Below are 57,671 nucleotides of genomic sequence, written 5' to 3'. Positions count from 1 at the left end.
CTTTGTCGATAAAACGTTTGCTTGAAGAAGGGGTCACCAAAGAAGCTGGACCTATTTTAGTCACCGGGGCAACGGGTGGAGTTGGCAGTATGGCAGTCATGATGCTTCATACATTAGGGTTTGAAGTGGTCGCTAGTACGGGTAAAGTTGCTGAAGCTGGTTATTTACAAAGTTTAGGGGCAAGCTCGGTTGTGGATAGAAGTGAATTTTCACAGCAAGGAATGAAACCACTTCAATCCGGTAAATGGCAAGCGGCCATTGATCCGGTCGGTGGGCAATCATTAGCGAATGTATTAGCTCAAATGCGCTACGGTGGAACGGTTGCTGTGAGTGGGCTAACTGGTGGTGTGAAGATCCCAACAACAGTGATGCCATTTATTATTCGTGGCGTTAACCTTGTCGGGATTGATTCAGCCAATTACCCAATGGAAAAACGGCTAGATGTATGGCAGTTTATAGCGGATAAATTACATGAAAACGACAGAATAGAAAAAATCGTCTCAGAAGTTCGTTTGGATGAAGTGATCGATGTCTTAACGGCCATTACAGCAAATAATCATAGAGGCAGAACGATTGTCAAAATTTAATAACGGATGATGTTAAAAAGCTCTTAAAAGTTCTCTTTCGAACTTTTAGGAGCTTTTTTGTTTTCTTGGGTTCGTACCGTAATTTGATAAATTTAAGGGACGAATTCATCTATAAACATATAAATTTTTTCTTAGTGGAACGATTAACCTTCTGTGGTAAGTAAATGCATAAAAATGGTCGTATTTGGGGGAAGTTAATAAAAATAAACACTTGGGGGAAGAAAATGATTAGTAAAAATGAAATTACGATTAGTCAAATTATCTTCATTTTCCTTCTTTCCATTGGTTTAGTGAATCATGTTCAGATGATTCCGTTATTATTAAATACTTCTAGAAAAGATTCATGGATGGCCGTTCTGATTGCCTTGCCTATTTGTATATTAATTGTTTGTGTTGTGGGGTTTCTTTTAAAAAAAGTAAATAAAGTACATTTTCTTGTTTGGATAGAACGAAAATCCAACCGTTTTGTAGCTAGCATTGTTGGGATCATCTTTTGGTGTATCTTTTTGATGAATAGTTATTTAACTTCAAGAGGGGTGATTGAATGGACTCAAGTGACATACCTCAAAAAAACGCCAATTTTTGTGACGACACTCGTGTTACTTTGTTTAGTTTTTTATTTAGTAAAAAAAGGGTTACGAACGATAGGAATTGTTGCGGGTGTTTTGCTCCCATTTGTTGTATTGGCTGGTTATTTTGTTATGACGGCAAACTTTCAATATAAAGATTATGAACTTTTAAGACCTTTTTTTACGACATCTATCAGGGAGATTAGTTGGACAACGGTTTATATTTTGAGTTCCACGATCGAGTTAATCTCCGTACTATTTATTCAACATAGAGCTAATCAGAGTATAAAGACGAAGCATTTAATCTTATTAAGTTTTTTTCTCATCTCCTTAACGATCGGTCCACTCATGGGATCTGTTGCCGCTTTTGGGCTTTTTTCGCAAACGATGCGATACCCAGCGTTTGAGCAATGGTTACTCGTTCAATTAGGTGACTATATATCAAATGTCGATTTTTTATCGATTTATCAGTGGTTATCAGGTGCATTTGTCAGGCTAGCCTTTGAGATTTATTTGATGGGGGAAATATTTGCTTATGTGTTTAAGGTAAAGAAATTAGTCTATTTTTATCTCGTTATGACACTCATCTTGATTGGTTTTACGGCATTTCCAGTCGTTATTGTGATGGATGTTATTTCTTTTTATGAAGTATATATGCCACTTCTTTTTATTATTTATATCGGTATGATTATGCTGTTTACTTTATTAACTTTTGTAACAGGCTCGAAAGGAAGGGAGTCGATGTGAAGAAATTAAACAAAATCAAATCTTCTCGTAGTCAGGATGAGTCAAGATTAGATGTGAATGAGGAGATGTTTAATGGACAATCGTTATCAGATTGGTCGATTAAGAAGTTTAAAGAAGAACTTAAAGACGCAGAAGATTTTATCGTTGAGTCATATCAATACGAAAACCTAGAAATTTGCTTTATTTACTCCGAAGCGATGATCGATAGAAAACAATTAAATGAATTTGTTTTTCCTAGCATTGCTGAAATAGTAAATGAGAAACGTTTTTCTCAAACATCACTCATGAATGAACTCGCGTTTAACAAAATTGACTCAGACCTTGTGTTGTTTGACCGTTTATTAAATGGAAATTTAATTATATTGATTGAACAAGAACAATGGTTACTCTATCGACGAATGTCAGATATAGCTAAGCGTGAAACGGAAGAATCAGCAACGGAAATTTCCATTAAGGGTCCACGTGATGGGTTTACAGAAGATTTAAATACAAATATATCTTTGTTAAGAAAACGATTAAAAACGCCATTGTTAAAAAATCGAGCGTTTGTTCTTGGGACGAAAAGTCAAACGGATGTATCTTTAGTTTATTTAGATAAAACAATAAGTCCAAAGTTATTAGATACGGTAGTCGAGCGTTTACAGTCATGTCAAGTTGAATATTTAGAAAGTAGTCAGCAGCTTGAAGAATATTTAGGGAATAATCGATTGTCTTTTTTTCCTTTAGTCAATTATGGTGGGAGAGCGGATTTTTTAGCTCAAAGTTTAAGGAGAGGAAGGTTTGGGATTATTATTGACGGTTCTCCGATGGCGTTAATTGCACCTACTAATTTAACAGAACAAATTAAATCTCCAGAAGATTTTTACCATCCTTTTTATTTTGTGGCACTTGAACGATTATTACGTATTTTTGGTTTTTTTGTTTCGATCTTTTTACCAGGATTTTATATCGCCTTATCAGCTTATAATGTGGAACAAATTCCTCTCTATTTGTTGGCGACAATTACGAACTCTCGTTTTGGTATTCCTTTTTCCGCACCAATGGAAGCTTTTTTAATGATTTGGATGTTCGAAATCTTTCGTGAAGCAGGTGTTCGGCTGCCAAAATCGGTCGGTCAAACGATTGCTGTTATTGGTGGGTTAATTGTTGGGGATGCGGCGATTCGAGCAGGGTTGACGTCTCCTACTTTGCTTGTGGTCATGGCTGTTTCAGCCGTCGCTCAATTCACTTTAATTAATCAATCTTTACTCGGAACCGTTACGATTTTTCGACTTGTCGTTTTGATCTGTTCATCTTTTTTAGGAATGTTTGGGTTTTTTATTAGTTTATATTTTATTTTGACCTATATAGCTAGTTTAACTTCATTTGGAGTAGGTTATTTAGAACCGCTTGCACCAATCACTATAAAAGAATGGGTAGCAGCGATATTGGACAGACCAAAAAGTTCCCATATAGAGCCTTCTAAGATGTTAACGGAACAAAAGGATTGATAACGATGATGCAAATTAAAAAAATCAAACTTATTTTTATTGTGCTTATCACGCTCTTCCTTACAGGATGTTGGGATTTAGTTGATATTCAAGATATAAATTATGTTGTTGCCGTGGGGCTTGATTATGATCCGGAAAGAGAGGTTTACATTTCTTATGCCCAAATGCTCGATTTTTCTTTTGTAGCGAAGCAGGAGCAACCACCTGGTCAAGATCCTGTCGTCTATATCGGTAGAGGGGAGGGGAAGTCGGTTAATATGTCATTAACTAATTTGTATAAAACAGCACAAATGAAGACATTATGGAGCCATGTAACGACGGTTGTTTTTACAGAACGATTATTAGAATCTGGAATAGAAGAAGTCATTGATGGTTATACACGCTTCTCAGAAACAAGGCTATCTCAGTGGGCTTTTGCTACAAATGAGCCGATCGATCAACTATTTGCAACGCCTGCCTTTTTTAATCTTTCAACCTTGTTAACCTTGTTACATAAACCACATGAAATTTTAGAGCAAAGAACCTTTGCATTATCAACACGACTAAAGGATGTTGTCATTGAATTGACAGAACCAGCGAAAACAGTCCAACTTCCATCCTTAACAATCAATTCAACACAGTGGAAAAAAAATGAAGAGTTAACGGAGAAAATGGAGTATGACGGAATCTACTTTGTCAAAGATAACGACTATAAAGGTTTTTTGCCCTTGAGGGATTATCAAGGGTTACATTGGGTAAGTGAGGAAACAGAACGATATCCTATTTTTTTAGAAGTTAATGGAGAAGAGATTGGTGTGTTAACTATTGAGGGAATAAAGGTTAAAAAAAAGATGGAATTGGTAGCAGGTCAGCCTGTCTATCATTTGGATATTAAACTTGAAGCACAATTGTTAGAGCTATTAAAGGAAATGGAAGACCATGAGGTGCAAAAAATAGCCGAAAAGATTGTGAAAAAACAAGTGAGAGATACTTTTCTGACCGGTGTAGAAAAAGAAATTGATTTGTATGGTCTAGAATTTGAAACGTATGTACATCACTATCGCGAATGGGAACCTTTAAAAGAAAATTTTCCACTACAAGCACAATTATTAGGAGACATTAGTGTGGAGATTGATGTCGTCCATTCAGGATTATTGAAGTTTAACCAAAGTGCTGAACATACAACACGGCATAAAAGGGAATAAAATCTTTCACTATCGGCTTTTTCTCGTTTCATGTATAATAAGCTAGTTATGGATAAAAAGGTTGAAGGAGTTATACATGAAAACACAATTACCATTTAATGTAGCAAAAAATGAGCAGTTTTTTGATAAATTGGGAGATTATATCGGTGATGTCTTTTATGATGTCTTACCGGAAAAAGGTTTTGAGCTTCGAGATGAGCAAATTTTTATGGCTTTCCAATTGGAACAAGCTTTTAAAAATAAGAAGACGATTTTTGCGGAAGCTGGTGTCGGTACGGGTAAAACAATAGTCTATCTTTTATATGCGCTCTGTTATGCCCGTTATACGAGGAAACCAGCCATTATTGCCTGTGCGGATGAAACATTAATTGAACAACTTGTTAAACCGAATGGCGATATTGCCAAGTTAGAAAAGGTCCTTGGTTTAAAAATGGATGCAAGACTTGCTAAAGCACGTGATCAATACGTTTGTGTGAGTAAGTTGGAGAGTGTTGTAACAAGAACAGATGACGAGGATATTAATCGTGTGCACGAACAAATTCCCTCTTTTGTTTACCAGCATACCCAATCGCTTGAGCGTTTTACACGCTACGGCGATCGTAAGGAGTACCCATGGTTATCGAATGAAAAATGGGCAGAAATTGCTTGGGATCCGTTGCAACAATGTTCGACCTGTGATCTGCGCCATCGTTGTGGACAAACGTTAAATCGAGACTTTTATAAAAAATCTGCTGACTTGATTATTTGTTCTCAAGATTTTTATATGGAACATGTTTGGACAAAGGAATCTAGAAAGCGTGAAGGTCAATTACCGTTGTTACCTGAAGCGAGTTGCTTAATTTTTGATGAAGGTCATCTCCTTGAATTTGCCGCCCAAAAAGGGCTAACGTATCGTTTTCATTCACAGACATTAACGAAAGTGCTAACAGGTTATATGCAACAAAATGTCCGTGAAGAATCCTTGCTTTTAATTGAAGAAATTTTACTGATTCATGATGAGTGGTTTGATGAATTGCAGCAATCAGCGATTCATCATGAGGGATCGATTCGGGCTTATGTACCACGTTCAAAAGAAATGTTGCAACTAGCCGCGAAAATGAATAGTTACGTGGAACAATTGTTAGATCAGCTTGTATTTGATTCTGAATTGTTCACAATCGATGACTATCATGTCAAAATGATTGAGGAATATTTAGAGTTTCTTTCATACGGTCTATCGATTTTACTTAAAGAAGACCATGGAATCTTTTGGTTAGAGCAATCGGAGCATGAGCGAACATTTGTTATTATGCCAAGATTAGTAGAATCGATTTTAAAAGAAGAAGTGTTTCAAGCAAACATTCCGATCGTGTTTTCATCCGCTACATTATCAAGGAATAAAGACTTTTCTTTTATTGCTCAAAGTTTAGGAATTGAAAGCTATGAATCTTTTGCTGTGGACTCGCCTTTTGATTATGATGAAAAAATGAATATTGAAGTGAAAAAGGCATGTACAGAGGAGACGAAGTGGCAAGAAATGAAACAAGCTTTATTAGATAATGGGGGCCAATCATTAATTCTATTTGCAAGTAAAGAAGAAATGAACCATTTTAAAGCTTGGGCAAACAAAGAGAATTGGCCATTCACTTTATTATATGAAGGCGAAAAAGAAATTAGTGTGATAGTTGAGCAATTCCAAACGGAAAAAGAAACCGTGCTTTGCTCCTATCATTTGTGGGAAGGGCTTGATATACCAGGTGATTCCCTTTCGCAAGTGCTCATGTCTTCCTTACCATTTCCACCTAAGGACCCTGTATTTGATGCGAAACGAAATCATACAAGTAACCCTTTTTCAGAGGTTGATTTACCATATATGCTTTTACGTCTTCGTCAAGGTGTCGGCCGCTTAATTCGTACGGCGACGGATTCAGGAACGATTCAGATCTGGTTAACGGACAAAGAGTACCAAGACTTATGGCCAATCATTGAAGAAGTGTTACCGACTAAAGTTACGTCTTAATAATTAACATAAATCCCTAGATGCTTGTAGAGGTCATCTAGGGATTTTTTTATAAACATAGTTATTTCCTCAACTTTCGCAGCGTATAATTAACCCTTAACCGTTGATAGAGATTGACTTTAGGGCGATATAATACTCAAATTGACTTTACATGAACGGTTCAATCGTTGACAGTCTGAACACATCTCTTCGTAGGCTGTTGAAGGAAACTGTTCACTAAAATGAAGCGCCTCGGCGTGTGCTACCAAACAGACACCAGACATGGGAGTGATTTATGCTCTACTTGTTTCATGCCCTCCGGCGGTCGCTCCCAAACAGACACTCCGCGTCCTGCCGGAACCTCATGAGCCTCCTCAGCGTTTCACGCTTGCGGGGTCTCATTGGACGGTTTATTCCGGCGGGAGTCTCCGTGTCTGTTTGTCCGCTAGATACTGGAATCGAATCTAGGTTCGGTTTTCTCATTGAATAAAAAAACAGTCATGACTTCAAAGGACATTAGCTTGAGAATGATTTTTTCTCCTTCCATGACTCATTCCGTTACAGTTGTAAACAAATCCGTGTGGATGCTCTGTACGTTTGCTAGATGATCGAGCTTGTTTCGATTGGAATCCTGTCTTTTCATGACGGCAGACTTAGGAAAAAAATAGGTGGCAACGACCTATTTAGTTCCATAACCAACAAAGGGAAGAAGAAGGTCCTTCTGCGTTAGAAATAGCTGATTGAGAATGGCCCTATCATCAAGCCTCTCCACGACACTTAGCGGACAAAACCATACGGAGACTCGCCAGGTTCCCGCAGGACGCGGAGTATGGTTTTGGGAGCGACCGCCGGAGGGCAGGCATATTGAACGGGTTTTCTCGATGCGAAAGTTGAGTTATTTCTATAAAACGTTTAAAATGTATATTTTTTCAGAATTTTGTTCAAAATTATGATACAATTTATTTACTAGTTATCCAAATGTATGGAGTGATTTAATAATAAAGATAGAAGAGATTACAGTTACATATGGGAGGATTTAGGATGAGGGTCATTGCTAGTTTGATTATGATCGTAGGTTTGGCTTTTCTTATTTATGGAGGATATGAAATCTTCCAATCGAGTCAAAAACAAAAACAATCCCTTGCTGAAGCAAACGAAGTATTAGCTATGGAGCGGGATGTTGAAAACCCTATCTCTAGTGCGGAATTAATGGAAATCAATGATGGTGATGTGATTGGATTATTAACGATTCCAAAACTAGAAAAGGACTTGCCGATTATTTCTGGAACAGAAGAGGAAGAGTTAGAACGAGGTGTTGGTCATTATAAAACGACGAAATTACCTGGGCAAAATGACCAAATTTTGTTATCAGGACATCGGGATTCTGTTTTTCGTGGCTTTGGTGAACTTGAGATCGGTGATCAATTTATCGTAGAAATGCCATATGGTAAGTTTGTGTATGAAATGTATGAATCTGAAATTGTTCCGGCAGACGATACGACTGTCATTCGTTCGATGGCCCCTGATGAAGTTCTGACATTGTCAACCTGCTACCCCTTTAATTTTGTGGGTAGTGCACCAGACCGTTATATTATTTATGCAAAACCTGTGGTAGAGTAAATTTCAAAAAAACAGATCAATCACCTTTAAGAAGTGAAAATTTGGCTTCTGAAGGTGATTTTATTTTTTGCACTAGTTGGTTGCTCTCTTGCAACAGGCTTTTATAGACTTCCTTGCTTTATACGTTAGGAGCACATTTCTTAAAAACAACTTTTGCAAAAACGACTTCTTTTTAAGACAGGCATCGATTAATTTGTTAGAATAATAAATGTCTTTTAGTTTGATTGAAACATATGTAATTGTGTTTGAATTTTTTGGGGGTAAATCATCATGCAAAAACGAGGTAACCTCATTGGAGGAATGATAGTTCTTGTTACGCTAACAGCTTGTGTTAATAGTGTAGAAGAGCATCCAATGTATCCAGCGGGAGAACAAGAGTCCATCGCATATTCTTCGGAACAACTTTATTTAAATCAATTGGATTCAGAGCTGATTTATGTTTATGATGAAATGGAATATCGAGTTGAGGCAAGACTTATTTCACAGGACACAACCGAAGGACCCGGTTCAGGTAATGATTTAACCAAAAATGTTGAATCTATTATTGTGCCACATGAAGCAGTCGTCTCTACAAATGATGATAATAATATGCTAATTATGAACGGTGAAGGATATAGTTATGCTTATGAATTAATCGAGTCCAACTATATGGAAATGGCTAGTATCATTCAAACATTTGAAGAATCTATTCAAAAGTCAGAATCAAATCACCGAGTTTCATTAACTAATTTGCACTTCGGTGACTATCCAGAAATAGCTGATTTTGATTATTTTACGATGGCCGATCGAGAGCATGAGAACATGTATATGCTCTTAAAAGAAGAAAAAATCGACAACCAGCTTTATTTACATTATGTCATTATAAGCATCGCTAATGACAATATAAGCGATGAACTACTTAGGACGATCACATCGAGTATTGCTTCGATTAAATTAAGATAGCAACGATAAGAACAGACTGAAAATAAGGCGGATGGTGCAAGTCGATATATGACTACTCCGTCTATTTTGTATGGTAGTCATTGAAAAAGACTCATGCTCAACTTTAACTAGGAAGAATCTTAAACTATTAGGTTATTCATTAGATGAACAATAATGGCTTCAGCTGTTTTTTCTTGTAATTAAAACGGAGTGAGCGGCATGCCCGGAGACTCCTGCGGGACTAGTGAAGGACGGGAGACCCCGCAGCGTAAGCGAGGAGGCTCCCGACTCACCCGCGGAACGCGTAGGGTATGCCGCTCGCGGAGAATGCATAACTAATGCAACCCTTTTCTAACCTACACGAATTAGCATTCATAAGGAAAAGCATTAAGACCATATACTATTATTAGACCGTTAGTGAGGTGTTGACCTTGAAAAAAGAAATGAATGTTTGGGGACAAATGCTTGAAACTATATTGGAATTGATTGATGAAGCCATTCATGTTGTGGATCAAAATGGAGTGACGGTCTATTATAATCAAGTGGCAGCGAGTCATGACGGGCTAACAAGGAAAGAAGTACTTGGAAAACATCTATTAGACGTTTTCCCTTCGTTATCGGAAGATTCCAGCACTTTATTAAAAGTGATGAAAACGAAAAAAGCGATCTATCAAAAATCCCAAACTTATAAGAATAATAAAGGTTTTACGATTGATACAATTAATACAACGATTCCTCTATTTATTGATCAGCAGTTATATGGGGCGATAGAAATAGCGAAAGACATGAAACAAATCAAGCAACTTTCTGAGAAAATTTTAGAATTGCAGCAAATGGATGATAATCGAAGAGATAATAGAAAACAAACAAAAGAACCTAAGTTATCAGAATGGAACGATATTATGACCGATGATCCGACCATGATAGCTCAGATGCATATAGGGAAAAAAGCGGCTGAAACCAATCATCCGATCATTGTTTACGGTGAAACTGGAACAGGTAAAGAGCTTTTTGTGCAAGCATTACACAGACAATCGAAGCGAAAAAATGAACGTTTTATCGTTCAAAACTGTGCTTCTTTACCGAGTAGTTTACTAGAAAGTTTGTTATTTGGTACAACCAAAGGTAGCTTTACAGGGGCGGTCGATAGAAAAGGTCTATTTGAATTAGCTCATAAGGGTACTCTTTTTTTAGATGAAATCCAATCGATGCCATTAGACTTTCAAGCGAAGATTTTAAGGACGATTGAAGATGGTTTTATTCGAAGAGTCGGTGGAACAGAAAGCTATCGAATTGATGTGAGAATCATTGTGGCTATGAATCAACACCCTCTAGAATGTGTCGAGTTAGGGTTATTAAGGCAAGATTTATATTACCGTCTTTCCTTATTTTTAATTGAATTACCGACTTTAAAGGAAAGAAATGAAGATATTCCCATATTAGTCGATTATTTTTTGAAAAAAGCCAATCGTCCGACAGCTAAATTGGATGCAAATACGGTTCACTTACTGCAAGCTTATGACTGGCCAGGCAATATAAGAGAACTCCGACATGTGATTGAATATGCGTTAACGATGTCAGAGGAAGATACAATTAGCCTTCATCATCTACCACACCATCTTCAAAAGAAAATCAGCTCAATATCAGTAGAAAAGAAAAGTTCCCAAACACTCAAGGATAAATTGGTGAAGGAGGAAATGAGTTATATTAAGGATGCTTTAAAGGCGACTGGGGGAAATATTAAGCAGGCTGCCAATCACTTAGGTATTCCTCGACAAACACTTCAGTACAAATTGAAAAAATATCAATCCAATGACGAACGGAAAAAAGGGGGAAAACCGAATGATTAGCATTGCAACAAAAGAAAAGGTTCATAATGAATGTTTTCAAGCGGAGCTTTATATTGATCGAGCCAATGAACGAATCCGGGTCGATGAATTTCGTGGCGATCCAAAAAAGCTTCTCACTGAACTTGAACAAATGAGACAAGAAAAACCATTCACGAAATTAATAATTTATGCGAAGCCAACACAGTGGCATCGTTTATTGCCATTAGGATTTGAATTGGAGGCGGTTTTTAAAGGGTATTTTAATGGGGTCGACAATTATGCAATGTGCCGCTTTTTTACGAATGAACGCAAAAATTGTGGCGATTGGATCGCAGAAGACCAAATTATGCAAGGCGTACTGAATAAACCAATTCAAAAAGGCAATAAAGATTTGCCATCTGGTTATCAACTACGACGGGCGAATCAAAAGGACATTGAACCATTAGCTCGCTTTTATGATCGTATTTTTTCTAGCTACCCCGTTCCGATTAGTGAACCTGCTTATTTGCAAAAATTGATGTCAGGTGGGGCGATTTTTTACCTTGCTACTTTTGAAGCTGAAATTGTTTGTGCGGCTTCAGCCGATGTTAATGCTGTGTTTCATAATGCTGAAATGACCGATTGTGCTACGGATCCAACGCATCGTCAATACGGTTTAATCAAACATTTAATTAAATTAATTGAAAGGGAGTTATATTCAAACCGAATCTTATCGACTTATTCAATTGCACGAGCAAACTCTTTTGGTATGAATTCCGCTCTCCATCAATTAGGTTACCAATATCAAGGAAGGCTAACGAATAATTGTTTTATGGAAGGGGCCTATGAGAATCTAAATGTTTGGGTGAAAAATCAGCATTAAAAAAGCTCATTTTTAGGCAGTTTACTGACTAAACTGCTCAAAAGTTGGCACTAAAATTAACGAGAGTAATAGGAAGAGCCGCTTTCTGCGGTTATTCCTCCTTTATTTTATTTTGGCATAGATATTGCAATGTATCTGGTTATAGAGATAAAGGAGGAATATGATTATGAAATCATTTGTTTATCAACCAGAAAGACATTGGAAAGAGATTGAATTATGGAAAGGTGTGACTGAGGCCGAATGGAATGATTGGCTTTGGCAATTAACTCATACAATTCGTACGCTCGATGATTTAAAAAAAGTCATTGATTTAACGCCTGAAGAAGAAGCAGGGGTTAAAATCGCCACTAAAACGATCCCACTGAATATTACTCCATACTACGCATCATTAATGAACCCAACAGATCCAACCTGTCCGATTCGTCAACAATCAGTCCCAATCGATTCAGAGCTTCATAAAACTAAATATGATTTAGAAGATCCTTTAGAAGAAGATGAAGATTCCCCTGTTCCTGGTTTAACCCATCGTTATCCCGACCGTGTTTTATTTCTTGTGACCAATCAATGCTCGATGTATTGTCGCTACTGTACGCGCAGAAGGTTTTCTGGTCAAATTGGAATGGGAGTGCCGAAAAAACAATTAGATGAAGCAATTAACTATATTCGGGAGACTCCAGCAGTTCGTGACGTTTTAATTTCTGGAGGAGATGGCTTATTAATAAATGATACAATTTTGGAGTATATTTTGAAAAATTTACGTGAAATTGACCACGTGGAAATTATTCGAATCGGCACAAGAGCACCAGTCGTGTTCCCACAAAGAATCACTGATAATCTTTGTAATATTTTAAAAAAATACCATCCTGTCTGGTTAAATACTCATTTTAATACGTCAATTGAAATCACAGAGGAAGCAAAGGAAGCCTGTGAAAAATTAGTCAATGCGGGTGTTCCTGTAGGAAATCAAGCTGTGATTTTAGCTGGCATTAATGATAGCGTCCGCATTATGAAAAAGCTCATGCATGACTTAGTTAAAATGAGAGTTCGTCCTTATTATATTTACCAATGTGACTTGTCTGAAGGAATCGGTCATTTCCGCGCCCCGATTTCAAAAGGTTTAGAAATTATTGAAGGCTTAAGAGGACATACTTCGGGCTATGCTGTGCCGAGCTTTGTTGTAGATAGTCCTGGTGGTGGCGGGAAAATCACACTTCAACCGAATTACCTTCTTTCACAAAGTCCGGATAAAGTCGTCCTTCGTAACTTTGAAGGGGTGATCACCTCCTATCCTGAACCAGAACATTATGTGGCTGGTCGCGCCGATGATTACTTTAACGATATTTATCCAATGACCGAACAAGAGCAGAAGAAATCAGGAGTGCTTGAGCTTTTATCAGATCAAAAGACGAGTATGACGCCGGACTCCTTGGAACGTATGCAAAGAAGAGAACGATTTGTTACGGATCCGAACCATTCGTCTTTAAAAGATAAACGAGATCTCCGAGAGAAATTGAAAGAGAAAAAGTATCAAGCAGAGCAAAAAAAGGCCGCAAAAAAGGAGTCAAAAGATGATTAAATGTGTCTGGTGTGAAAAAAAGGCAGCAGAGGAAATAAAGGCACCTGTTTATTGGGAGCTTCCAAGCGGATTACGAGCGATCGAAATTCAACAAACACCGAGCGTACAATGCGGAGCCTGTTCGATGCTTTATCAACTTGATGAAACGGTCGAAAAAATTGAAGACCAATTATTATTAATTAATACTGATCTCGTCCCTAATCAAATTACCTTTACAGAACTAATGGAAATTCCTCGATTATTAAAACGAAATTATTTCCGTTTTTAATTTTGTTTCGTAGGGTACTACCAGTTTCATGAGGGGGTGAATGAGTGTTATGAGTGAGTCCTTTTTAATTAAGCCTGATTTTGATAAAAACTATCAACAAATTTCTCATGGGCGGGGTGTTTTTTTATACGATCAAAACGGGAAATCATACTTGGATGCTTCGTCTGGAGCCGTGACGGCTTCATTAGGTCATGGTGTATCAACTATCCGCAAGGCGATGCTTGAACAAGCCAAAAAGGTTAGTTTTGTTTATCGTTCCCAATTTACAACAGAACCTGCCGAAAAGTTAGCGATTAAGCTGAATGAAAAAATCAGTCAAGAGATAGATTATTATACGTTTTTTGTCAATAGTGGTTCAGAGGCCACCGAGACCGCTTTAAAAATCGCCATACAATATTGGCAAGATCAAAAGCGGCCAAGCAAAACGTTTATTTTATCAAGATGGTTTAGTTATCATGGCATTACACTCGGAGCTCTATCGATGTCAGGACATATTAAAAGAAGAGAGAGATTTGTCCCTTTGCTTGAAAAATACCCCCAAATCGAAGCACCATATTGTTATCGTTGTCCGTATCAAATGAGCTATCCAACTTGTCAACTCAAATGTGCAACAGAACTGGAGACCGCAATTAACCGAATTGGTGCCGAGCAAATTGCCGCTTTTATTGCCGAACCGATCGTTGGAGCTGCCGGAGCCGCTATTACACCACCGAAAGGGTATTACGAAAAAATAAGTGAGATTTGTCAAAAGAACGATATTTTATTTATAGCAGATGAAGTGATGACCGGTGCTGGACGGACAGGAACCTTTTTAGCGTGTGAACATTGGCGTATTCAACCTGATATCGTTACATTAGGTAAAGGTCTTGCTGCTGGTTATGCCACGATTGCAGCCACGTCCATTCATCAAAAAATATATGAAACGATTCGAATGAATTCGAAATTGATCATGAGTGGACACACGCATAGTGCGAATCCATTTGCCTGTGCAACCGCTTTAGCCGTATTGCAATATAATGAGGACGCGAATTTGACTGAAAAAGTAAAAAAGAAAGGAATATATTTAAAAAAACAACTCAAATATTTAGCGGAAAGGTATAAGATGATTGGCGATATACGAGGTTTAGGCCTGTTAATTGGGGTGGAACTTGTTCTATCAAAGCGAAAAAAAGAAATGTTTCCACGCGAAAGGAAAGTCGTCGAAAAGCTGATCGAGATTGCAGAACATGAAGGCTTATTGTTATATCCAGCAAGTGCAGGAGACGGAGTACGGGGCGATGCTTTTTTAATCGCCCCTCCTTACACGATTACGTACGCAGAAATGCATGTACTTCTCGCTAAATTACAAAGCTCATTTACTCGTTTAGAGGCGGAATTAAAAGTAATCTAGCTACGCCTGTTAGAAGCTCGAGAAAAATCGGTTCGTCTTTATGAAGACAAAGAGCGTCTTCAAAAGCCGCCCCTTGCCCACAGGACGTGGGTACAAGGCGTTGCGACAGGACGTCGCGAACTTAGCGTTGCTCCTTAATTTTCTCGCTTCTGAACGAACAGGCTTCGCTTTATATTTAAGGAGGCTGACGGGGGTGGATAAAGAAACGACGCTCCATTCGATACGTTCGTTTTTTAATGGTGAATTAACGATCATGTATAGTGGTTTCGGCGGCATTGGCAACCCTCCTTTATTAGTGAAAGAATTGTTAGAAGTGAGTCTAGATCATGTCACTTTAATCGGTAATGATGCTGCCTTTCCGACGATCGGAATCGGTCCTGTGATTGCTAATAAGAAAATAAAAAAACTGATTACCTCACACATTGGCTCGAATCCTATAGCTGGAAAAAAGATGATTTCTGGTGAACTAGAAGTGGAATTCTGTCCTCAAGGAATATTAATGGAGCGCATCCGAGCTGGTGGGGTGGGAGTTCCGGCGATTTTAAGTGATATTACGTATGCGGAAGCATTAAATTTAACGAAGGAGGAAGTGGAGTGGCAAGGGAAAAGCTATTATATTGAACCGGCGTTAAAGGCGGATCTTGCTCTTATCTTTGCGAAAAAAGCCGATCGTTTTGGTAATTTAATATATGAAGCAACCGCAAGAAATACAGCACCGCTCATGGCCATGGCTGCAACGACAACAATCGTGGAAGTAGAAGAAATTGTCGAAATTGGTGAGCTAAACCCTGAAGAAATTATTACGCCAGGTCTTTTTGTTGATTATTTGATTCAAAGCAAAGGGGTCGATTGGAAATGGGCTTGGGAATAAGAGAAAAAGAAACGATGGCTAAACGAGCTGAGCAAGAAATTGAGACGGGTATGGTCGTCAATCTTGGCATCGGGATTCCTTCGCTCGTTGCCAATTTTATTAAAAAAGAGAAGTTTGTTTTTCTTCAGGCTGAGAACGGTCTTTTAGGGATGGGTGTCAAACCTGATGTAGGAAAAGAAGATCCGATGATTTGTAATGCAGGAGGTATCCCCGTAACGCTTACAAAGGGTGCCTCGTATTTTGATAGTGCGACTGCTTTTGCGATGATTCGTGCGGGACAAATTGATTTAGCGATTTTAGGAGCCCTTGAAGTGAGTGAACAAGGGGATTTAGCTAATTGGATTGTTCCTAAAAAAATGGTTCCTGGAATTGGTGGAGCGATTGAACTTGCTCAAAAAGCGAAAAAAGTAATTGTCTTAATGAGCCATACGAATAAAGATGGAAAAGCAAAAATCGTCCAAAACTGCACGTTGCCTTTAACGGCTAAACAATGTGTTCATATGATTATGACTGAAAGGGCGGTTATCGAAGTCACAGCCCAAGGGTTACTTTTAAAAGAAATAATCGACCCATTTACACTCGAGGACGTTCTATTATCAACCGAGGCGACGCTTCATGTAACGAAATCCTGTTATAGGAGTTGAGATATATGGCATCTGGAGATAAAAAAAGGGTGGAGCGATTAATTGAGCAATATAAAGAAGAGTATTTTCAGCACCTTTGCCAGCTGATAAACTTCGAATCAACATTTGGACAGGAATTTGAAGCTCAGATGTATTTAAAAAAAATAGTAGAAGACTTGCAAATGGAAATTGATATTTTTGAACCAGACTTAGATGAATTGAAGGAACATTCTGCCTATTTATCCGCTCGTCAAACTTTTAATGGGAGTCCTAATTTGGTCGGGATATGGAAGGGGACAGGTGGTGGTCGCTCGCTTTTATTAAATGGACATATTGATGTGGTCCCTGCTGGTGATTTAAAGCAATGGTCTCAGCCCCCTTTTATATCTGTCAATAACGGACACTCGATTAGTGGACGCGGAGCAACTGATATGAAGGGCGGGACGATTTCTTTATTGTTTGCTTTAAAAGTCGTTCAAGAAATGAAGGTCAAATTAAAGGGCGATGTGCTATTTCAAAGTGTCGTTGATGAAGAATGTGGAGGCGCAGGGACTCTTGCCGCTATTTTACGAGGGTATCAAGCAGATGCAGCAGTCATTCCTGAACCAACAAAATTAAAAGTGTTTCCATTACAACAAGGTTCGATGTGGTTCCGCATTAAAGTAATCGGGAGAGCGGCGCATGGAGGCACGCGTTATGAAGGGGTTTCAGCCATTGACAAAGCGTTTGCAGTTATCGAGCAATTAAAAAAGCTTGAAACGTTACGAAATGAACGTATCAATCATCCTTTATATCAAAACATTCCGATTCCAATCCCCATTAATGTCGGTAAAATCAATGGTGGTGACTGGCCGTCTTCTGTTCCGGATGAGGTGACAATAGAAGGTCGCTACGGCGTATCGTTTGATGAAACAATGGAAGAAGCAAAAGAGGAATTTGAGCACATGTTATCATCAGCGATGTTTATGGATTCTTGGTTTAAAGATCACCCAGTTTCGATTGAATGGTTTGGGGCAAGGTGGATGCCAGGCAGTATTACTTTAGAAGATCCGTTTTTAGAGCAATTTAAAAGAAGTATCAAGAAGGTTTCTGGAAAATCAGCTCGACTTGAAGCGGCTCCGTGGGGGACAGATGCTGGGCTCTTAAGTCAAATTGGCGGCATCCCAACGGTTGTTTATGGTCCAGGAATAACCGAGCTTGCCCATCATCCAGATGAGGCGATTGAACTTGAGGCCATCATTGAAGCGAGCAAAGTGTTTATTGATCTCATTCTCACATGGTGTGAAGTAGAATAATCTTTCTCCTTGATAGTTTTGCATTTTAATAGCTATAATAGTTGAATGTGAAAGATCAGATGGGAGAGAGTTTGTGTGAAGTTTGTATCGTGGAATGTGAACGGAATAAGAGCTTGTGTTAAAAAGGGTTTTTTAGATTATTTTCATCAAGTAAATGCTGACTTTTTTGCGATTCAAGAAACAAAATGTCAAAAAGGTCAAATTGAATTACAGTTAGAAGGTTATGAGCAATATTGGAATGATGCCGAGCGGAAAGGTTACTCAGGAACCGCTATTTTTACAAAACATACACCTTTGTCTGTGCAATACGGGATTGGTGAAGAATTAGTCGATCAAGAAGGCCGTGTCATTACGTTAGAATATCCACATTTTTATTTAGTTACGTGCTATACTCCAAATTCAAAACGTGACTTATCACGACTTCCTTATCGTTTAAGTTGGGAAGAACACTTTTTAGCTTATTTGAAAACCCTAAAGGAAAAAAAGTCGGTTATTTTATGTGGGGATTTAAACGTAGCTCATACAGAAATTGATTTAAAAAATGCTAAATCCAATCATGGAAATTCAGGGTTTACAGAGGAAGAAAGAGGGAAGATGACGACTCTATTGTCTAGTGGTTTTACAGATAGTTTTCGTCATCTGTACCCAGAGACTACTGATAAATATAGTTGGTGGTCTTATATGAATAAAGTTCGGGAGCGCAACATCGGCTGGAGAATTGACTATTTTATCGTTTCTAATGAATTAACGGACTCTATTAAAAAAGCGGAGATCCATAACGAGATTCTTGGAAGTGACCATTGTCCAGTGTTTCTAGAGCTGAAGTAATGTCATTTGTTAAAGTAAGTTTAAATGTTGGAGGCTGCCCGATAATGTCTTTTTGAGGGTGGCTTTTTTGTCTTTTTTAATAATTGGCTAGAGAAGTTATCGTTTTTTTATTGACTCATTATTTGGATTCCTCTGAAAAAGTGAAAGGCTTTCGCAAGGTTAAAAAAGTTCATTTTTTTCTTAAAGGGAGGAGGATTCTATCGTTTTATGACGTATATATAATTAAGCTTTGAATAGAAAGGAGGCAAGTGAAGTCGCCCCTATTTACGTCGTGCAAGTTTGAATCCCCCTTTAAATTTGCTCCTAAATTCTTTTTCCTCCACGAACATCGCTTCGTTTATTACACAAAAAACGGAACAAAGATCCCTCATCCAAGTTAATCTACTCAAAACCATTTTATTTGTTTTCTCATTTCTTTTTATGATACAGTTACGAAAAAAGAGGGAGAAAATTGCCTAAAAAACATCGGAAATTACTGCTTATAAGTAGCTTCGTATTTCTTTTATTTGCCCTACTGACCGAATGGAAAGAAGTACTTTTATTTGACCAGCTCTTTATCGGCCTCGCAGATATTCTCTCTTCGGATCACATGAACCAATTAATGGTCATCATCACTGATTTTGGATCAGCCACAGTATTAACCATAGGGTCTTGTTTGGTCGTTGTTTATTTGTTGCTGCGTAGGGAATGGCCAAATGCTATAATGCTCGCTGCCTTAATGATTGGCGGTAGTGGTTTAAACTTAGGTTTAAAATCAATTTTTGCTAGGCAACGACCAGAGGAGATCTTGCTATATGATGGTTTTGGTTACAGTTTTCCAAGTAATCATGCGATGATGTCTTTTATTTTTTATGGATTTATCATTTATTGGACCCAGCAAGAACGACAAAAAAGTCGTACGGTATTTATGTTTAAGTTTTTTCTAGCCATTCTTATTTTGTTGATTGGATTTAGTCGCATTTATTTAGGGGTTCATTATGCTTCCAACGTAGCTGGTGGGTTTGCTTTAGCGATCATGCTAATGGTGATTGGTGATATTGTTAAGCAAAACATTAAAAGGAGGCCGTAAATCATGTCAGATTTTAAATACGATATTATTAAAAGTATAGGAACGATTTCTGAAAGCCCCAAAGGCTGGACACGTGAGTTAAATTGGATTAGTTGGAATGGGAGAGAGCCCAAATATGACATTCGTGACTGGGCACCTGATCATGCAAAGATGGGCAAAGGAATGACTTTTACAAAAGAAGAGTTACTAGAGTTGCGTAAATTGCTAACAAGTTCAGAATCTTAAATAAGAGGCTCTCAAAAGTTATTTCATGAACTTTTGGGAGCCCGCTTATTCTATATTAAAAGATTTGCACAAACACTTTAATGAGAAAGAGGAGTGATGGACATTTCCCCACTCTCTTTCCTAGGATGAACCGGCGAGTCTCCTCTTGCGTACTGCTGAGGCCACTGAAAGACGGTCTATTCGTTAAAAAATAGTGTGAACCGATGGCAATGCAAGATAGGTTCTTAATCTAAAATAAAATGAGAAAAAAATGCAGAAAAACGTCGAAGTTAAAGTCTAAAGTACGTCTAGTTTTTTAGCGAAGTGATCGTCAGGAACGAGATTTTTTATCAAGAACATTTTCATTTGAATTCTTTTATTTAGGCTGTTTTCTTAGTCGATTAAATTTCCTTTTGTTTGTGGTATTTCAACCAACCAATTATTCTCGTCATTTGCTTCTAAGAACTCTTTTATTTCGTATGTTTGATAGTATTTCTCATAAACAAACGGATCGTTATTCAACAATTCCTCAACATCTTCAACGTTTTCAGATTGAAATACCATAACAGTGCCATCATCATCTTTAAATGGACCACATAACTTTAATGAACCTTGCTGACTTAGACTTTTTAAGTAAGTAACGTGATTTGTTAGTAAATCATTACTTAATCCGCCCTTTCTTTTATCCTTTAATATTACTAAATAACTGTTCAAAAGAACCCCTCCTATTAGAATGTACGTTCTCTATATTGTATATTGATTGAATTGTTTGTCAATTGGATATTCATAGATTTTCAACTGTAATATAATTTGATTTTTTGGCAAGTAGAAACAAGCATTGGCTCTAATTTGGTTAATTCGCTGAACCCTACATATACGTCTTTCCACATTCCCGAAAGCCTCCTTATACTTTATTTTATCAAGCCCTATACAGTATCGTAAAAAGTATCGTAAAAAAAGCAACAACCTATGCGAAAACTGCCTTTACTTAAGGTGAACCATTCATTAAATAGTTTTGAAAATACATAAAACTCCAATAAATTACTTGCTCCTTCGTTTATTACACGGTACGCTTAAGAGTGATCAGAATATAGAGAAAATAGAGGAGTGGGCATTTTGAAGGCGATTTTTTTTGATTTAGATGATACTTTGTTATGGGATAAAAAAAGCATTCAAACAGCATTTGAAAAAACATCTCAACTAGTAGAAGAGAAATACGGCATAGGTGCAAGTGAGTTTGAGGAAGTGGCTCGTACGAAGGCGAAAGATTTATATAAAGGTTATGAAACATATGAGTTTACACAATTAATTGGCATTAATCCTTTTGAAGGGTTATGGGGCAAGTTTGAAGAGGATCATCCGGAATTTCAGAAAATGAATCATATGGTTTCTTCTTACCACCTTGATACGTGGAAGTCTGCTTTAAAAAATTTTCATATTGAGGATGAAGAGTTTGCTGGGAAATTAGTGAGAGCTTTCCGAAAAAATCGGAAAGAGAATCCTTTTTTATATGAAGAAAGCCTTGAAGTATTAGAACGTTTAAAAAAAGACTATCGTCTGTTATTATTAACAAATGGCTCTCCACAATTGCAAACAACAAAACTTGAGATTACACCAGAGTTAAGACCCTTTTTTGAAAAAATTATTATTTCAGGTGATTTTGGTCAAGGAAAACCAGAACCAGCAATTTTTCAGTTTGCTTTAAAAGAAATGAACTTAACAAATGAAGACGTACTGATGGTTGGAGATAATTTGATGACAGATATTCTTGGAGCCAATCGAACAGGAATTCAATCAGTTTGGTTAAACCGAGAAGATAAGAAAAAAAATGAAGTAAAGCCAACTTATGAAATTAAAGATTTACATGAGCTTTTCCCGCTTTTAGAGAAGTTATCCTCTAAAGGTTGATGGATAGCATACAATTGGAGGTATACATGCAAGAAGAACAACAAGTCGCGATTTTAGTTGGGGCTGAGCTTCAACATCATTCAAACCACGAGCGCTCGATGGAGGAATTAGAACAACTTGCCTTTGCTTGTGAAGTCGCAGTCGAAGCTAAAGTGTCACAACGTTTAGAAAAAATCAACCCATCAACATATATCGGAAGAGGTAAATTATTAGAGGTTAAACAAGTTCTTGCGGCAACGGATGCGAATTTAGTCATTTTTGATGATGAATTATCGCCATCACAAATTCGGAATACGGAACAAATTCTTGAGTGCAAAGTGATTGATCGGACCATTTTAATTTTAGATATATTTGCACAGCGGGCGAAAACAAAAGAAGCCAAATTACAAGTAGAACTAGCAAAATTGCAATATATGTTGCCTCGTTTAGTCGGCCTTCGCCAATCACTTGGACGGCAATCAGGTGGGGTAGGAACTACAAATCGTGGGGCTGGTGAAACAAAACTTGAGCTAGATTGTCGTAAAATCGAAGAAAAAATGTCGATTTTATCAAAAGAGTTAGAGCGGCTAGTAAAACAGAGACAAATTCAACGAGGACGCAGACAAAAGCAAGAAATGCCAGTTGTTGCCTTGGTTGGATATACGAATGCTGGGAAGTCTACGCTAATGAATGCATTTTTACAATTCGGTACAGACGCAAGTGACAAAAAATATGTATTTGAAGAAAACATGCTCTTTGCGACTTTAGAAACGTCCGTTAGAAAAGTAACATTGCCGAAAAATCGTTCCTTCCTTTTAACAGATACGGTTGGGTTTGTTAATAAACTTCCTCATCACCTTGTGAAAGCATTTCGTTCGACATTAGAAGAAGTGAAGGAAGCCGATTTATTGCTCCATGTCGTTGATTATTCCAATCCAAATTATGAGCAACAAATCCAAGTCACTAATGAAACCTTAAAGGAAATCGGTGTGGAGAACATCCCGATGATCTACTTGTTTAACAAAAGTGAACTCGTTGACAATAAATTTCACATAAATCGTGAAGATTCTATTTACGTCTCAGCAAGAGAGAAAAAAGGGTTTGAAGCGTTATTACAAACGTTAGAATTGTCTTTATTTGCAACCGATGTAAAAGTTGAGTTCTTATTTCCATATACGGCAGGAGAACATGTTCACTATTTTCAAAATCATGCCGATGTGCTCGAAATGGAGCATCAAGAAACAGGTACTTATATGAAAGTCATTTGTCGCTTAAAAGATAAACAAAAATATGAACAATTTATGATAAAAACCGTCTAATTTCTGGGCGGTTTTTTTTCGAGTGGAGAGTAAGTGGCGCAGGACGGAAAGGGAATCATAGGAGGTCAATGAAGCTAAAAGCGATTGAATCAAAGCCACAAAGGGAATCATAGGAGGTCAATGAAGCCAAAAGCGATTGAATCAGAGCCACAAAGGGAATCATAGGGATTCAATGAAGCCAAAAGCACATGAATCAGAGCCGCAAAGGGAATCATAGGAGGTCAATGAAGCCAAAAGCGATTGAATCAGAGCCACAAAGGAAATCATAGCTGCACTATGAAGCCAAAAGCGATTGAATCAGAGCTGCAAAGGGAATCAAAGGAGGTCAATGAAGCCAAAAGCACATGAATCAAAGCCACAAAGGGAATCATAGGAGGTCAATGAAGCCAAAAGCACATGAATCAGAGCCGCAAAGGGAATCATAGGAGGTCAATGAAGCCAAAAGCGATTGAATCAGAGCCACAAAGGGAATCATTGGGGTTCAATGAAGCCAAAAGCGATTGAATCAGAGCCACAAAGGGAATCATAGGAGGTCAATGAAGCCAAAAGCGATTGAATCAGAGCGGCAAAGGGAATCAGAGCTGCCCGATGATTTCAAATAATAGAGCAAAGAGGTGTATTCAAAGGATAATTTCATTTTTGGATGGTGAAACTACTCTTAACCAGTTTTTTGAGAGGGTAGGTTAAGATGAAGCTTCAATCACTTTTACAAGAATTGAATATGATAGTGGATGAGCCGAGCCTAAATGATATCGAAGTGACTGGCTTGCATTTTCATTCCAAAAAAGTGGAGCCTGGTTTTCTTTTTGTGGCGATTAGTGGCTTTGATCAAGATGGTCATGATTATATTGCAGAAGCATGTGAACGAGGGGCTGTGGCGGTATTGGGTGAAGCCAAATTTATTCAAACGGATATACCTTATTATTCCGTCCACGATAGTCGAAGAGCTCTATCACGTTTAAGTGCGGCTTTTTATCAATTTCCAACAAATAAACATAAAGTGATTGGTATCACAGGAACGAATGGCAAAACGACAACATCTTATATGCTCAAACATATTCTAACCGAAGCAGGAAAGACATGTTCGCTTATTAGTTCTGTTAGTCATGAAATAAACGGAGAAACTCGGCCTTCTCATGTCACAACACCAGATGCGATAACGATTCAGAAGTTACTTGCCGAAAGTAAGGATGAATATGTGATTTTAGAAGTGTCTTCGCACGGTCTTGATCAAGGGCGGGTGAATGATGTTTTTTTTGATTATGCATTATTTACGAATTTAAGTCATGATCATCTTAATTATCATCCGACGATTGAGCATTATTTTTCAAGTAAAGTAAAACTATTTGACCAATTAAAACATAACGGAGAAGCGATAGTTGCTACATTTTCAGAGGTTTGGGGTGAAAGGGTAGTTGACTATGTGAAAAAGCAACACAAAAAAGTGACGACCGTTGGACCACAACATCATAATGATATCGTCTCTTCTTATGAAAATGAGTTTTCGACGTTATTTGAGTTAAGTAAATTTAATATGGAAATATCATTTGAACTGCCTGTTATTGGTGTTCATCAAAACCGAAATGCTTTATTAGCTTACGTAACTGCTGAAAAATGCGGGGTCACACCGAAAGAAATTAGAAAGGCCTTGTCTCAGTTTCCAGAAGTACCAGGGCGATTCCAACAAATGAAGTTGCCAAATGATTCAACAGCCGTTATAGATTATGCCCATTCACCTGAATCCATTGATGCTTGTTTAAAAACAATTAGAACCTACCGTCCGAATCGACTCTTTCATGTTTTTGGTTTTCGTGGCGATAGTGATGTTACAAAAAGAGAGGCAATGCTTAAGTATTCCTTCCAGCATAGTGACCACATTTTTTTAACCTTTGATGATTTAAATGGAGTAAGCGAAGAGGAAATGTCTAAAACCTTACTTGAGTTAAATGAAACAATCGGCAATCAAGCTATCATTATTACCGATCGAACCGAAGCGATTAAGTGTGCTTATTCTGAAATGGAAAAAGGAGATTGGCTTGTGATAACGGGTAAAGGTCATGAGAAGTACAAGCAAGTATTTAACTTACCTAGTGAGAATGATCAAGCGACATTACAATACCTTAAAGGAAAGAGTTCAACTAATTGATTTTTCTAAATAATCTGATAAAAAGAGGTAAAGTAAGATAATAAGAGAAAAATGGGTATTTACTCAAGAAAATCAACCTATTTGAAAATTTACAGTTTCTAAATAATATCTTAAAATAAGTTTAATTAAAGAAAGGAGAGACGTTAAAAAAACCTTCAGAAAGGATGTGAGTCCAATGACGTAGGTGAGCGAAGTGTACATTAGTCATGACATGTACATGGGGACTGGTAGACCATAAAGAGCAAACACATAAAATAATAGCAAAGCATAAACGTTTTAAAGAGGCTTTTGTGCAGTTGGAAGGGAATAGTAAGAATGTTAACGGTATATAGAAGTTAAAGACGACCCCAAAAAAACCATTTGATGGCGAGGGGTCGTTTTTTTATTTCTGCTTTAATTTTTCCATTTCTTCTGAGACAACAAAGGCTAGCTGATCATTTCCAAATAAAGAAAGAACTCCGAGTAACGTTTCATCAGCGATTTCACCTGCTTCTTCTTTTGAAACGGTTAATTCCTGAGTGTCTACTAGCAAAGAATTTTTTTGTTGGGATGGATAAGCCTTTTGATAAATTTCGAGCGGGTCTAAATCATGATTGATACACCATTGACTAAACACTAACACCATCATCTTTTCATCTTGCTGATATTGTTTGATGATTTGTTCCTCTATATTTTCTTTCAACGTAATTCCTCCATTACATAACATCTCTTTTGTAGGGCAGAATGAATGACGACTTTATTATCTCATCCCTGCTCCATTTAGACAACGCTAAGTATTCATAAGCAAATAAATGGACGAAAGGATTCATATCCATTACTCTTCTATATAACGAATTCAATAAGAAATCGTATGATATAAAAGTTTTGAAGGAGTGCTATAAATGGAATCCACTAAAACATTACAAGATATTCGTTTATCTGTCTTAGATCTCGTGCCCATTCTAGAAGGGAAAACGGTACAAGAAGCGTTTCAATCAAGTGTAACATTAGCTAAAAAAGCCGAGGAGCTTGGTTTCCACCGCTTTTGGGTCGCCGAGCATCATAATATGCCTGGAATAGGGAGTTCAGCCACTTCAGTTGTCATCGGCCATATCGCTGGCCAAACAACATCGATTCGTGTCGGTGCTGGTGGAATTATGCTTCCGAATCACTCTTCTTTAATGGTTGCTGAGCAATTTGGAACATTAGATGCCATTTATCCAGGGAGAATTGATTTAGGTTTAGGACGTGCACCAGGGAGTGATCAACAAACAATGCGAGCGGTAAGAAGAGGGTTAGGGACGACGGGTGATGAATTTCCTGATCAATTAGAAGAGTTAAGGCAATATTTTGACCCGAAACGCTCGCCTTTCCCACCAGCTGTAAGAGCTTACCCAGGCGAGGGACAAAATATTCCGATTTGGTTATTAGGTTCAAGTGGGTTTAGTGCAAAACTAGCGGCGGAATTAGGGTTACCATTTGCGTTTGCTAGTCATTTCTCCCCTGAATTTACATTGCCAGCCTTAGATATTTATCGTAGTAACTTTAAACCTTCTGATGTGTTAGATAAACCTTATGTGATGGTCGGAAAAAATGTCATTGCAGCAAAGACGAATGAAGAAGCTAAATTTCTAGCTACTTCAATGGATCAGCAATTTTTAAGTTTAATTCGGGGGCGTCCCGCAAGACTTTTGCCACCAAATGAAGATTTAACTGACCATCTAACGATCCATGAACGAGCAGCATTAGATAAACGAGGGGAATCAACCATTGCAGGAGATAAAGAGTTTATCCAAAAAGAGCTTCAATCTTTTTTAACTGAAACAGATGCGGATGAAATCATTATTAACTCGATGATTTATGATGAGGATGCACGTTTGCGTTCATTTAAAAGTATTGCAGAAGTAAGCAAAGTTAAGCATTCTTGAGCTAAGTGTACTGGTCACCAGTTACCCAATTGATGAGTTTATGCTCTCTTCAAATGTCGATCCATTTGAAGGCATAATTTTTAGACTATTTTTAAAAAAAGGATTGACCTACTTACTATTAAGACTTATAATACCAATAAGAATAATGAGAATTAAATGAATAGCTCTTATCGCGAGTGGTGGAGGGACTGGCCTGATGAAACCCAGCAACCGTTTTCTAAGGAAAATTGGTGCTAATTCCTGCGAATCGATTTTATGATTCGAGAGATAAGAGAGGATTTTACATAAAAACCTCTCTTAGTAGAGGTTTTTTTCTTTTGGTAGAAAAATCCACGTATAAGCAGTTATACATAACATGGGTTTTTAACTAAATAGTCAAGCATTAGGGGGAATAAAGATGAGAAAAAGTAAATGGAGATTAGGAGCAACGATCGCTCTTTTAACAACTGTTTTGTTAGTAGGTTGTGGTTCAAATGATTCCAATGATAGTGCGAGTGGTCAGGAGAAAGTCGATGATGACAATGTCAGCTTTGAGAATGTTCCAGAACGTTTTGCTAATGGTGAAGGAGCAAAAATTAAAGTGGTTCGTAAAATTGGTGGGGATGATCACACCGCTCAATTTTTAGCTGGAGCGAAAGAAGAAGCAGAAGCATTAGGTTTTGAAGTTGATGTATTTACGGCGAATGGTGATTCGGCAAGGTTCCATGACGCACTAACTCAAGATGTAGATAAATATGATGGGTTTATTATTTCACATGGTGATGATGAAGCGACAGTAGCGACTGTACAAGAATTAAGGGAAAAAGGAAAAAGTGTGGTTGCATTTGACTCATTAGCTGATTTACAAGAGATTGAAGGGGTAACCTTAACGTCACAAGATGATGAAGCGTTAGCTGATTTGGCTTTAGGACAACTTGTAGAAGATTATGATGGAGAGGCAAACATTGTCTATCTTTGGGTGGACGGTTTTGCTCCAATGGTTCGGAGAGATACTGTGTATAAACAATTTTTAGAACAATACCCTGGGTTAAATGAATTAGAACGTTTTGGAGTGGCTACTGATGATACATCTGTTCAAACTCAAAACGCGGTTGCGGCGATGCTAAATAAATATCCCCAAGGTGAAATTGACGCAATCTTCGCAACATGGGATGCGTTTGCAATTGGTGCCGCACAAGCGATTCGAGAAGCCGGTAGGGATGAAGTGAAAATTTACGGAATTGACGTTTCAAATGCTGATTTACAAGAAATTCAAAATGAAGCTAGTACGTGGAGTTATACAGCAGCTGTCGATCCAAAATTAATTGGAGCGGTTAATGTACGAATTTTAGCGAAAAAGCTTGCAGGTGAAGAAACACCAGAAACCTTTGACTTAGAAGCATCCTTAATTTCTCAAGAAGATTTGTTACAAGCGGACGAGTCAGTTAATATGATAAACCTTGCCGATATTATTACGGGCTGGGGAGAGTCAGATGCTTTTGAAGAAGATTGGATGCTTACATTAAAAGATTATTACGTAAAGTAATCAAATGAGGACTAGCAATGAAGCCTAAGGGTTATGATTCGAACAAATGTAGAAAGGGGCTGCTCTAAGTTAGCTCCCTTCTTTTTTAATGATTAAAGTGATTTAGTGAGCAAGTGTATGACTGGAGGGTGAACAATGAAAAAAAATGTGATAGAAATGAACCAAATAAACATTGAATTCCCTGGAGTAAAGGCATTAGATTCTGTTGACTTCTTCATTGAGTCAGGGGTGACACATGCATTAATTGGGGCAAATGGAGCAGGGAAGTCTACACTCATGAAAGTTCTATCCGGTTCCTATTCCCATTATGAAGGCACGATTAAAATGAATGGAAAAGAAGTTATGATTCGTTCACCTAAGGATGCTCAAAGTTTAGGAATTCAAATCGTTTATCAAGAAGTGGATACAGCGTTAATTCCTTATTTAAGTGTGGCGGAAAATGTGATGATGCCTTTTCTTATTCATAAAATGGCGAAATCTCAACTGATTAAGTGGAAAAAAATCCACGAAGAAACGAAAAAAGTATTGGAATCGCTCCATGTCTTTTTATCAACTGAAAAGCTCATAAGTGATTTAACTCTTGCGGAGAAACAAATGGTATTAATTGCTCGTGCCTTAACGACGGATTGTCGTTTTTTATTACTAGATGAACCTACTGCCCCTTTGAGTCAAAAAGAAACAGAGCAATTGTTTCGGATTGTGAGGCACTTAAATAAACAAAATGTTGGGGTCATTTTTATCTCCCATCGCTTACCAGAAATTTTTCAACTATGTGAGCAAATTACAATCATGCGTAGTGGAAGGAAAGTTATAACAGAAAAAGTAAACGAAACAAATGAAAATCGCGTTGTTTGGCAAATGCTTGGTCGTAAACTCGAGGAGCAGTTCCCTTATTATCGAAAAAAAGAAAAAAATACCGCTTTTGAGGTTAGCCATTTTTCAGACGGCGAAAAGATTAAAGACATTCATTTCTCGATTTCAAAAGGGGAAATTATTGGGATCGCAGGTCTTGTAGGGGCAGGGAAAACAGAACTATGCAAAGCGTTGTTTGGGGAAGCCAAAACGACTGGTCATATTCGTTTAAATGGAAAGGAATTAAACATTCATTCTCCATATGATGCCGTTAAAGCAGGCATCGCGCTTGTACCTGAAGAACGTAGAAAAGAAGGTCTTTTAATTGAGGAAACCGTAGAACATAATTTATCGGTTGCAAATCTGCGTTCTTTTACAAATCGTTTTCATTTTCTCTTACCCAAAAAAGAAAATACATCGGCCTTATCTTTAATAGAATCACTCGGTATAAAAACACCTAGTCCTAAAACAAAGGCTGAGTTTTTATCAGGAGGAAATCAGCAAAAAATCGCGATTGGAAAATGGTTAATAGCTGATTGTGATATTTATATTTTTGATGAACCAACAAAAGGAGTCGACGTAGGAGCTAAAAAGGATATCTTTCAATTAATCATCGCTTTAGCTAATAAAGGAAAAATGATCATCTATGCTTCTGCTGAGCTTGCCGAAGTTCTTGGCATTACGGAACGAATTTACGTTATGTATGATGGACAGATTGTCAAAGAATTAAATACAGAAGAAACAACAGAAGAGGAGATATTATACTATTCTGCAGGAGGACAGCAAGATGCAAACAGAACAGCCAATAAACAAGCCAATTAAAAGCAGCCAATCATTCTTTCAATTCTTATATAAATATGGCACGATAGTAACCGTCTTTTTATTAATCATTATTTTTACGATATTAGAACCACGCTTTATTCAAGCTGATAACTTAATTAGTATTTTACGCTCCATTTCGATCGTGACGATTATTGCGATTGGGATCACGATTTCGCTTACGGTGAACGGGTTTGATTTGTCTGTTGGCTCAACAGCCTCATTAGCCAATGCGGTCGTGATGTCGATGTTTGTTTGGTTTGCACAGGATACGTTTATTGCGATTATTTCGGCTCTTTTAGCTGCTTTATTAGTTGGGTTGTTCAATACGTTTATGATTGTTAAATTAAAGGTACCTGACATGTTGCTAACGTTAGCAACGATGTTTATTATTCAAGGGGTGGCCTTGACTTATACAAAAGGGGCCACGATTTCACAAAATATGGTGATGCCAGATGGAAGCTTTGCATCAGGCGAAGTCCCTCAACTTTTTCAAAAAATAGGACAAGTTCCTTGGATTATTTTGATTATGATAATGATTGTCTCGCTTGTTCATATCTTCTTGAACTATACAAAGCATGGGCGATATATGTATATGATTGGAGGAAACGAAGAGGCAGCAAGGTTATCAGGGATAGCCGTGAACAAATATAAATTGTTTGCTTATTTATTATCTGCCTCTTTTGCAGCCATTGGTGGAATTTTATTAGCTTCTCGTGTGATGAGAGCAGAAATCAATGCGGGCTCTCCATACTTAATGGAAGCAGTAGCAGCCGCTTTTATTGGATTTGCTGTTTTAGGAAAAGGAAAACCTAATGCTTTTGGAACGTTCGTTGGAGCTGTATTAATTGGGATATTAGCAAATGGACTTGTGATGCTTTCTGTTCCATATTATGCGATGGATATTGTGAAAGGGACTGTACTCGCCTTTGCTTTAGCCTTGACGTATTATAAACAAAAAAAGTAAACCAAATCTTTTTTTATTGTTATGTGATTTATGTTATCGTAAAAAGAAAACGAGGTGATAGCATGGCTACAAAAGAATTAGAAAATCGATTAGAAGATTTAAAAGCAGAATATTTACGCATTCAATTTGATTTAGAAAAAGTAGAATCAGTCGGAGGAAATATCGGGCCCTTAGAGCAAAAGCTAACGAAGGTCGAGGCCGACATACAAGAAGTTCATAAACAATTACGTGGATAAGCGAAAATGGTATCTTCGGTTGATTTGCAGTTAAAAAAGCTAACAAGTAGGAGATAATCCTAACAGTTAGCTTTTTTGGAAGGAGCCGCTCAAAAGGGAGGTTAATCCGACATTTTAACTTCTCTAGGTAGTTTTTTTTCTGCATCTGGAATATTTTTAGTTTGATAACGGACATGCTCAGTTGAGTAGATTTTAATTAATAATTGCCCACCATATACTTTCGCTTGGATTAAAATTGGTTGATTTAGCTTATTCTGAAAACGAAAATCAGGTCCATACCAACTGACAGTGGCATCTCGACCAGGAGGAACATAGGAAACACGGCGGCTGTGGATATATCTTTCCACAATCGTTAAATTGGCATGGTCTACGGCATTAAATAGCGTCGATGAAACTTGGCATATTCCACCGCCAATGTCTTCACTTAATTCACCTTTAACGATGACAGTTGCCCTTTTATAACCATTTTGTGCGGTTCTTTCACCGACCGTCTTATTAAATGAAAAGGCTTCACCTGGAAAAATAACTTGATTATGAATCGCTTCTGTTGCTAATTGGATATTATGACTTCTTTCTTTATTTCTTGAATTAAAATAGGTAATATAATGGCCTATTAACTGTGCCCGTAAACTTTCCATTAATTCTGTATTCACACGAGCATAAACGGGTTTTGTTGGAATATCGATCGTTTTTGTACCTGTTTGATAATAGGATTGGATGACTTGCCTTTTCAATTCATCTACATGTAATTGATAACCAACGATGTCATCGACCACTTCTCCATAAGGGCCAATATAAGCATCTTGAGCAGGTGTGTATATTTCCTGATTTAAATCGATTAAAAGCTGATCCAATTGCTGAATATCAATAAATGCTTCATCCATATAAGAATGCTTTAAATTTTGCCGATTGTATGTATCGATAATCTCATTATTTAAGCGTAAATGGATATCATCAGATAAATCTTCAATCGGAGAAACAAATAATAGCGAATGAAAAAGCAGTAGCCAGACCATAAATGTCACCTCATTTTATAGAATGAGTCAAAAGCTTCAATTTCATGATTTAAAATGAAGCAATTTAAAAGGAAAAAATCACCTATTCAAGAATTTTAAAGTATTGTTTTAAAAAAAGTTAGGGAGAGATGGGAATGCCGTTAATCGATATGCCCTTGGAAAAATTAAGGACTTATGAGGGGACCAACCCTAAACCAATTGATTTTGATGAATATTGGGATCAGGCTCTTGCCGAGATGAGTTCACTATCAAAGGAATATGTACTAATAAAAAGTGAATTTCAAACAAAAACGGTCGAATGTTATCATCTTTATTTTACCGGAATAAACGGGGCGAAAATCCACGTTAAATTTATGAAACCAAAAATGGACTCGTTCAAACAGGCTGCCGTCATAAAATTTCACGGATATGCTGGTCAATCTGATGATTGGTCGGGTTTATTATCATTAGCCAGTTTAGGTCACTCTGTTTTTGCGATGGATGTTCGAGGTCAAGCTGGGCTGTCTGAAGATGTTGGGGGCGTAAGAGGGAATACCCATCATGGCCATATTATTCGTGGTTTAGAGGAAGAAGATCCACATAAGCTCTTTTTTCGAGATGTTTTTTTAGATGCTGCTCAATTAGTATCTATTGTTCGTCAAATGGATCATATTGATGAATCGAGAGTGGCTACAACAGGGTGGTCACAAGGGGGAGCCTTAGCTTTAGCATGTGCTGCTCTCGTTCCTGATGTAAAAAAAGTGGCAACTGTTTATCCATTTTTAAGCGATTACAAACGAGTATGGGATATGGATTTAACAGTGGGAGCCTACCGTGAATTAAGAAGTTATTTTCGCTTTTTTGACCCAGAGCATAAAAAAGAAGATAAGGTTTTTGAAAAATTAGGTTACATAGATATCCAACACCTTGCCCAAAGGATTAAAGCAGAGGTTCATATTGGGATTGGATTAATGGACAGCATTTGCCCTCCATCCACACAATATGCAATCTATAATAAAATTCGCTCAGAAAAGCAAACGTATATTTATCCGGATTTTGAACATGAAAACTTACCGGGTCACTCAGATAAAATTCATCAGTTTTTGGAACAGTTATAAGAATCTCGGATAAGTGAGGCAGTCGTTTGAGAGTGTTGACGATAGGTCGCTCAGGATTCACTATTGGCTCTCTCATCCACGTCTGCCATACGAAATGATAATAACCCATCAAAAATCATTCTATGATGACTTGATGGGTTATTTTTTAGAGGGGTTAACGATGTCCCTATTGTTGTCTACGGTCTGAGCAAAGTTATTTTTACTTCGGTCTCAAAAAGTTCTTATTTGTTAATAACTCAACTTTCGCATCGAAAAAATCCGTTCAACGAGTTGGCAGAGCGAAAGGGAAGCTCTTAAACAAATGCCCTTGACACGTTTGAAAAGCGAGAACGTACTATCACACAAAACGGATAAACTGTGCATCAAGAAAAAAATAATAGGCTGCCCTCCGGTTGTCGCTCCCAAACAGACACTCCGCGTCCTGCAGGAACCTCATGAGCCTCCTCAGTACGCTTGCGGGGTCTCATTGGACGGTTTATTCCTGCGGGAGTCTCCGTGTCTGTTTGTCCGCTAGATAATGGAATCGAATCTAGGTTCGGTTTTCTCATTAGAACAAAAAAACAGTCATTACTTCAACGTACATTAGTTTGAGAATGATTTTTCTCCTTCCATGACTAATTCCGTTACAGTTGTAAACAAATCAGTGTGGATGCTCTGTACGTTAGCTAGATGATCGAGCTGGTTTCGATTTGAATCATGTCTTTTCATTACTTCAGACTTAGAAAAAAATAGGTGGCAACGACCTATTTAATTCCATAACCAACAAAGGGAAGAAGAAGGTCCTTCTGCGTTAGAAATAGCTGATTGAGAATGGCCCTATCATCAAGCCTCTCCACGACACTTAGCGGACAAAACCATACGGAGACTCCCGCAGGAATAAACCGAGCTTACTGAAAAAGTCTTATTCTCACCTTTACCGGGGAAGAATCTCAAATAATTAGGTGATTCATTAGATGATCTATTATGGCTCAGCTGGTTTTTCTTTGACCAAAACGGAGCCAGCGGAATACCCGGAGACTCCTGCGGGAGAAGTGAAACACGGGAGACCCCGCAGCGATGAGTGAGGAGGCTCCCGGTTCACCCGCGGAACGCGTAGGGTATGCAGCTGGCGGAGTAAGCCAAATCATCCAACCCTATTGTAACTAACAGAACTTTTTCAGTGGCCTCGAATAAACCGAGGAGGCTCGCCAGGTTCTCGGCAAGGACGCGGAGTATGGTTTTGGTAGCGACAGCCGAAGCGCTTAATTTTAGTGAACAATTTCCTTCAACAGCCTACGAAGAGATGTGTTCAGACTGTCAACGATTGAACATTGAACCGTTCATGTAAAGTCAATTTGAGTCTTGTATCGCCCTAAAGTTAATCTCTATCAACGGTTAAGGGTCAATTATACGCTGCGCAAGTTGAGTTAATAAAATGAAATGGTTTGAACATTTTCCTAGAGCAACGAAGCTAAAGATGTGTATATAATTTCACGTACCATATTTAAAAATTGAATAGGAAAAAACCAAATTAACAACTAACGACCGGAGCTTTACGTTTGAAGTACCATTTTAATACAGTTGGGACGAAAATAACAATCATTAAAATTCTTGTTAATTGAAAGGCACTGACTAAGGCAGGGTCAGCACCAACTTGTGAGGCCGTTAACACCATTTCGATTAACCCCCCTGGTGCCAAACTTAACAAAGCTGTTACTAAATCAATGTCTGTTACAGCACTAAAAAGAAACCCTAAAAGAAAGGCCATCATAATTAACAAAAGAGCGATGATAAAATAAACGAGACAATATTTTCCTCCAGCTTTTAAATCGGAAAGAAGAATACTTTTTCCTAAACTGATTCCGATCATAATTTGAGCGATTATTAGAATGAACTCAGGTAATACTGGTAAGGTAATGGGGCTAATATTTAATAGAATCGTAACCGCCATTGAGCCAATGACAATGCCAGCTGGTATCATATTGCGAACAAAATAGCCTATGACTAAAGGTAAGATAAAATATAAATAATTCCAATCAAAAATGAATGGTACTGGCGAAGCAATAGGACTCGTCATCGCCCCACTATTACCCCCAAACACTAAAATAATAAATGGGGGGATTATAAATAAAACAGTCAATAATCGGACGGTTTGAAAAATGACAACATAAGAAGATTTGGCATGTAAAGATTCACTAGCAATGGCCATTTCGGTTAAGCCACCGGGAATAGAACTAAAGACGCTCGTCACCTGGTCAATGGGAAGCCATCTTGAGACGAGAGAACTTAAGAAAAAACTAAAGCCTATTAAAAAAATTGTCGCTATTACATAATGTATAAAATAGGGAGCCACTGTTACAAATGTTGCTGTGGTAAAATACAAACCGAAATAAGCTCCTAAAACGACTAAACCAGCATCCTTACATATGACAGGAAAAGCTAATGTTCTGTTCGTAAAAGCTTGCCATAATATCACAAAAGTTAAACTGCCTAACATCCATGGCAGTGGAAGATGAAAATAATAAAAGACAAAACCACCAATTGTCCCGATTAAAAGTGCTTCAAAAAGCAGTTTACTTAGATTTTGCAAATGAAAGACTCCTTTAATTTAAGATGAACCATAAGTATTATTTTAATCAAAATTATGGGGAAATGATAGAGGAATAAATGAGCAGAGGACAACTTACAAAAGGAAGAGGAATTGTATCATTTTGGGATCACCCATGACATTTATCATGGTTTTGTATATGACAGCTATGACTGCTCAACTTCCTTTTTCTTTTTTATAATAAAAAAAAAGAGTTAGAAGGAGTTTTTCAGTATGGATAAAGATAAACAAAAGGCACTGCGTAAACAAGTTGCCCCATTTGAAAAAGCGAATTTAAACACAAGTGTGGTACAATTATTCAATACATTTATTCCCTTTTTCGGATTGTGGACATTAGCTTATTTCAGTTTAGAAATTTCCTTTTTATTAAGTTTAGTTTTTTCAGTAGTAGCTGGTGGTTTTCTTGTACGTATATTTATTATCTTCCATGATTGTTGTCATTTTTCCTTTTTCAAAAATCGTAAAGCGAATCGGATTGTTGGGACGATTTCCGGCATTTTGACTTTATTTCCATATAGCAAATGGGGTCATGAGCATGCCATTCACCATGCGACAAGTGGGAATTTAGATAAGCGTGGTGTCGGTGATATTTGGATGATGACAGTTGAAGAGTATAAGAATGCTTCAACGATGACGAAATTACGTTATCGTGCCTATAGAAATCCTTTTGTTATGTTTGTAATAGGACCTATTTTTGTTTTTGTGATTGATAATCGTTTCAACCGAAAAGGAGCAAGACGAAAAGAACGATTAAATACGTATTTTACCAATTTAATGATTGTGCTCATGTTTGGTGGGTTAAGTTTATTAATTGGTTGGCAAGCATTGTTACTTGTACACGGACCTATCTTTTTTGTTGCAGGTGTTGCAGGTGTTTGGTTGTTTTATGTTCAACATACATTTGAGGAATCTTATTTTGAAGAAAATGATGAGTGGGAATATGTGAGGGCCTCTGTTGAAGGAAGTTCTTATTATCAATTGCCAAAACCCCTACAATGGGTAACAGGTAATATTGGTTACCACCATGTTCATCATTTAAGTCCACGAGTGCCAAATTATAAATTGGAAGCTGTGCATAAAGAAGTAAAACCATTACAGCATGTCCAAACGATTACGATAAAAACTAGTTTAGAATCTTTGAAATTTCATTTATGGGATGAACAAGAGAAGAAATTTGTTGGTTTTAAAGAAGCCAAAATGACGTAATAGATTTGAGGAGCTAAAATGGGCAAAGAACAATTTTCCGAGCGATTAAAAAAATGGCTAATGTTTGAAAGTAAAAACGGGATCGCTCCATATATATGGACGGTCCTCAGTATCCTTCCTTTTTATTTTATTTTTCAAACGGACACGATCGTCACGATGATTGGGATCTCTTTAACTTTGCTCTTTTTCCTTTTTTATCGAATTGCTTATTTAACAACAAAACGTTGGTCTGTTTATATATGGACGTTAATTTTAATAACAATATCAAATGTAGCTACTTATTTATTTAGCTATGTTTATTTTTCATTCTTTATTGCTTACTTAATTGGGAGTATACGTAATCGAATCGCCTTTTTTATTTTATATTTTATTCACGTCCTATCGATCGCGGTTGCGATTAATTATATGATTGTGATTCAAGAGCCCTTTTTTATTCAACAATTACCGTTTGTTTTAATTGTCTGTTTAAGTATTATTCTCCTTCCTTTTAATATATTTAACCGAAATGAACGTGGAGAGCTTGAGGAAAAGCTTGAGGACGCAAATAAGATCATTTCTGATTTAATTAAAGTGGAAGAGCGTGAACGTATTGCACGCGACCTTCATGATACACTTGGGCAAAAGCTTTCATTAATTGGACTAAAGTCGGAATTAGCTCGTAAATTAATTACAAAAGATCCAGAACAAGCTAAAATTGAATTAAATGATGTCCAACAAACGGCGAGAACGGCATTAAGTGAAGTACGTAAAATGGTTTCTTCGATGAGAAGTGTGCGTTTAAAAGACGAACTAAATCGAGTCGAAAGTTTGTTAAAAGCTGCTGAAATTCATTGTGTGATTCAACAAGAACAGCCTTTAAAAAACATCGCTTTATTAGTTGAAAATATATTAAGTATGTGTTTAAAAGAAGGAATTAATAATGTCGTTAAGCATAGTGGGGCGACAGAATGTATCATTACTATTGAACAATTTGAAAAAGAAACTGTGCTAACGATTTCCGATGATGGAATGTTTAAAATGAATAAACAACAAGAACTTCCAGGTTACGGGTTGATAGGATTAAAGGAACGATTAGAGTTTGTTAATGGATATTTACAGCTTGATACAAATGATGGAACGACCTTAAAAATTATCGTACCAACGGATGCTCGTGGAGGTGACGAACGTTTATGATAAAAATTGTAATTGCGGAAGACCAACAAATGTTACTTGGAGCCCTTGGTTCTTTGTTAAATTTAGAAGAAGATATGGAAGTCGTCGGAAAAGCGTCAAATGGTGAAGATGCCATTAAGCTTGTACAAGAAAAGGCGCCAAATATTTGTTTAATGGACATTGAGATGCCAGGTAAAAGTGGTTTAGAAGCTGCGGAAGTTTTAAAAAATTCAGACTGTAAAGTGATGATTTTAACGACTTTTGCCCGTGCTGGTTATTTTCAAAGAGCTATAAAGGCAGGGGTAAAAGGTTATTTATTAAAAGATTCTCCAAGTGATGATTTAGCCTCTGCTATTCGTCAAATAATGGAGGGAAAGCGAATTTATGCCCCTGAATTAATGGATGATGTCTTAAGTGAAAAAAACCCTTTAACTGGTCGAGAAAAAGAGGTACTCGAACTAATTGCTGAAGGGAAAAACACGAGTGAAATTGCTGACGAACTTAGAATCAAAGCTGGAACAGTTCGCAATTATATTTCCGTCATCTTAGATAAATTAGAAGTGAAGAATCGAATAGAAGCGATTAAACAATCCAAGGAAAGAGGTTGGTTTAAATAACCTTTTCTTATCCACAGTCAAGGACTGTCTTAGAAGGTGATTTGACCTTTTAAGCAGTCTTTTTTTGTTAAATGATTAAATAACTCAACTTTCACAGCGTATAATGGACCCTTAACCGTTGATAGAGATTGACTTTACACGAACGGTTCTATCGTTGACAGTCTGAACACATCTCTTCGTAGGCTGTTGAAGGAAACTGTTCACTAAAATGAGGCCCTCCGGCTGTCGCTCCCAAAACCATACTCCGCGTCCTGCGGGAACCTTGCGAGCCTCCTCGGCACACCTGCGGGGTCTCGCTCCACGGTTTATTCCCGCGGGAGTCTCCGTATGGTTTTGTCCGCTAAGTGTAGGGGAGATGCTTGATGAGATGGCCATTCTCAATCAGCTATTTTTAACGCAGAAGGACCTTTTTCTTCACTTTGTTGGTTATGGAACTAAATAGGTAGTTACCACCTATTTTTTCCTAAGTCTGTAGTCATCAAAAGACAGGATAAACAAGCTCGATCATCTAGCTAATGTACAGAGCATCCACACTGATTTGTTTACAACTGTAACGGAATGAGTCATGGAAGGAGAAAAATCATTCTCAAGCTCATGTACGTTGAAGTCATGACTATTTTTTTATTCAATGAGAAAACCGAACCTAGATTCGATTCCATTATCTAGCGGACAAACAGACACGGAGACTCCCGCAGGAATAAACCGTCCAATGAGACCCCGCAAGCGTGCTGAGGAGGCTCATGAGGTTCCTGCAGGACGCGGAGTGTCTGTTTGGGAGCGACCGCCGGAGGGCATTGTACATTGTATATTTTTTCTTGATGCGCAGTTTATCCGTTTGGTGTGATAGTGCGTTCTCGCTTTTCAAACGTGTCAAAGGCATTTGTTTAAGAGCTTCCCTTTTGCTCTGCTAACTAGTTGAACGGATTTTCTCGATGCGAAAGTTGAGTAAATAAGTAATGAAAATGGGAATACGCTATTCATTAGGGTGCGAATAAATCAGAATTAGTAATGAAAACGCACGAATGTCTTAATTATGGAGCGAATAACACAGAATTGGTAATGAAGTAGGTCGGATGTTGACATTAAAGTGCGAATAAACAGTTTTTAGTTAAACGGTGCTGCATGTGAGGGTGAATACGTTTCTTGAGTATTTAGAAAACAATTTAAAGTATTTAAAAAAAACGACAGAAAACCACTTTATTTCACTAAAACCGACTTGACGTATAGGAATTGTGAAGCTATGATAAAATAAACTATTTTCTTAAAAGTGTGAAAAAAGAATTTAGGAAGTCCTTTTTAATTTATGAAAAGATTTTGATTCCTTTGTGAGGTGGATATTGTTGCAACTTAAGGTTATGAACAGTCCTTTTAATCAGGAGCAGGTAGAGTTGTTAAATCAGCTTTTGCCGACATTAACAGAATCACAAAAGGCTTGGCTTAGTGGATATATTGCAGCTAGTCAAAGTCAAGAAGTAAGTGGGGGTGTTTCCACGGATCAAACGGCTGTACCAACAGCTTCAACGGTTCCGGAAGTGAATGTAACACCTATTTCAAAAGAAGTCACGATTTTATTTGGATCGCAAACTGGTAACGCTCAAAGTCTAGCCAAACAAACAAAACAAGCATTATCAGAGCAAGGCTTTGATGTGACACTTTCGTCAATGAATGATTTTAAGCCAAATAGTCTTAAAAAAGTTCAAAACTTGCTTATTTTAGTTAGTACACATGGCGAAGGTGATCCGCCAGATACGGCCATTTCTTTCCATGAATTTTTACATGGTAAACGTGCACCGAAACTCGATGGGTTATCGTTCTCCGTGTTGTCATTAGGTGATAGTTCCTATGAGTTTTTCTGTCAAACAGGAAAAGAGTTTGATCAGAAATTAGAAGAGCTAGGTGGAAAAAGAATTCATGCAAGAGTAGACTGTGATTTGGATTTTGATGAGCCAGCAGCAGAATGGATTACAGGAGTCGTTCAAGCTTTCAATGAAGCGACTAGTGTTAAGCAATCTCCTTCTGGTAGTTTAGCAGAGACCTCGTCACTCACGGCAACGACTCAAGCGTCAACTTATTCAAGAACGAACCCATTTCAAGCAGAGGTTTTAGAAAACATTAATTTGAATGGTCAAGGGTCAAATAAAGAGACGAGGCATTTAGAAATCTCATTAGAGGGGTCGGGATTAACGTATAAGCCAGGGGATAGTCTTGGGATTATTCCTAAAAATGATCCAAAACTCGTTGACTTATTGCTTGGTGAATTACAATGGTCAGAGGATGAAATCGTGACGATTAATAAGCAAGGGGATGTCTTACCGTTAAAAGAAGCTCTTATAAGCTACTTTGAAATGACCGTTTTAACGAAACCATTACTTGAAAATTTAGCAAAACTATCAGCAAATGAGGAGTTACATAGTTTACTTGCTCCTGAGAATAAAGACAAATTAAAAGATTACTTAAATGGTCGAGATTTGCTCGATGTTGTTCAAGACTATGGTCCTTTTTCAGGTTCAATTCAAGATTTTGTCGCTAATTTAAGAAAGATTCCTGGAAGGCTTTATTCGATTGCTAGTAGTCTTGAAGCAAATCCTGAGGAAGTTCATTTAACAATCGGTGCTGTTCGATATGAATCATTTGGGCGAAAACGCAATGGTGTTTGTTCGATTTTATGTTCTGAACGAATTGAACCAGGTGATACCCTTCCAGTTTACATTCAAAGTAACGACAATTTTAAATTACCAGAAAATCCTGATACCCCAATTATTATGGTTGGACCTGGAACAGGGGTTGCACCATTTAGAGCCTTTATGCAAGAACGGGAAGAAATCGGTGCAACAGGGAAGTCGTGGCTCTTTTTTGGCGACCAACATTTTGTGACGGACTTCTTATATCAAATCGAGTGGCAAGGTTGGTTAAAGGATGAAACTTTAACAAAAATGGATGTAGCTTTCTCGCGTGATAAAGCGGAAAAGGTTTATGTTCAGCATCGGATGTTAGAGCATAGTAAGGAACTTTTTAGTTGGTTAGAAGAAGGAGCCGTTGTTTATATTTGCGGCGATGAAAAAAATATGGCCCATGATGTACACGAAACCTTGATTTCGATTATAGAAAAAGAAGGTCGTTTATCTAAAACAGCGGCACAAGAGTATTTAGCCAATATGCAACAGCAAAAGCGTTATCAACGTGATGTTTATTGATAGTTGACGGAAAGGAGTTTTTTAAGGCATGACGAACAAAATTTTAAAAGCACCAGAAGGACCTCCGAGTGATGTTGAACGTATAAAAGATGAAAGCAATTATTTACGTGGAACGTTAGCGGAATCTATGGAAGAACCAATTAGTTCAGGAATTTCCGATGATGATAATCGTTTAATGAAGTTTCATGGGAGTTATCTTCAAGATGATCGTGATTTAAGGAACGAACGAAATAAACAAAAACTGGAGCCAGCCTTTCAATTTATGCTCCGTGTTCGGACACCTGGTGGAGTTTCAACACCAGAACAATGGTTGGTCATGGATGAGTTGGCCGGGAAGTATGGGAATCAAACTCTAAAGCTAACGACTCGCCAAGCGTTCCAAATGCATGGGATTTTAAAATGGAATATGAAACAGACGATTCAAGATATTTATGCGTCAAAATTGGATACAATCGCTGCATGTGGTGATGTAAACCGTAATGTTATGGCTAACCCAAATCCTTATCAATCAGAGGTTCATGGTGAGGTGTTTGAATGGTCACAGCGACTAAGTGATCATCTATTGCCGAAAACGCGAGCTTACTATGAACTGTGGTTAGATGAAGAAAAAGTCGCAGGTACTCCTGAAACAGAAGAACCAATGTATGGAAAGCATTATTTACCACGTAAGTTTAAAATCGGGATTGCTGTTCCACCTTCGAACGATATTGATGTCTTCTCACAAGATATTGGTTATATTGCCATTGTTGAAGAAGGAAAGCTTGTTGGTTTTAACGTTACGATTGGTGGAGGTATGGGAATGACTCACGGTGATACAGCGACTTACCCGCAACTTGGGAAAGTGATTGGTTTTGTAAAACCGGAGCAAATCCTTGATATTGCTGAAAAAATCATTACGATTCAACGTGATTATGGAAATCGTTCCGAACGAAAATATGCTCGTTTTAAATACACCGTTGATCGTCTTGGTTTAGACGCGGTTGTCAAAGAACTTGAAAATCGTCTCGGTTGGTCATTAGAAGAAGCGAAGCCTTTCCATTTTGAAAGTAATGGAGACAGATATGGTTGGGTAAAAGGAGTCAAAGGCAGATGGCACTTCACTTTATTTGTTGAAGGTGGTCGGATCGTTGATGAAGAAAACTATCCATTAATGACGGGTTTAAGAGAAATCGCGAAAATCCATACCGGTGATTTTCGTTTAACAGGTAATCAAAATCTCGTAATCGCCAATGTGACAAGTCAGAAAAAGAAAAAAATCAATGAATTAATTGAGAAATATAAGTTAACAGATGGAAAGCATTATTCGGCTTTACGTCGTAGCTCGCTTGCCTGTGTGGCGCTACCTACCTGTGGACTAGCGATGGCAGAGGCTGAGCGTTATTTGCCATCCTTTATTGGTAAAGTGGAAGAGATTGTTAATCAAAATGGCTTACGTGATAAAGAAATTACGATCCGTATGACCGGGTGTCCCAACAGCTGTGCCAGACCTGCTTTAGCGGAGATTGGTTTTATTGGAAAGGGTCCAGGCAAATACAATATGTATCTTGGAGCCGCATTTGATGGCAGCCGGTTGAGCAAAATGTATCGTGAAAATATAGGGGAAGCCGAGATTATTTCCATTTTAAATGAGCTTTTGCCTCGTTATGCTAAAGAACGTGAAGAAGGCGAGCATTTTGGGAATTTCTTGGTCCGAGTCGGTGTCATTCAGGCAACCACAGACGGAACAAACTTTCATAATCAGTAAATAAGTTTCGAGACCGATAAAGAGCTTTATGCTTTTTATCGGTTTTTGTAGTGGAAAGGATGAAAGTCATGAATGAATTCCTAGATTCAGACCTCAGCTGGTTAATTCAAAAACAATGCTGTTTTAACTTAATAACCGGGGTGACGGCTAACTTCAAAATTCCATTTCGATTCACTTCATCTTTCCTAAATAATGCAACTCTATGAACAAATAGGTTCTAGCGAGACAACGCTTTCGATTAAAGGTATAATTATGGCATAAGACTTTAGAATATAGGGGTTTTTGTCATATGTATGAGAGTTTAGAGGAATGTATTATAGATTTAGAAAAAGCGGGTCATTTAGTTCGAATTAAAGAAGAGGTAGACCCGAATTTGGAAATGGCGGCTCTTCATTTGCGAGTGTATGCAGAAGGGGGGCCAGCTCTTTATTTTGAAAAAGTAAAAGGTTCAAAGTATCCGGCTGTTTCCAATTTATTTGGAACCATTGAACGCAGTCAATTTATGTTTAGAAAAACAATTGAAAAAACACAAGCGGTAATTGCGGTACGAAACGATCCGATGAAGGTGTTAAAAAGTCCATTTAAACATGTCGGTTCAGGTTTTGCGGCAACGAACGCTTTGCCACAAAAGAAAAAAAGTTTACCAAGCACGTTTAAAGAAATTAATATTTCCGATTTACCACAAGTGAAATCATGGCCAGATGACGGTGGGGCTTTTGTGACATTACCACAAGTTTATTCGGAGGATCCGGAAAAACCAGGAATTATGAATGCGAATCTCGGAATGTATCGTGTGCAACTAAGTGGAAATGAATATGAGATCGATAAAGAGATAGGGCTACACTATCAAATTCATCGAGGAATTGGTGTCCATCAAGCAAAAGCCGTTAAAAAAGGCGAGCCATTAAAGGTAAGTATTTTTATCGGTGGTCACCCGTCCCATACCTTATCAGCGGTAATGCCGTTACCTGAGGGATTAAGTGAAATGACCTTCGCCGGTCTCCTTGCCGGACGTCGTTTCCGTTATAGTTATGAGGATGGCTATTGTGTTAGTCATGATGCTGATTTTGTGATTACCGGTGATATTTATCCAAATGATACAAAACCAGAAGGACCGTTTGGGGATCATTTAGGTTATTACAGTTTGGTCCATGAGTTTCCGGTGATGAAGGTTCATAAAGTATATGCGAAAGAAAAGGCAATTTGGCCATTTACAGTTGTTGGTCGTCCGCCACAAGAAGACACTTCCTTTGGGGAGTTGATTCATGAATTAACAGGAGGGGCGGTCAAAGCGGAAATCCCGGGAGTAAAAGAGGTGCATGCCGTTGATGCGGCTGGGGTCCACCCGCTCCTTTTGGCGATTGGGTATGAGCGTTACACACCGTTCCAAAAACTAGAACAGCCACAAGAAATCTTGACGATTGCGAATCGAATGCTTGGGACAAGTCATTTAAGTTTGGCCAAATATTTATTTATTGCCGCAGAAGAGGAGAAAGAGTTATCAACCCATCGAGAAGAAGAGTTTTTCTCTTATCTCTTAGAGCGGATTGATTTGCAAAGAGACATTCATTTTCAAACGAATACAACGATTGATACCCTTGATTATACGGGTACGGGCATTAATCAAGGAAGTAAGGTTATCTTTGCTGCAGCTGGTGATAAAAAACGTGATTTATGTCAAGAAGTTCCTCAAAGTTTAAAGGAGCATAAAACAATTCAAGCAGCTCGTTTTGTTCAACCGGGAGTTATGGCGATTAATAAGCCGAGGTTTGAAACGTATGAAAAAACACAAGAAGAAATGAAAGAGCTTGGAGAAGAGCTGGCACAGGTTGAAGATATTCAATCATGTCCGATGATTATTGTTTGTGACGATAGTGATTTTGTTAGTGCGAGCTTAAGTAATTTTTTATGGGCGACTTTTACAAGAAGCAACCCTGCGACCGATATTTATGGCGTGAATCCTACGTATGCTCATAAACATTGGGGGTGTGACAACCTTATTATTGATATTAGAAAAAAGCCACACCACGCCCCTCCATTAATTCCAGATGAAGAAGTTACAGCTAAGTTAGACCGATTTTATCAAAATGGAAAGTTAATAAATCAAAGTTAATCATTTAGATTTTTCCCATCAAGCCCTATTTGGCGAGATGGGATTTTTTTTAATTATAATATCGATTAAAACACCTGAATGGCCCAAATTAATAAAATTTTCTTAAAACATAGTTGACAGGTGTGTTTTGTTGGAATATCATATCAGTATGAGAAACGTCATGACGAGCGGACTACCGCAAGTCTCATGTGGATCGAAAACTTAAAAATAATGACAGTGTCTGATCGGATCACCGAAAGCACTTTTTCTTTCATTTGAGAGGAAAAGTGCTTTTTATTTTTTATCAAAAATGGGGGATTAAAGCATGGGAAGAATGTTAAGTAAAACAATGGTTATGAATCTGATGATTTTGATTGGATTAATCTTAATGGTTGGTTGTGGCTCATCTAATCAGTCAAGTAGTGAGCTAGATTCTGTTCAAATTGGTTATCAAAAATTTGGAACACTCAATATTTTAAAAGCGGAAGGGACTTTAGATGAGCGTTTAGCAGAAGAAGGAATAGAAGTGGAATGGAGTGAATTCCCCGCTGGGCCTCAATTGCTTGAAGCCTTAAACGTTGGCAGCATTGATTTTGGCCACACAGGTGAAGCTCCACCGATTTTCTCACAAGCTGCCGGAGCTCCGATTGCCTACATTGGGAATGGTCCAGGTTCACCACAAGGAGAAGCTGTACTCGTTCAAAAGGACTCTGACATCCAAGCAGTTGAACAATTAGCAGGAAAAAAAGTCGCTTTAAATCGTGGCTCAAATGTCCATTATTTATTAGTAAAAGTGCTAGAAGAAGCGGGTTTATCTTTGGATGATATTGAAGTCACTTATTTACCTCCTTCCGATGCGAGAATCGCTTTCGACAGAGGGGATGTCGATGCATGGGTGATATGGGATCCGTTTTTTGCCTCCGCTGAAGTCGAATTAGAAGCACGGGTTTTACGAGATGGGGAAGGATTGGTTGCAAATCGTGAATTCCTCCTGGCAGAACGTAGCTTTGCTGAAAATCATGATGAGATTATATCGATTATTTTAGAAGAGTTACAGAATGTAGAACGAAATGCAGAAAGTGATATTGAAGGAACGGCTGCTTTTTTAGAACCGGAAGTTAGTATTGATGCAGAAATATTGGAAATTGTTCTCGAGCGTAGAGGGTTTGGAATTGAGAGGATTACAGAGGAAGTACAAAAGGACCAGCAAGAGATTGGCGATACCTTTTATCAGCTTGATCTAATCCCAGTTGAGGTCTCGATTGATGAGGCCATTATTAAATAAGAGGAGGAAATGGAAATGAAAATATTATGGTTCTTACCGACACACGGGGATGGTCGTTATTTAGGTTCTACAAAGGGAGGTCGCCCCGTCACATATCCTTATTTAAAACAAGTAGCTCAGGCAGTAGATGAGTTAGGTTTTTACGGGGCACTTTTGCCTACAGGTGTTAGTTGTGAAGATTCGTGGGTGACGGCTTCATCCTTAATTTCAGTTACGGAACGAATGAAATTTTTAGTGGCTGTTAGGCCAGGGCTTATTTCTCCATCAGTAGCGGCAAGAATGGCAGCGACACTTGATCGCTTATCAGATGGTCGTTTATTGATTAATGTCGTGACAGGAGGAGACCCGGTTGAATTAGCGGGTGACGGATTACACTTGGAACATGGTGACAGATATAAAATGACGAATGAGTTTTTACAAGTGTGGAGAGAGTTGATGAGCGAGAAATCCGTGAATTTTACAGGAGATTATTATGATTTTAAAGATAGCTTTCTTGCCTTTCCACCAACACAAAAACCGTATCCACCATTATACATCGGCGGCTCATCTGATGCGGCGATTGACGTAACAGCCAAACATATAGACGTCTTTTTAACTTGGGGCGAGCCACCAGCTCAAGTGGCTGAAAAAATAGCCAAAGTAAAAGAAGTTGCGAAAAAAACGGGAAGAACGGTACGATTTGGGATTCGGTTACATGTCATCGTTCGTGAAACAGAGGAAGAAGCATGGAATGCGGCTGATGATTTAATTAAACATATTAGTGATGAAGATATTGCGGCGGCTCGAAAAGTGTTTGCCCGTTTTGATTCTGTCGGGCAAAAAAGAATGTCTACTTTAAATAAAGGAAGTAGAGGGTCACTCGAGGTGAGTCCGAATTTATGGGCTGGAGTCGGCCTCGTTCGAGGTGGCGCGGGTACGGCATTAGTAGGAAGTCCAGAAACAGTTGCCAAACGAATGAGGGAGTATGAGGATTTAGGCATTGAAACGTTTATTTTATCTGGGTACCCGCATTTAGAAGAGGCGTATCGAGTGGCAGAACTTTTATTTCCACTCTTAAAAGTCAACCATTCAGAAGAGAGTGAGAGTGAGAAACAATGGTTGAGTCCATTTGGTGGAATTGCGGCTAGGTAAAATGGAACGATTATTTTTAATAAAAAAGAAAGGTGAAGGAATATGAAATTCTTAATGAAAAAAACAGCACCGTGGGCTTTACCCATCTTTTTATTATTAACTTGGCAGCTTTTTGCGATAATGGAGTTGATTTCTTCAAGAGTTTTACCAGCCCCAACGGAAATAATAGCCGCGGGAATAAATTTGATTTCAAATGGGGCCATCTTTGAACATATATGGATAAGTTCACAACGAGCTTTTCTTGGTTTGTTAATAGGAGGTTCTATTGGCTTTATTTTCGGAGTCTTAAATGGGGTATCAAAACTATCAGAGACCGTCTTTGATTCGTCGATTCAAATGATTCGAAATGTGCCACATTTGGCCTTGATTCCACTTGTCATTTTATGGTTTGGAATAGGGGAAGAAGGAAAGGTGTTTTTAATTGCCCTCGGTGTGTTGTTCCCGATCTATTTAAATACGTTTCATGGGATTCGTTCTGTCGATCGGGAGTTGATTGAAATGGGCAAAAGTTATGGCTTATCCAAAAGGCAGCTCTTTTTTCAAATTATTTTACCAGGTGCTTTGCCGTCTGTATTAGTTGGTTTACGATACGGGCTTGGGATTATGTGGGTTACTCTAATTGTTGCTGAAACGATATCAGCTAATGCGGGAATTGGCTATTTAGCAATGGATGCACGTGAATTTATGCAATTAGATATCGTCGTCTTAAGTATTATTTTATATGCACTGTTAGGAAAATTATCGGATTGGATGGCAAAAGTATTGGAATATCGATTTCTAAAGTGGAATCCAAACTATCAAAAATAAGGAGGGGGCTCTGATGAGTAAAACAGAAAGCAAATCGTATATACAGTTAGAAGACGTCGGAAAATCCTTCGGTGACAAAGACGTGTTAAAAAAGATTGAACTATTTGTTGAGAAGGGAGAATTTGTTTCGATTGTCGGGAAAAGCGGTTGTGGAAAATCAACGTTATTAAAGCTTGTTGCTGGTCTTGATCGAGTTACAAAAGGTTCCATAAAAATTAATGACCATGAGGTGAAAGGAATCCCTGAAAATGTGCGAATGATTTTTCAAAATGGTCGACTACTTCCTTGGAAATCGGTTTTAGAAAACGTTGGATTAGGCTTGAAGGGGGAGTGGAAAGCAAAAGCAGAGCAAGCATTAGCCGATGTTCAACTTGAAGATCGTAAAAAGGAATGGCCATCCGTTTTATCAGGGGGCCAGCAACAACGTGTTTCCCTCGCCCGAGCGCTTGTTCATTCACCAGCGCTATTATTAATGGATGAACCTTTAGGGGCACTGGACGCTTTAACAAGGTTGGAAATGCAGCAGCTTGTCGAGCGGTTATGGCAGGAACAAGGGTTTACCGCTGTATTAGTCACGCATGATATTGAAGAAGCGGTCGTTTTATCGGATCGGGTCATTTTAATTGAAGATGGCCAAATTGTGCTAGAACAAAAAGTGAACTTATCAAGGCCGAGAAGTCGGACGAATACAACCTTTACGAAAACCGTCGAAACAATCTTAACACGTGTACTTGATTCAAAGAAAGAATTAGACTATCTTTCAAAAGCAAAATAAAAGAACGGTGTCTTACCTCTCATTGATATCTATTCAAAAAGGGGCTGAACCCTCAAAGGTCATTTTTATGACTTTGGGTCAGCTCCATTTCTTCATTATATTGGCGAATGTCGTTTAGAGGTCGAACATTCAAGGTAGCTTATTTACAATATTTAAAGACAAAATGAATAGAATTCTAATTTTCACAAAAACTCAACAAGAATAATTATATGAGGAGAGAGTTTTGATGTGGAAGGGACGTTATTTATTTTTTGTTTTGATTTGTCTATTTATTTTTAACCCTATTTTAGTGATGGCTCAAACAAATGTATCATTAAATACATTGAGGGAGCATGTAGGATTTCATTTCTTCACTCCTGAGCTAATTGAACAGGCATATTTGAAAGTAAACGAACCAAAACTTCTAGATTCGACTAAACCGATAACCTTTGTTCAATTGCATTATTTTAATCAAGAAACAGATCAATTATTTTTGACAGTGACACAACATAGAGCAAGAGGTCATTTAATCGTTAAGGAAAAAAGCAAGAACGATCAAATTGATGGTCATGAAAAAACGAAAAAAATAGTGGAGGAATTCAAATTTAATAAACATGAAGGTGTTGCCGTTAAAATTAACAAACAGGAAGGCCGTTTTATTCAGTGGGATGCTCAAGATTATCCAGGCGGCTTTTTGCGATGGGTTCAGAATGGCACTTTTATTGAATTAAAAAGTATGGTTTTAAATAAGGAACAGTTAATGGAGATTGCCCAAAATATGCGGTAACCGATTATGAAAGCCCCTATTTTCTAAATATTATGGTATTATTGGAGCTCGATGTGAAAAGGGGGACCTCTAATTGGACGGGAAAGAAATTTTGAAAGAATTTTTAATAGATGTAAAAGAAGAACCTCAAAGTATTTACTCATTTTCACCGGTATATAAAGTCGATGAAATGATCATTAAAAGAACACAATCTCCACTTGAAAAGTCGAAAAGGTTAATTCGTTACACCACGTATTTAAACCAACATGGGGTTCCAGTTGTGCTCCCTGTTTCGTTAAAGGTTGATAATCCACAACAAATTCAAGATGATTGTTATGTTGCTTACCCCTTTATTCAGGGGAACAAATATACGGCTTCAGAAAAGAACATTCGTCAAGCAGGAGAATTATTAGGGAAAATACACGCCCTTTCTCCAGCAAACAATCCCTATCAGTTGCCACATTATCATGTTTTTGATTTCTATAAACATGAAGTTGAAGAAAGTATTGTATCCATTCGTCAATTTACGAAACAATATCAAGCAAACATAGACACAGAACGTTTATATGAACATTTGTTAGAATCTGTACAATCACAAGAGGCTATAAAAGCAGCGAACATTCAATGGCTTTTGACTCCTCATGATTATAAGGCAAATAACTTAATCTATCAGAAACAACCTATTTTAATTGATCCAGACAACGCCATTTGGATCCCGAAATTATTTGATTTAGCATTATCCCTTTTACTCTTTCATAATGAACTTGATTCAGCACCAAATCGTGTGTTTACAAATGAAGAATGGCGATGGTTTTTGGAGGAGTATTATACATATTCGAGCATTAAAGAGGAAGAAAAGGAATGGTGGCTTGCCGCTTTAAATCATGTCTTTCTTGATGAGGTCATGTGGCTTTTGGCTGAAGTAGAGGAAGATTGGGAGCGGATAGAGCAACGTCAGTTATTTGAAAGTGTTGTAGAACTTATTTTAAATCCAACCGATTATCAGATTTAACGCGTTATGATGAAGGCCTATTTGCTTTTGCTTGAAACATGTTTTAGTACTAGACTTTACTAGCAATTAAGACTAGTTACTCGGAATGGACTCGTCATTAATCGAATTTTCATAATAAAGAAAGCAACGCTATATGCAAACAAGCTTAAAATATGCTATATTTACAATGAGTTTATATACATTTTTGTTTAAAAAGTAGCTGGTTAAGTTATCAAGTTATTTTTGGAGGGAGAATTTTTATGAGTGAAATAAGTAAAGTTGATTTATTTAAAGAGGTAATGGGGAATTATCCGACTGGTGTGACGGTTGTAACAACAACTACAGATGACGGAATTCCATTGGGATTAACGGTTAATTCCTTTGCATCGGTTTCAATTGACCCGCTCCTCATTTTATGGTCGATTGATAAACGGGTTTCATCGTATGATGTTTTTACAAATACAAATAAATTTGCTGTCCATGTCCTAGCGTCTGATCAAAGTGACGTCTGTCAATTATTTGCTTCACGTGTCGATGATCGCTTTGCAAATACAGAATGGAAAAAATCGGAGCATGGCTTGCCAGTTTTAAAAAATGTGGCCGGTGTTCTACAATGTGAAACTTATAAAACGGTTGAAGCAGGAGATCATATGATTTTAATTGGAAAAGTGATCGAGATTGAAAGTGAAAAGAAAGAGCCACTCCTTTATCATAAAAGAACATTTGGACCAATCCCTAATGAATTTTACAGTACAAAATAAAAAAGACAATGTAGTTTATATATAACCAGAGAAAAGACTATCTTACAAGGCCATTCAACCTATTGAGTGGTCTTTTTTTTAAATTAATAACTCAACTTTCGCATCGAGAAAATCCGTTCAACTAGTTGGCCGAGTAAAAGGGAAGCTCTTAAACAAATGCCCTTGACACGTTTGAAAAGCGAGAACGCACTATCACACCAAACGGATAAACTGCGCATCAAGAAAAAATATACAATGTACAATGCCCTCCGGCGGTCGCTCCCAAACAGACACTCCGCGTCCTGCAGGAACCTCATGAGCCTCCTCAGCACGTTTGCGGGGTCTCATTGGACGGTTTATTCCTGCGGGAGTCTCCGTGTCTGTTTGTCCGCTAGATAATGGAATCGAATCTAGGTTCGGTTTTCTCATTGAATAAAAAAATAGTCATGACTTCAACGTACATTAGCTTGAGAATGATTTTTCTCCTTCCATGACTCATTCCGTTACAGTTGTAAACAAATCAGTGTGGATGCTCTGTACATTAGCTAGATGATCGAGCTTGTTTATCCTGTCTTTTGATGACTACAGACTTAGGAAAAAATAGGTGGTAACTACCTATTTAGTTCCATAACCAACAAAGTGAAGAAAAAGGTCCTTCTGCGTTAAAAATAGCTGATTGAGAATGGCCATCTCATCAAGCATCTCCCCTACACTTAGCGGACAAAACCATACGGAGACTCCCGCGGGAATAAACCGTGGAGCGAGACCCCGCAGGTGTGCCGAGGAGGCTCGCAAGGTTCCCGCAGGACGCGGAGTATGGTTTTGGGAGCGACAGCCGGAGCTCTTAATTTTAGTGAACAGTTTCCTTCAACAGCCTACGAAGAGATGTGTTCAGACTGTCAACGATTGAACCGTCCATGTAAAGTCAATTTGAGTATGATATCGCCCTAAAATCAATCTCTATCAACGGTTAAGAGTCAATTATACGCTGCGAAAGTTGAGTTAATAAGTTATCTTACTAGAATTTTTGAAGAAAATAATAGACTATTTGTAGAAGCAGATGAAGGCGATTTGATAGATTTTCTGATTTTAGACGCCATTTACAGGCTTATACAATAGACAGGGAGCAAATTTATTCATAGCATATTTTTATATGAGTTTAGCAAAAGAGAAAAAAGGAGGGTAAAAAAAGACGATGAATACTTTTTCCATCATCTCAGATGAAACAACAAAAAACACAATGACTATGCATACGGCTGTGTATAAGGAATTGAGTAGTGGCGTTCAACAAAAAGGATATGTGCGCTTCGGTCTTCAAATAAAGGAATTGAATTTTAAGAGTATGGAAGAAATGAATCCACAGGAACTTCATTTATCAGCTAATATAATCAAACAGTTTAATCTTCCGGTAGGAGCTGATTTTGAAGTGAGAATTATTGATAATGAATGGCATATCGGACCTTATATAGGAATGTTAATTGCTAAGAAGGAAATCGCAATGGCCGAAAAATTAAAAAAGCTATCTTCATATGTTCATAATTATCAAATGATTAACGGGGCGATACTAGCCTTTTCATTAGAAGGTGTTTATTCAAACCACTTACAAATTAAAGGGTATATGTACAATCCGAAGTTAAAAGAATGGGTGAAGGGGATTTTTCCTTATCCTCAATCCATTCTAAAAAAAACAGCATTACCTCGAAAAATGAGAGAACATTTTCAAACCGTGTTAGGTTTTCGTATTTTTAACTCGAATACATTTAATAAATGGGAAATGCACAAATGTTTGTTCAATCACAAAGAAATTAAACCATATTTACCTGAAACAATCCTTTATAAAAATAAAAAGGATGTGTTGTCCTTTTTAGATGAGTATGAACAAATGTATATCAAACCTTTGTCAGGAAAAAAAGGAGTAGGAATTCAGAGGATTAAAAAAGAGGGAGAATATGCGTTATTCAATGATGGGCTTCAGGAAAACAAGATTCCTATTAATAGTCTAGCCGATGAGCTTAATCAATTACATCCGGGGCAATTTCTTTTGCAACAAGGTTTAGAGCTCAAACTCTTTGAGCAAAGTATCGTTGATTTTCGCTTGGTACTTATGAAAGATTACCATGGAAAGTGGAAAGATGTTGGCTTGATTGGGAGAAGAGGTGTGGCTGGAAAAATCACTAGTAACCGTTCAGGTGGAGGTCAAGTTGAGCGTGGAGAGGAGACCCTATCTGAAGTTTATCGGTTATCACACTCAGAAGTAACGAGCATTCGCCAACAGTTTTCAGAACTTGCACTCAAGATAGGAGAAGCCTTGGATAAAAGTGGAGTACATTTTGGGAGATTAGGAATTGATTTAGCCCTTGATCGCGAATTAAACTTATGGGTTATTGAAATTAACCATAAATCACCTAATGATTACACAGCCTTTTATGCAGGAGAGGAAGACCTTTTTTATGAAACTCGTTTATTAAATATGCTTTACTGCAAAAGGTTAGCAGGTTTTTAGTATGAATGAAACGATAGGTATTTTAGGAGGAATGGGACCACTTGCAACCGTTGATTTAGCAGAGAAAATCATCTTACAGACGAAGGTAAGTTGTGATCAAGACCATATTCCACTTCTTATTTACAATAACACGCAGATCCCATCAAGAGTAAACGCCATTATTAACCAACAAGAAAGTCCAGTTGTTGAATTAATTCAAACGGCTAAAGTGTTAGAAAAAGCAGGAGCCAGTTTTATCGTAATGCCCTGCCATACAGCTCATTATTGGTTCGATGACATTCAAAAAAACGTTCATGTCCCGATTCTAAATATGATTGAAAATACAGTCCATTCTGTTAAGGACACAATAAAGGCAGAGAAACAAATATTATTATTTGCGACTTCAGGTACTATAAAAGCTCAGCTTTATCAAAAGGCATTTCAAACAGAAGGTATACAGATTACCATTCCGACTAGGAAAGAGCAAAAAATTGTTGCTAGTGCGATTGATGAAGTAAAAGCTGGTTATATTGCCAACAATCATTACTTAAACGAGCTGAATAAAATGGTTCAAAAATATAAGCGAAAGGGAATTTCAGCCATTATCGGAGGATGTACAGAAATACCATTACTTTTTCCATATATTCAAAATCACCGAATAACAAAATATGATCCGACATTAATGCTAGCCAAAATGGCGGTAAAAAAAGCGATGCCAAAAAGACTCGATAAACCACTAAAAAGGAGGGATGATGTTGAACATTAAATGGAGAACAGTTGCTAAACAAGACACGATTTATCTCTCGACCTCCTTTTGTGAAAAATACAATATTAAAGAAAAAAGAATTCTCGTTCATTTCGGAGCATGGAAAAAAGAATTTAATATAAAAAAAGAAGAGGCGTTAGAAGAAAATACGATAGAACTATCCGTGCAGAAAAGCTCTCATTTAGATAGTCTTACCAAACTTCCTTTTGCAGTAAAAGTAGAAAAAAAGAATCTTTATATTGGACCAGTTGTCGCTTTTATCGCTTTTGAGTCACTTGAATCTATTAAGAAATCGAAGCTAACTCAATATGAGAAACGATTTAATCATGAGAAATTGGCTAATGGGTTGTTTTATATTTGTGCTCTTGATTCTTTTGAACCAATCACACAAACAGTAAATGGTTATTATTATGATCCAAATACAGTAGAAGAGAGTGGGCAGTGGAAACTTGGAAGATTTCCTTATCCAGCGGCTATTTTTAGAAGGAAAAAGCTTCCGAAGCCACTTTTTAATCATTTGCACACATATGTTGGTGACACTATCTTTAATACGTATCATTTTAATAAGTGGGAATTTTGGTATTGGTTAGCAGTCAATGAGAAAATAAAACATTACTTGCCTTATACAGAACGTTTAACCGACCCGCTTGCTCAAGTGAAAAGAATGCTAACGGAGTATGATTCCGTCTACATCAAGCCAATTCAAGGTTCATTAGGGAAAAAAATTGAAATGGTGAAAAAGCAAAATGAATGTTACCAATTTATCAATTCCAAAAAAACGATGACTCAAATAGAAGATGAAGGCGAGTTAAAGAGGTATTTACGAAAGTTTAGCAATCAAAAGTTTATCATTCAACAAGGAGTTCCGTTTATTTATGAAGAAAGAAACGTAGATTTTAGAGCGTATATGCAAAAAGGTGAAGACAAACGCTGGTCATGTTCTGGGATTATTGCTAAATTATCGAAAAAAGAGCAGATTGTCACAAATATTCAACAAAGTGATAAACGGATGTTAGGTGATGAAGCGATGGCGATGTTATTTCATTTAGGAGAAAAGGAAGCCCAACAACTTGTTCAAAAAGTGGAAGAAGCGTGTACGTTTATATGTGAACAACTTGATCGTTGTCAAAATGGCCATTATGGCGATCTTGCCCTTGATTTTATTATCGATAATAAGTTAAATATTTGGATTTTAGAATTAAACAAAAGTTACGGTTATGTTCTTTTACAACAAGAAGGCTTTGAAGAAATATATGAGAAGGTGATGACGACTCCTTTTCTTTACGCTAAGTCACTTGCTGGTTTTTAATCAAATGAAAGGAGATGAAAAAGATGTATATAAACTATATTCCGAGTAAAAATAGCGGAATAATATATATTACGGAGCAGATAAAAAATAAATATCAGATTCATTCGCAACGAATTTTAGTTCAATTTGGAAGTTGGGTAAAAGAAATGGTTGTCATGATGAGCAATGAATTGCCTGATGACACAATAGGCTTTTCAGAAGAAGTGATGAATGAAGTGACGATTCCGCAAGAATTGCCGTATGAGCTCCTTTATGAAGGGCGTCACTTACGAATTGGACCTGTTATTGCCTATATTGCACTTAATAGCGAAAAAAAAGTGACAGCAAAACGATTAAATTATTTTAAAAAAAGGTTTACCAATTATG

General features: G+C 37.6%; 48 protein-coding genes and 1 riboswitch (2 of these 49 cut by a window edge). Of the genes, 44 read left to right on the top strand and 4 right to left on the bottom strand.

Annotation, left to right across the window (positions count from 1 at the left end; genetic code table 11):
- The 18 genes from AA0017_RS08995 to AA0017_RS08910 all read left to right on the top strand — a co-directional run.
- Window positions 1-587, top strand: partial view of an oxidoreductase gene (locus AA0017_RS08995; RefSeq protein WP_413381085.1) — the 3' portion only. The gene continues 409 nt to the left of window position 1, outside the view; only the last 587 of its 996 coding nucleotides appear in the window; its start codon lies off the left edge, out of view; it ends in the stop codon at window positions 585-587.
- 224 nt (window positions 588-811) lie between these two features.
- Complete coding sequence (locus tag AA0017_RS08990; protein WP_413381083.1) at window positions 812-1,903, top strand: endospore germination permease; 1,092 nt, start codon at window positions 812-814, stop codon at window positions 1,901-1,903.
- Window positions 1,900-3,393 carry a spore germination protein gene (locus tag AA0017_RS08985; protein WP_413381081.1) on the top strand — a complete coding sequence of 498 codons (1,494 nt, stop codon included), beginning with the start codon at window positions 1,900-1,902 and terminating at the stop codon, window positions 3,391-3,393. The genes AA0017_RS08990 and AA0017_RS08985 overlap by 4 nt, the downstream gene beginning before the upstream one ends.
- Window positions 3,394-3,398: 5 nt before the next feature.
- Window positions 3,399-4,577, top strand: a complete 1,179-nt coding sequence (locus AA0017_RS08980) for a Ger(x)C family spore germination protein (RefSeq protein ID WP_413381079.1) — start codon at window positions 3,399-3,401, stop codon at window positions 4,575-4,577.
- Window positions 4,578-4,653: 76 nt separating this feature from the next.
- Window positions 4,654-6,576 (top strand): ATP-dependent DNA helicase, encoded by a 1,923-nt coding sequence (locus AA0017_RS08975; RefSeq protein ID WP_413381077.1) that lies wholly within the window; start codon window positions 4,654-4,656, stop codon window positions 6,574-6,576.
- A gap of 1,020 nt (window positions 6,577-7,596) precedes the next feature.
- Window positions 7,597-8,175, top strand: coding sequence for a class D sortase (locus tag AA0017_RS08970; protein WP_413381075.1), 579 nt, complete (start codon window positions 7,597-7,599; stop codon window positions 8,173-8,175).
- 270 nt (window positions 8,176-8,445) lie between these two features.
- Window positions 8,446-9,117, top strand: coding sequence for a hypothetical protein (locus AA0017_RS08965; protein WP_413381073.1), 672 nt, complete (start codon window positions 8,446-8,448; stop codon window positions 9,115-9,117).
- 422 nt (window positions 9,118-9,539) lie between these two features.
- Window positions 9,540-10,946, top strand: a complete 1,407-nt coding sequence (locus AA0017_RS08960; RefSeq protein ID WP_413382511.1) for a sigma-54 interaction domain-containing protein — start codon at window positions 9,540-9,542, stop codon at window positions 10,944-10,946.
- Window positions 10,939-11,787: a putative beta-lysine N-acetyltransferase gene (gene ablB, locus AA0017_RS08955; protein ID WP_413381071.1), complete on the top strand. Its 849-nt coding sequence runs from the start codon at window positions 10,939-10,941 to the stop codon at window positions 11,785-11,787. The genes AA0017_RS08960 and ablB overlap by 8 nt, the downstream gene beginning before the upstream one ends.
- Window positions 11,788-11,953: 166 nt before the next feature.
- Window positions 11,954-13,363, top strand: coding sequence for a lysine 2,3-aminomutase (gene ablA / locus AA0017_RS08950; RefSeq protein WP_413381069.1), 1,410 nt, complete (start codon window positions 11,954-11,956; stop codon window positions 13,361-13,363).
- On the top strand, window positions 13,359-13,631 hold the full coding sequence (locus AA0017_RS08945) for a YokU family protein (protein ID WP_413382508.1): 273 nt from the start codon (window positions 13,359-13,361) through the stop codon (window positions 13,629-13,631). Before ablA ends, AA0017_RS08945 begins: the two co-directional genes overlap by 5 nt.
- 49 nt (window positions 13,632-13,680) lie before the next feature.
- Complete coding sequence (locus AA0017_RS08940; protein WP_413382504.1) at window positions 13,681-15,021, top strand: aspartate aminotransferase family protein; 1,341 nt, start codon at window positions 13,681-13,683, stop codon at window positions 15,019-15,021.
- 193 nt (window positions 15,022-15,214) lie between these two features.
- Window positions 15,215-15,892, top strand: a complete 678-nt coding sequence (locus AA0017_RS08935) for a 3-oxoacid CoA-transferase subunit A (RefSeq protein WP_413381067.1) — start codon at window positions 15,215-15,217, stop codon at window positions 15,890-15,892.
- Window positions 15,877-16,536, top strand: coding sequence for a 3-oxoacid CoA-transferase subunit B (locus tag AA0017_RS08930; protein ID WP_413381065.1), 660 nt, complete (start codon window positions 15,877-15,879; stop codon window positions 16,534-16,536). Before AA0017_RS08935 ends, AA0017_RS08930 begins: the two co-directional genes overlap by 16 nt.
- A gap of 5 nt (window positions 16,537-16,541) precedes the next feature.
- Window positions 16,542-17,810, top strand: a complete 1,269-nt coding sequence (locus AA0017_RS08925) for a peptidase (protein ID WP_413381063.1) — start codon at window positions 16,542-16,544, stop codon at window positions 17,808-17,810.
- A gap of 75 nt (window positions 17,811-17,885) precedes the next feature.
- Window positions 17,886-18,638 carry an exodeoxyribonuclease III gene (locus tag AA0017_RS08920; RefSeq protein WP_413381061.1) on the top strand — a complete coding sequence of 251 codons (753 nt, stop codon included), beginning with the start codon at window positions 17,886-17,888 and terminating at the stop codon, window positions 18,636-18,638.
- A gap of 451 nt (window positions 18,639-19,089) precedes the next feature.
- On the top strand, window positions 19,090-19,707 hold the full coding sequence (locus tag AA0017_RS08915; protein WP_413381059.1) for a phosphatase PAP2 family protein: 618 nt from the start codon (window positions 19,090-19,092) through the stop codon (window positions 19,705-19,707).
- Between the two features lie 3 nt (window positions 19,708-19,710).
- Entirely contained in the window at window positions 19,711-19,932 is a 222-nt protein-coding gene (locus tag AA0017_RS08910) for a YdbC family protein (RefSeq protein WP_413381057.1), read from the top strand.
- A gap of 372 nt (window positions 19,933-20,304) precedes the next feature.
- Here AA0017_RS08910 and AA0017_RS08905 read toward each other — a convergent pair whose 3' ends face one another.
- A complete protein-coding gene (locus AA0017_RS08905) occupies window positions 20,305-20,625 on the bottom strand; it encodes a YciI family protein (RefSeq protein WP_413381055.1) in 321 nt (106 codons plus the stop codon).
- Window positions 20,626-21,024: 399 nt separating this feature from the next.
- On the opposite strand from AA0017_RS08905, the gene AA0017_RS08900 reads away from it, so the two are divergent.
- The 3 genes from AA0017_RS08900 to AA0017_RS08890 all read left to right on the top strand — a co-directional run bounded on the left by AA0017_RS08900 (window position 21,025) and on the right by AA0017_RS08890 (window position 25,263).
- Entirely contained in the window at window positions 21,025-21,819 is a 795-nt protein-coding gene (locus tag AA0017_RS08900) for an HAD family hydrolase (RefSeq protein ID WP_413382501.1), read from the top strand.
- 26 nt (window positions 21,820-21,845) lie between these two features.
- Entirely contained in the window at window positions 21,846-23,117 is a 1,272-nt protein-coding gene (gene hflX / locus AA0017_RS08895; RefSeq protein ID WP_413381053.1) for a GTPase HflX, read from the top strand.
- Between the two features lie 688 nt (window positions 23,118-23,805).
- Entirely contained in the window at window positions 23,806-25,263 is a 1,458-nt protein-coding gene (locus AA0017_RS08890) for a UDP-N-acetylmuramoyl-L-alanyl-D-glutamate--2,6-diaminopimelate ligase (RefSeq protein WP_413381051.1), read from the top strand.
- A gap of 382 nt (window positions 25,264-25,645) precedes the next feature.
- Here AA0017_RS08890 and AA0017_RS08885 read toward each other — a convergent pair whose 3' ends face one another.
- The gene (locus AA0017_RS08885) at window positions 25,646-25,969 is read right to left on the bottom strand and encodes a hypothetical protein (RefSeq protein ID WP_413381049.1); all 324 of its coding nucleotides are present in this window, start codon (window positions 25,967-25,969) and stop codon (window positions 25,646-25,648) included.
- Window positions 25,970-26,144: 175 nt separating this feature from the next.
- On the opposite strand from AA0017_RS08885, the gene AA0017_RS08880 reads away from it, so the two are divergent.
- The 5 genes from AA0017_RS08880 to AA0017_RS08860 all read left to right on the top strand — a co-directional run bounded on the left by AA0017_RS08880 (window position 26,145) and on the right by AA0017_RS08860 (window position 31,569).
- The gene (locus AA0017_RS08880) at window positions 26,145-27,170 is read left to right on the top strand and encodes an LLM class flavin-dependent oxidoreductase (protein WP_413381047.1); all 1,026 of its coding nucleotides are present in this window, start codon (window positions 26,145-26,147) and stop codon (window positions 27,168-27,170) included.
- A 164-nt stretch (window positions 27,171-27,334) separates the two neighbouring features.
- Window positions 27,335-27,444: riboswitch (SAM riboswitch) on the top strand.
- A gap of 123 nt (window positions 27,445-27,567) precedes the next feature.
- On the top strand, window positions 27,568-28,695 hold the full coding sequence (locus AA0017_RS08875) for a sugar ABC transporter substrate-binding protein (RefSeq protein ID WP_413381045.1): 1,128 nt from the start codon (window positions 27,568-27,570) through the stop codon (window positions 28,693-28,695).
- 135 nt (window positions 28,696-28,830) lie between these two features.
- A complete protein-coding gene (locus AA0017_RS08870; RefSeq protein WP_413381043.1) occupies window positions 28,831-30,369 on the top strand; it encodes a sugar ABC transporter ATP-binding protein in 1,539 nt (512 codons plus the stop codon).
- On the top strand, window positions 30,335-31,333 hold the full coding sequence (locus AA0017_RS08865; RefSeq protein WP_413381041.1) for an ABC transporter permease: 999 nt from the start codon (window positions 30,335-30,337) through the stop codon (window positions 31,331-31,333). Before AA0017_RS08870 ends, AA0017_RS08865 begins: the two co-directional genes overlap by 35 nt.
- 62 nt (window positions 31,334-31,395) lie before the next feature.
- Window positions 31,396-31,569, top strand: a complete 174-nt coding sequence (locus tag AA0017_RS08860) for an SE1832 family protein (RefSeq protein WP_413381039.1) — start codon at window positions 31,396-31,398, stop codon at window positions 31,567-31,569.
- A gap of 101 nt (window positions 31,570-31,670) precedes the next feature.
- On the opposite strand, the gene AA0017_RS08855 is transcribed toward AA0017_RS08860, so the two are convergent.
- Window positions 31,671-32,585: a VanW family protein gene (locus AA0017_RS08855; RefSeq protein ID WP_413381037.1), complete on the bottom strand. Its 915-nt coding sequence runs from the start codon at window positions 32,583-32,585 to the stop codon at window positions 31,671-31,673.
- Window positions 32,586-32,719: 134 nt separating this feature from the next.
- Between AA0017_RS08855 and AA0017_RS08850 the strand changes: the two genes are divergently transcribed.
- Window positions 32,720-33,682: an alpha/beta fold hydrolase gene (locus AA0017_RS08850; RefSeq protein WP_413381035.1), complete on the top strand. Its 963-nt coding sequence runs from the start codon at window positions 32,720-32,722 to the stop codon at window positions 33,680-33,682.
- 1,510 nt (window positions 33,683-35,192) lie between these two features.
- On the opposite strand, the gene AA0017_RS08845 is transcribed toward AA0017_RS08850, so the two are convergent.
- Window positions 35,193-36,251 (bottom strand): AbrB family transcriptional regulator, encoded by a 1,059-nt coding sequence (locus AA0017_RS08845; RefSeq protein ID WP_413381033.1) that lies wholly within the window; start codon window positions 36,249-36,251, stop codon window positions 35,193-35,195.
- 231 nt (window positions 36,252-36,482) lie between these two features.
- Between AA0017_RS08845 and AA0017_RS08840 the strand changes: the two genes are divergently transcribed.
- From AA0017_RS08840 to AA0017_RS08760, 17 genes are all read left to right on the top strand, one after another.
- Window positions 36,483-37,475 (top strand): fatty acid desaturase, encoded by a 993-nt coding sequence (locus tag AA0017_RS08840; RefSeq protein WP_413381031.1) that lies wholly within the window; start codon window positions 36,483-36,485, stop codon window positions 37,473-37,475.
- Window positions 37,476-37,493: 18 nt separating this feature from the next.
- The gene (locus AA0017_RS08835) at window positions 37,494-38,648 is read left to right on the top strand and encodes a histidine kinase (protein ID WP_413381029.1); all 1,155 of its coding nucleotides are present in this window, start codon (window positions 37,494-37,496) and stop codon (window positions 38,646-38,648) included.
- Window positions 38,645-39,244 (top strand): response regulator, encoded by a 600-nt coding sequence (locus AA0017_RS08830; protein ID WP_413381027.1) that lies wholly within the window; start codon window positions 38,645-38,647, stop codon window positions 39,242-39,244. Before AA0017_RS08835 ends, AA0017_RS08830 begins: the two co-directional genes overlap by 4 nt.
- 1,340 nt (window positions 39,245-40,584) lie before the next feature.
- Window positions 40,585-42,438, top strand: a complete 1,854-nt coding sequence (locus tag AA0017_RS08825; protein WP_413381025.1) for an assimilatory sulfite reductase (NADPH) flavoprotein subunit — start codon at window positions 40,585-40,587, stop codon at window positions 42,436-42,438.
- A 28-nt stretch (window positions 42,439-42,466) separates the two neighbouring features.
- Window positions 42,467-44,182: an assimilatory sulfite reductase (NADPH) hemoprotein subunit gene (cysI, locus tag AA0017_RS08820; RefSeq protein WP_413381023.1), complete on the top strand. Its 1,716-nt coding sequence runs from the start codon at window positions 42,467-42,469 to the stop codon at window positions 44,180-44,182.
- Window positions 44,183-44,471: 289 nt separating this feature from the next.
- Window positions 44,472-46,295, top strand: a complete 1,824-nt coding sequence (locus tag AA0017_RS08815) for a UbiD family decarboxylase (protein ID WP_413381021.1) — start codon at window positions 44,472-44,474, stop codon at window positions 46,293-46,295.
- A gap of 304 nt (window positions 46,296-46,599) precedes the next feature.
- The gene (locus AA0017_RS08810) at window positions 46,600-47,559 is read left to right on the top strand and encodes a sulfonate ABC transporter substrate-binding protein (protein ID WP_413381019.1); all 960 of its coding nucleotides are present in this window, start codon (window positions 46,600-46,602) and stop codon (window positions 47,557-47,559) included.
- Window positions 47,560-47,574: 15 nt separating this feature from the next.
- Window positions 47,575-48,690: an FMNH2-dependent alkanesulfonate monooxygenase gene (ssuD, locus tag AA0017_RS08805; RefSeq protein WP_413381017.1), complete on the top strand. Its 1,116-nt coding sequence runs from the start codon at window positions 47,575-47,577 to the stop codon at window positions 48,688-48,690.
- A 42-nt stretch (window positions 48,691-48,732) separates the two neighbouring features.
- Entirely contained in the window at window positions 48,733-49,497 is a 765-nt protein-coding gene (locus tag AA0017_RS08800; protein ID WP_413381015.1) for an ABC transporter permease subunit, read from the top strand.
- A 13-nt stretch (window positions 49,498-49,510) separates the two neighbouring features.
- Window positions 49,511-50,272: an ABC transporter ATP-binding protein gene (locus AA0017_RS08795; protein ID WP_413381013.1), complete on the top strand. Its 762-nt coding sequence runs from the start codon at window positions 49,511-49,513 to the stop codon at window positions 50,270-50,272.
- 226 nt (window positions 50,273-50,498) lie between these two features.
- On the top strand, window positions 50,499-51,038 hold the full coding sequence (locus tag AA0017_RS08790) for a DUF4367 domain-containing protein (RefSeq protein WP_413381011.1): 540 nt from the start codon (window positions 50,499-50,501) through the stop codon (window positions 51,036-51,038).
- A 73-nt stretch (window positions 51,039-51,111) separates the two neighbouring features.
- Complete coding sequence (locus AA0017_RS08785) at window positions 51,112-52,029, top strand: phosphotransferase (protein WP_413381009.1); 918 nt, start codon at window positions 51,112-51,114, stop codon at window positions 52,027-52,029.
- Between the two features lie 239 nt (window positions 52,030-52,268).
- Entirely contained in the window at window positions 52,269-52,769 is a 501-nt protein-coding gene (locus AA0017_RS08780; protein WP_413381007.1) for a flavin reductase family protein, read from the top strand.
- 1,174 nt (window positions 52,770-53,943) lie between these two features.
- A complete protein-coding gene (locus AA0017_RS08775; RefSeq protein WP_413381005.1) occupies window positions 53,944-55,251 on the top strand; it encodes a YheC/YheD family protein in 1,308 nt (435 codons plus the stop codon).
- Window position 55,252: 1 nt separating this feature from the next.
- Window positions 55,253-55,996 (top strand): aspartate/glutamate racemase family protein, encoded by a 744-nt coding sequence (locus AA0017_RS08770; RefSeq protein WP_413381003.1) that lies wholly within the window; start codon window positions 55,253-55,255, stop codon window positions 55,994-55,996.
- Complete coding sequence (locus AA0017_RS08765) at window positions 55,986-57,305, top strand: YheC/YheD family protein (protein ID WP_413381001.1); 1,320 nt, start codon at window positions 55,986-55,988, stop codon at window positions 57,303-57,305. The genes AA0017_RS08770 and AA0017_RS08765 overlap by 11 nt, the downstream gene beginning before the upstream one ends.
- A gap of 23 nt (window positions 57,306-57,328) precedes the next feature.
- A protein-coding gene (locus tag AA0017_RS08760) for a YheC/YheD family protein (RefSeq protein ID WP_413380999.1) crosses the window boundary here: on the top strand, window positions 57,329-57,671 show its beginning. It continues 971 nt past the right edge of the window; only the first 343 of its 1,314 coding nucleotides appear in the window; it begins with the start codon at window positions 57,329-57,331; its stop codon lies off the right edge, out of view.

Source organism: Alkalihalobacillus phoenicis, assembly GCF_047302405.1.
Lineage (GTDB): Bacteria > Bacillota > Bacilli > Bacillales > Bacillaceae_D > Alkalihalobacillus.
This window is presented reverse-complemented; position numbering and strand designations above follow the sequence as displayed.

Bases quoted from the DNA above. Each gene is read 5' to 3' on its own strand.
- AA0017_RS08990 (WP_413381083.1), top strand. From the start codon at position 812: ATGATTAGTAAAAATGAAATTACGATTAGTCAAATTATCTTCATTTTC.
- AA0017_RS08980 (WP_413381079.1), top strand. From the start codon at position 3,399: ATGATGCAAATTAAAAAAATCAAACTTATTTTTATTGTGCTTATCACG.
- AA0017_RS08975 (WP_413381077.1), top strand. From the start codon at position 4,654: ATGAAAACACAATTACCATTTAATGTAGCAAAAAATGAGCAGTTTTTT.
- AA0017_RS08970 (WP_413381075.1), top strand. From the start codon at position 7,597: ATGAGGGTCATTGCTAGTTTGATTATGATCGTAGGTTTGGCTTTTCTT.
- AA0017_RS08965 (WP_413381073.1), top strand. From the start codon at position 8,446: ATGCAAAAACGAGGTAACCTCATTGGAGGAATGATAGTTCTTGTTACG.
- AA0017_RS08960 (WP_413382511.1), top strand. From the start codon at position 9,540: ATGAATGTTTGGGGACAAATGCTTGAAACTATATTGGAATTGATTGAT.
- ablB (WP_413381071.1), top strand. From the start codon at position 10,939: ATGATTAGCATTGCAACAAAAGAAAAGGTTCATAATGAATGTTTTCAA.
- ablA (WP_413381069.1), top strand. From the start codon at position 11,954: ATGAAATCATTTGTTTATCAACCAGAAAGACATTGGAAAGAGATTGAA.
- AA0017_RS08940 (WP_413382504.1), top strand. From the start codon at position 13,681: ATGAGTGAGTCCTTTTTAATTAAGCCTGATTTTGATAAAAACTATCAA.
- AA0017_RS08930 (WP_413381065.1), top strand. From the start codon at position 15,877: ATGGGCTTGGGAATAAGAGAAAAAGAAACGATGGCTAAACGAGCTGAG.
- AA0017_RS08925 (WP_413381063.1), top strand. From the start codon at position 16,542: ATGGCATCTGGAGATAAAAAAAGGGTGGAGCGATTAATTGAGCAATAT.
- AA0017_RS08910 (WP_413381057.1), top strand. From the start codon at position 19,711: ATGTCAGATTTTAAATACGATATTATTAAAAGTATAGGAACGATTTCT.
- hflX (WP_413381053.1), top strand. From the start codon at position 21,846: ATGCAAGAAGAACAACAAGTCGCGATTTTAGTTGGGGCTGAGCTTCAA.
- AA0017_RS08890 (WP_413381051.1), top strand. From the start codon at position 23,806: ATGAAGCTTCAATCACTTTTACAAGAATTGAATATGATAGTGGATGAG.
- AA0017_RS08885 (WP_413381049.1), bottom strand. From the start codon at position 25,969: ATGTTATGTAATGGAGGAATTACGTTGAAAGAAAATATAGAGGAACAA.
- AA0017_RS08880 (WP_413381047.1), top strand. From the start codon at position 26,145: ATGGAATCCACTAAAACATTACAAGATATTCGTTTATCTGTCTTAGAT.
- AA0017_RS08875 (WP_413381045.1), top strand. From the start codon at position 27,568: ATGAGAAAAAGTAAATGGAGATTAGGAGCAACGATCGCTCTTTTAACA.
- AA0017_RS08870 (WP_413381043.1), top strand. From the start codon at position 28,831: ATGAAAAAAAATGTGATAGAAATGAACCAAATAAACATTGAATTCCCT.
- AA0017_RS08865 (WP_413381041.1), top strand. From the start codon at position 30,335: ATGCAAACAGAACAGCCAATAAACAAGCCAATTAAAAGCAGCCAATCA.
- AA0017_RS08860 (WP_413381039.1), top strand. From the start codon at position 31,396: ATGGCTACAAAAGAATTAGAAAATCGATTAGAAGATTTAAAAGCAGAA.
- AA0017_RS08855 (WP_413381037.1), bottom strand. From the start codon at position 32,585: ATGGTCTGGCTACTGCTTTTTCATTCGCTATTATTTGTTTCTCCGATT.
- AA0017_RS08850 (WP_413381035.1), top strand. From the start codon at position 32,720: ATGCCGTTAATCGATATGCCCTTGGAAAAATTAAGGACTTATGAGGGG.
- AA0017_RS08840 (WP_413381031.1), top strand. From the start codon at position 36,483: ATGGATAAAGATAAACAAAAGGCACTGCGTAAACAAGTTGCCCCATTT.
- AA0017_RS08835 (WP_413381029.1), top strand. From the start codon at position 37,494: ATGGGCAAAGAACAATTTTCCGAGCGATTAAAAAAATGGCTAATGTTT.
- AA0017_RS08830 (WP_413381027.1), top strand. From the start codon at position 38,645: ATGATAAAAATTGTAATTGCGGAAGACCAACAAATGTTACTTGGAGCC.
- cysI (WP_413381023.1), top strand. From the start codon at position 42,467: ATGACGAACAAAATTTTAAAAGCACCAGAAGGACCTCCGAGTGATGTT.
- AA0017_RS08815 (WP_413381021.1), top strand. From the start codon at position 44,472: ATGTATGAGAGTTTAGAGGAATGTATTATAGATTTAGAAAAAGCGGGT.
- AA0017_RS08810 (WP_413381019.1), top strand. From the start codon at position 46,600: ATGGGAAGAATGTTAAGTAAAACAATGGTTATGAATCTGATGATTTTG.
- ssuD (WP_413381017.1), top strand. From the start codon at position 47,575: ATGAAAATATTATGGTTCTTACCGACACACGGGGATGGTCGTTATTTA.
- AA0017_RS08800 (WP_413381015.1), top strand. From the start codon at position 48,733: ATGAAATTCTTAATGAAAAAAACAGCACCGTGGGCTTTACCCATCTTT.
- AA0017_RS08795 (WP_413381013.1), top strand. From the start codon at position 49,511: ATGAGTAAAACAGAAAGCAAATCGTATATACAGTTAGAAGACGTCGGA.
- AA0017_RS08790 (WP_413381011.1), top strand. From the start codon at position 50,499: ATGTGGAAGGGACGTTATTTATTTTTTGTTTTGATTTGTCTATTTATT.
- AA0017_RS08780 (WP_413381007.1), top strand. From the start codon at position 52,269: ATGAGTGAAATAAGTAAAGTTGATTTATTTAAAGAGGTAATGGGGAAT.
- AA0017_RS08775 (WP_413381005.1), top strand. From the start codon at position 53,944: ATGAATACTTTTTCCATCATCTCAGATGAAACAACAAAAAACACAATG.
- AA0017_RS08770 (WP_413381003.1), top strand. From the start codon at position 55,253: ATGAATGAAACGATAGGTATTTTAGGAGGAATGGGACCACTTGCAACC.